The following is a 57,671-nucleotide window of genomic DNA, read 5'->3' on the forward strand; positions in this document are numbered from 1 at the left end:
AATAGCTCAAAGAATTTCTCCTCATGGTTTGTCTAGCAACTACCATTGTAAAGAATTCTTTGGGTTTTTTGTTTTTCAATTATCGTTCGAATTAATTATAGAATCTGCCATACTAATCGACATTCGCTGATTTTTCGAACGAAACCAACGGTGTATCCTATAATTTTGATTACTTGGGTAATCTTAATGATTTTTTATGAATGGTATGTCTTTAAAGACTCCTACCATCCAATTTGGGAAAGTAAAATACGCTGGGATATCTTACTTGTTCTAGTGAATCAAATCTTTGTCGGACTGTTTTTCTTTTACGGAATTGGGAACCTTGTCTTCGCCTTCCGTTACCGCCATATTCGAGACCGTGAGGCGCAAGCCGAGCAACGGATTTTGAAGATGCCGCTCCCAGATGATTGGCGGCCAAAAGTTCAGTTACTTTACACCACCTACAATGATTTTATCCCATACGCGTTGCAGCAGTGTATGGAGCAGAATTATGAAAATACCGAAACGGTGATTCTCGATAATTCCAATGACCCAGAATACATTATGATGGTGGATCAATTTGTTAAAAATCACCCAGGGGTTAAATTAGTCCGCGACTCCAATAATAAACATGCCAAGGCTGGGAACCTGAATAACTATTTGAATGGGGTCGGTAAGGGGACTTACGATTACTTCGTCATTCTTGATAGTGATGAACTATTGGAAGAACACTTCGTCGAGAAGTGTTTGAAAATGTTTTATTATAGTGATATCGGAATTTTGCAGTGTAACCACGTCAGTGGTCAGAACCATAATGCCTTTATGAAGACCTTCTCCCGGTCTGGAAATATTTTTTGGCCGGTGCAAAACGTTATCCGTAGTGCTGAAAGTGGCTGGTACCAACAACCCGACACGATGAAGCGCAATGCCAGTGAAGTCCAGGTTGTTCGTAAGGGTGGAACCCTTTGTTTCGAGTTGGGGCATGGCGTGATGATTTCTAAAGCCTGCTTTGAAAGCATCGGCTCCATTCCACATATGGTGGCCGAGGACCTTTGTACCTCGGTGGAAGCACTGTCACGTGGATGGAACATCAAGTTTGCCTCACAAATTTATGGGAACGAAGCCTTCCCAGTGACTCTGACTGCTTTGGTTGTCCGGGCGCAGAAGTTCTGTGGTGCCAACCTTGAATTTTTGCGGGTTTACCACAAGCGCTTATTCCACAGTAAGGCCTTGAGCTTTTATCAAAAATTAGACATTTTAGCGTTTACATTATCAGCACCAATTGGTTCATTTCAATATCTGAGCCTGATTTTGACTGGGGTGGTTTTCCCAGTGCTTCATTTGCCAATGATTAGCCAGTTCGATTTCTTGATTCCAGCGATGATTTGCTACGCTAGCCAGGCGATTGTCGATACGGTCTTCCAGCTTGCTAATGGTGTCAAAGTTTGGAGTGTCTTCTTATATGAAATGCAGTCAGCTATTGTTTATGGTTCGTACTACTTTGTCTTAGTAGCGACAACATTCTTCTCGATGCTAAAGCGTCCAGCCAAGTTTGTGGTAACGCCAAAGACCCATGGCAAGATTACCTGGGCTTATGCCTTGCACGCACACTACCGGTCAATCATCTTTTCAGTAATCACGATTGTTGTTTGCTGGCACTTTTCCGATAGTCCATGGATTTTGCTGACGTTCTTGCCCGGCTGCATTGGTTTCCTCTTTGAGTTACAAGCAAATTTCCAAACCAAGGAGACCAAGGCAACGAATGCGCTTTTGCAACGTGAAAGTAAATTGGCCCTAGTTGGTGATCGAAACTATCGTTTGGATTGGCGAGCATAAAGGCTCCTTTTGAAAATAAATCAGATAAAAATAAGAGCAAACGGTTTTTCCGTTTGCTCTTATTTGTTTACTGGTAAATTGCGTTATACTGGGTTTAAAGTACTTGAAGGAAAGGAACAACCGCCAATGAAGAAAATAGACGGACATGTGCATTTGATCCAAGAAATTGCCGGGTTAAATGGGAAGGGACGCTTAAACGCTTTGGGAGACGGTGAGGCTATCTGGGACGATGGCACCAAGATTAAGCTGATTCCTGATGGCTGGGGTGACACTAATTTGACTGCGGAATCTTTTTTGGCGGTTATGAACGCTCATAGCATTGAAAAAGCGGTTTTGCTGCAGGGAAGTTTGAACGGCTACCAAAATTATTATACGTACCAGGCGGTGCAGCGTTACTCGGACCGCTTTATTGGCGCCTTTGCGGTGGACCCCTTTGCCGAAAATGCCCTGGCCATTGTTCGCCGTCATGTTGAGGACCTTGGTTTTCGGGCCATCAAATTAGAAATCAGCCAGGGTGGTGGCCTTCACGGCTACCACCAAATAACGCCGTTTCGCTTGGATACAGATACGAGAATGGGTCAAATTTTCCATTACTTAGCCGATTATCCTGGCTTTACGGTGACGGTCGATTACGGCAGTGCCGAACAAATTAGTCACCAACCAGAGGCGATTGCAATCTTGGCAGCTCGCTACTCCCAGCTGGACTTTGTGGTTTGCCACCTATCGTTTCCAGATGATCAGCATTTGAATTTTTTGGAAAATACGTTGCGACTCTTTGCACTGCATCCCAATATTGTGACTGATTTGTCAGCGATTCAGGATATTTTGGGTGAAACGGCGCTGCCATTTGAAAAAAGTCGGCGGGCGGTGGCACTGGCCAAAGAAGTATTGGGCAGCAAGCGCCTGATCTGGGGAACTGACTCACCATGGTCTGCCACCTTTAATTCATATGAACATTTAGCGGGCTGGTTGGAAGAGAGTGGTCTGTTCACTGAGGATGAGTTGGCTGATGTTTATTATGGGACGGCTAACCGCATTTACTTTAAGGAAAGTGCGGTAGCAGCGGCCCAACAAGCCGATGACCCACAAAACTGATTTGGAGGAGGTTAGGCGATGACGATTTTTGATGAGATTAAGGCAGATCCCGCTAATGCGGCCTATACTAAGGAGGGCTGGGACCCAATTTACAGTGCGCCGGCTAACGCCAAGATTTTGATTATTGGCCAGGCACCGGGGTTGAAGGTCCAGGAAACCGGCATCATGTGGAACGATGCCTCTGGTGACCGGTTGCGGGATTGGCTCGGTGTGTCTAAGCAAACCTTTTATGAGTCAGGGCAAATTGCTGTGATTCCGATGGATTTCTATTATCCAGGCAAGGCGAAATCGGGCGATAAGCCACCGCGAAAGGGGATTGCCGATAAGTGGCACCCACGCCTGCTGGCGGCGATGCCTGATATTCAGCTAACGATTTTGGTTGGTTCGTATGCTCAAAAGTATTACTTAGATTTGCCAAAATCAGCAACCTTAACGGCAACGGTCAAGGACTTTGATCGTTTCTGGCCCAAGTATTTACCAATCGTTCATCCGTCACCCCGAAATAACATCTGGCTGAAAAAGAATCCCTGGTTTGAGGAAGAAATTGTGCCGGACTTGCAGAAACGAGTGGCGCAGCTGCTTGCGACTAAGGGATGAGCGTATCGGAGTTGCGGAGCCAGATGATTCAGTTGCTTGTGGTTTTGACCCGAGTGTACCAGATTTGCAGGTTCAGGTATTTTTTTGCTTGACCAAGGACTGATTTATTAATAGTGTCATAACAAAAGGCTAGGAATGTGTTCCTAGCCTTTTTAAAATTGCCTAAAAGGCCAAACGAGGGCGATGCTGCCAAGCAAGAAGAGTAGGTTCCAGCCGGTGAAGACGATGAAGAAGCGGCGGGCATCCTGGCGTGTGAGAAGATGGCGAACTTGGCGGTAGGCCAATAAATTTGCTAATGAGGCTACTAACGTCCCAAACCCACCGACTGAAACGCCCAAAAAGAGTGCCACTTTATAGGAAGTAAACGGCGCAAGTAGGGCTACTGTTGGGACGTTGGAGAGGCCTTGGCTGACGAGGGCACCCGTGATGAATGTTTGCCAAAATGATTGGCCAGCCCATTTTAAGAATGTGGCGAGCTGTGGTAATCGGATGAGGGCACCGACAATCAGAAAGAAGTTGGCAATCAGCCACACGACACCGTAATCAACTGTTGTCAGTGATTGGCGGTCAATGGTAATGGCTAAAATCAGGGCTATGATTAAACCGAAAAAAGCGGGAATCAGACCTAACAGGCTGGATAAGACGGCTAGGGTACCAAGGACCAACCAGGTCAGGGTCCCTTTTTTGATTGGCAGGGTCGGTTGATCTTGCTGGGGTAAGGGTTCCTGATTTAAGCCAATCAATCCCAGTGGCAAAGTAATCAGGCCAGTTAGCAGGAGGGCAGCCGTCGGTAGGAAGTGGTTGAGTGACCAGTGGTAATAGGAAAGAAGGTAAAGGTTTTGTGGATTACCAAAGGGGGATGCAGCTGAGCCAAGGTTGGCGTAAATCGTGATGAAGGTGACGGTGCGAGCAATTGGGAGGTCAATCTGGCGCACAATCACAAAGAAGAGGGGGATGAGCGTCAAAATCGTGACATCGTTGGTGACAAACATGGAGCCAAAGAAGGCAATTAATAGAAGAAAGAGGACGGCTTGCCGGTTGGTTTTGGCACGCGCTAAGATTGCCTGGGCAAAATAGTCTAAGAGTCCTAACTGTGACCAGGTACTGACCAGGACGAGTAAAGCAGCCAGACTGAAGAGGGTCGGAAAATTGAGGCTCTGCCAAGAAAGTTGGTGACTGATTGCCAGGAGGCAGACGATAACTGTCGTGAGAATAAGGAAGTAGTCGTTGGTTAGTTTTTTGAAAATAGTTGTCATGGCGGTTCTGATTTTCCTTTTTAAATAAGTAGAAATTAGTTTTTCTGTGTTAAATAACGGTGAAATGTTACATAAAGATGTTTGGAATCGTTCATGCTTATTTTGGACTATTTTATGCTTGAAAAGGCTTTAAATAGGCTTTAAAGTAGTAAATCTATCTATCCATTAAAAAGAACAATTCTCAATTGTTTACATTTCATTCTAAAAGAGTTAACATTAGGTGATGAAAGTTACATTTATTTCTTAAATATGTTGTTTTGAAATAAAAGGGGAAGGTAGATGGTAACTATGTTAACAAATCATAAGATAAACGTTAATACAAAGGAGCACTACAAGATGTATAAAGCCGGCAAATACTGGCTTTTTGCATCAATTGCAGTTGCTAGTTTTGGTCTGTTGACATCAGTTGAAGGGCAGAGTGCGCACGCTGACTCGACGACAACAACGAGTCAGTCGACGATTAATAATACCACGAGTCAGACAGCGGGTCAGTCGACTTTGGCTAGTCAAAGTACCAGTCAGTCAGTCAGTGCTAGCCAATCAACTTCAGCTAGCCAAGGTACCAGTCAGTCGATTAGTGCCAGTCAGTCAACTTCAGTTAGCCAAAGTACTAGTCAATCAATTAGTGTTAGCCAGTCGGCTGCGGGTAACCAAAGTACTAGTCAATCAAGTAGCGCCAGTCTGTCAACTTCAGCTAGTCAGGGTACGTCAATGGTCGCATCACAATCTACTTCGGCCAGTCAGGAAGGATTATCATTCCGTGTGGGTGATGACGCACAAACGAATTCTAACCAAAATAATTCGGCCACGCTACCATCTGATTCAAATACGGATCGTTCGGGTGTAGTGAACACAACGGTTCCAACTACATTATCAACTACTTCAGTAACTGTTAATGTTCCTGACCAGGTACAAAATCCAAATAATTATAAGAAGAACCCTGTTGATGTATCGACGTATTCACAGTTTATGCAGGCTTGGAATGATTCAAAGGTTGATTATATTAACTTGACTAGTGATATTACTAAGGATGGCAGTAGTCAGCAGAATCGTCCTAGTTCGACCGGTAGTGTCATTATCAATGGTAACGGTCATACATTAGATTTGGGTGGCGACCAGCTTTATATGGGAACCCTTGGTAATGGTAGTCAGAATGCAACTTTAACGCTGACGAATATTAATCTTGAAAATGGCTATAGTGATAGTAAAACAAATAACGGTATTAATGAATCATTTTTGTACACTGATGATGGCTCGCATTTAACGATTAACGTGAATAATGTATCCCTTAGTGCTAGTAAATTAACTGGGAATGATCCGGCTAAGTTTATTTATACTGGTGTTAATTCTGCCCTTGTTTTTTCTGGCACTAACGTTCTTAAAAACACGAATGAAATTGCTCGTGGAGCCAGCAATATTCAGTTTGCTAATAATTCCAAGTTGATTCAGCAACGACCTCAAAATGATTTCGGAAATTCTGCATTTTGGCTTCTAAATAATGCGCCAGCCGGCAACACTGGTTATGGTAACTCCTTTACCATTGGTGATGGAGCGACTCTCGACATGGAGCATTACAACAATTATGTTGGGAATAATGTTTGTTTGATTTATGAAGGTAGCTACCTGAGTGGCATTAAGGCCGGGGACAATGTTTCCTGGACCCAAAATGGCTTTCGTGGTTTTTTTTCAAGCACCGCTGGTGCTTCTAATGGACAATTTATCTTTGGTAAAAACTTTAATTTGAATATTCCATCAACGGATGCGACGGGATCCATAACATTGATGCACTTGAACGGAAGCCAGTCGATTGTCTTCAACGCAGGGACTCAAATTAATATTCAAACGAACCATGCTTCAGATGCGATTTTTTGGCTTGAAGGATCGTCAACTGCTACCTTTATTTCGCCAAAATCGATTCACTTTGCTCGATTAAATCCGGATGGAACGCCAGGTTCTCCAACAACGAATTTCTTTTATGGTGGTGGCCCAACTATAATCACGAATGGGACCATGCAAGTTTGGACTGGTAGCGACACGGCTTCCAACAAGCCGAACGGTAATGGTCAAGAATCCTTTGTAAAGTACACCTTAACTGGCTCATATGGTGTTGGATCTAACGGAACCACAACACTGACGCGAGCCGATGGCACGACTGTCACGAACCCATCTGATTTATCAAATGGTAACATCCGTGAAATGCAAACCCAGTCAATTGGTGTTGGTCAGGTTTACGTCCAGTACAAGGACCAGTATGGCAACAATGTTGGTAGTCCAGTATTGGTCACCTTACCTTCAGATGCTTACATTGGTCAGTATATCGCGTTAACCAATAACGATATTATTAACAAGAATATGCCATCGAACTATATCTGGGCATTGGGTAATCAGATTCCTGCTAGTGCGAAGAATGATGCTCAAAGTAAAGGTAGCCCCGATACAACTGTTGATAATGGTGATAGTAGTGGACAGGCAAATATTGCCGTCGTTCCAGTTAAGGGGACGAGTTACACCTACAATGTCTACGTTTATGGTGTTCCCGAAACAGTCACATACCAGTATGTCGATGTGAATAATGCTAATAACGTGTTGACACCTAAGAGTACAACGACGCAGCCGCCAGTGCTCGCCAATTATGGCAACGTGATTAATTGGGCGGATTCATATTATACAAGTACAACGGTACCTGATGGTTATTCATATATGACGGGTTATTCAGGACAACCAAGTACGACCACCGTTGGAACAACAAACAATGTTGTTAAAATCTATGTACAAGGAAATTGGCAAACAGCAACAGAGTCTTACCAGGATTTGAATGGTAACACAGTGACCCCTAACGATCAGGTGACATTAACCGGACGTACTGGTCAAGTTGTGACGATTCCTAATGGTCCTGCAACCGATTATTATGCATTAGACCACATCTTAGTAAACGGTCAGATTGTCACAGCGGGTTCGAACTATACCATGACCAATGGTAACAATGTTTTGACTTACGTTTACCGGTCATTGGATGGTGAAAAGGCCTCTGCCAAGGATGCTATTAATAATGCTGCTCAGGCGGCTATTCAGAAGATTAATGCTGTTACTAATCTAACATCTGATCAAATTACTACTGCTATCCAAGCGGTGCAAGCAAGTCAGAACAAAGCAATTGCGGCTATAACTGCTGCAAAATCAGAAAGTGACATTACGACCAGTCTGAATAGTGGTTTATTAAACATGAGTCGTAGTGCGGCCAGTTTAGTCATTGATGGTAGTGCCAAAGCACAGAACGATAGAATTGCTGGTTTACAGTATTTGTCGCCTGATCAAAAGGCAAAGTATGAGCAGACAGTTACGGATGATGCGACTGCTTTGAAGGCTGACTTGAATAGTAATGCGGCGAGTCCAAATGACGTTCAAGCTAAGCAGGATGCTGCTACTACTAAATTAAACGGTGATGAAAGCAAGGCTGAATTGGATGATTATGGAACAAATATCCTCAATCAGATTAACCAAATGCCAGCATTGAGCAACCAACAGAAAGCAGATGCTGCCACAGCAGTTCAGGGAATTGTTGGTAATGGTCAGAATTTAATTGGTGTCAAAACAATGCTGAGTGATATTTTAGCGGCATTAAAATCAAGTGAAGACAGCTTAAATAATGAAAAAAATAAGGCTCAAGGTGAAAGTGACGCTGCTATGAAGCAGTTTCGGGCTGACTATGTTGCCACGCTTGAACAATATGTTGTTCAGGCCGATGCTCAAATTGATTCATTGAACTTGATTGACAAGGATGCTGCTAAAGAGACTGTTCGAAAAACTGCTGATGCAGCTGAGGCGAATATTAATAACGCAACCGACGAAGTTTCTGTCATTAATGCAGAAGCTGCTGGAGAGGTAGCAATCGCTAAAAATACCGCTGATTCAACCATTGATAATGCGACGGTTGCTGCCGAAAATAAGGTGGCTGCCTTGAACAATTTGCAGTCAGGCGATAAAGCGGCTGCGAAGACGAATATTGAAAGTTTACAGACGAGTGCCAAAAATAATATTGCGAGCGCACTTCATACAACTGACGTAACGACTGCCCTCACTAATGGCACAAATTCAATTGCTCAAAAAGCTTCAGCGACTGTTATTCAAGATGCTGTTGCGGGTGCCGATAGCGCAATTGATGCACTCAAGACGATGTCAGCAACTGAAAAGCAAAGCTTTAAAGATAAGATTGCTAGCGATGCAACAACGTATAGTAACAATTTGACAGCTGCTACTAACGGATCCGATATTCAAACAATTGAAAATAATGGTGTGGCGGTTATTCAGGCGGACTTAGCTAGTGCTGTTTTGAAGGATTACCAAGAAAACGCTGATAACCAGTTAGATGCATACGCTCTTAATGCTACAAATGCTGTTTCAGCTTTGCCAAATTTGGACCAGTCTAGTTACTTAGCAAACATTGCAACAGATGTGAAGAATGGAAAAGCTGCAATTGATGGCGCAAGCTCATCTTCTTCTGTAGACGATGCATTAGGTACGGCAAAACGGAGTATTGATAGTGAACAGGCTGCTGCTACTTTAAAGAGTGCTCAAAACGTAGCAAATGCAGCGGTTAATGCTGCTGCTCAAAGTGTTAATGCTGTTATTGGCAATTTGAAGCCACTGGCCCCTGCAGAAATTACAAAATACCAAGATCAAGTGAATGATATTGTGGTAAATGCAACAACGCAGATTAATGGCGAGACGTTGCCAGCTACTGTATCAAGTGATCAAGCGAGTGCTATCAGTAAAATCAATGGCATTCAAGCTGCCGCTAATTTGCAAAATGCTAAGGAAGCTGCGGTTGCAGTAGCTAAACAGGCTGCAGCAGATACCAAGACTGCCATTGGTAATTTGAAGCCACTGAAACCTGAAGAAATAACAGAATATCAGGGACAGGTTGATGATGCGTTGAAGGCCGTTACGAACCAGATTAACAGCGAAACGACAACGGATGCTGTAACAAGTGATCAGACAACCTTTACGAATACAACTGTGCCTAATATCACAAGCGCAGCATCTTTGCAGAACAATAAAGAAGATGACAACGCGCAGGTGGATTCATATGCGCAAAATGCAAAGAATGCCATTGCAGACAAGACGGGTATGCCTGATTTGAGCCCTGAACAAATCAGTGACTATGATACCCAGATTAATACTGCCGTTACGAACGGTAAGTCTTCAATTACTGGTGGCCAAGATACTGCTACTGTTGCCACAAACTTCCAAACTGCTAAGGAAAACATTGACAAGATTAAGGCTGCTGCACAAGCCGAAAGTGATGCGATTGTTGCCAAGGCTAAGAACGATGCTGATGATGCAATTGACCAGGCTGTTGCTACTGCACAAGCAGACGTGCAAAAGTTGAATCCATTGAGTGATCAGGCAGCTCGGCTTGCGGCAATTAAGAACGATGGGGATGCTGCTAAGACAAAGATTGCAGCTGACAAGAATACTGCAGATATTTCAAACGACCAAGAGGCAGGTTTGCAGACGATTAGTAATGATCGAAGCGCTGCAATTTTGCAGAGTGTCAAGGAAGCTGCCATTGCAGCGGCTACTCAAACTGCTACAGATGCCGAGACTGCTATTGGTGGTTTGCAGCCACTGAAACCTGAAGAAGTAACAAAATACCAGGGTCAAGTTGAAGCTGCTTTGCAGGCCGTTACGAATCAGATTAAAAGCGAAACGACAACGGATGCTGTAACAAGTGATCAGACAACCTTTACGAATATGACTGTTCTTAATATCAAAAACGCAGCTTCTTTGCAGAATGCTAAGGATGCCGCAATTGCAGTGGCTACTCAAAATGCTACAGACGCCAAGACTGCTATTGGTGCTTTGAAGCCATTACAGCCTGATGAAATAACAAAGTACCAGGACCAGGTTGACAGTGCTTTGTCCGATGCTACGACCCAGATTAATCAAGAGAAAACAATTGCTGCGGTGCTAAGCGACCAAACTAGTACTACTACTGAGATTAGCGGTATCAAAGATGCTGCTTCTTTGCAAAACACCAAGGAAGATGACAACAATCAGTTGGACCAATATGCGCAAAATGCAAAGAATGCCATTGCGGACAAGACGGGTATGCCTGATTTGAACGATGACCAAATTAGTGGCTATGATAACCAGATTGTTGCTGCCGTTTCGGCTGGTAAGTCTTCGATTAATGGTGGTCAAGATACCACTACTGTTGCCACAAATTTCCAAACTGCTAAGAACAATATTGATAAGATTCAGGCGGCAGCACAAGCTCAAAGTACTGCTACCGTTAGCGCAGCTAGAGATGCTGCGAATAATGCAATCGATCAGGCTGTTGTCACTGCACAAGCAGCCGTGCAAAAGTTGGATCCATTGAAGGACCAAGCAGCTCGGCTTGCAACAATTAAGAGCGATGGGAATATTGCTAAGGCGAAGATTGCAGCTGACGCTAATACCGCTAGCATTAATGCTAATCGGGATGCAGGCCTGAATACAATTCAAGCTGACCAAGATGCAGCTACCTTAGAAAGTGCCAAGGAAGCTGCCATCGCTGCGGTTACGCAGGCAGCGACTTCTACCAAGACCGCCATCGGTGGTTTGCAACCATTACAGCCTAGTGAAATTAAGAGCTTCCAAGATCAGGTTGATGCTGCAGTGACGGCTGCTACCAACCAGATTAATAGCGAAACGACAACAGATGCGGTGGCAAGTGATCAAGCAAATGCCATCAATAACACGATTGCTGGCATTCAAACTGCTGCTAGTTTGCAAAACGTGAAGGAAAAGGACAACGCTCAGTTGCTCCAAGACGGTCAGACTGCCAAAAATAAGATTGCGGCCATGCCTGATTTGACCAAGGACCAAATTGCCCAAGCTAATAGTGATATCGATTCGGCCGTTTCAAACGGTCAAACGGCCATTACTGCTAGTCAAAATGAAACGGATGTGAACACCAACTTCCAAACGGCTGAGAGTAACATTAACAAGGTGACGGCAACGGCCCAGTCGCAAAGCGATAATGCGGTGGCGAATGCCAAAACTGTTGCTGGCGATGTCCTTGATAAGGCGGCAGCAGCTGCTAAGGCTGCTATTGACCAATTGCCAGTTTTGAAGCCTGACGAGAAGACAACCTTTAAGGGCAAGATTGATGCGGCGGTAACTGCCGCTAAGAATAGTATTCAAAATGACACGACAGTTGCTACGGTAACGGCCGATCAGAATACTGGTCTGACTGCGATTAGCAATCAGCAGGTTGCTGCTACTTTGCAAAATGCTAAAGAAGACAGTGTTAACCAGTTGAACGCCTATGCTCAGGGTGGTCGGGCTTCTTTGACGAAGTTGCCTAATCTAACGGATACGCAGGCTGATCAAGCCAACACTTCCATTACGAATGCCGTGACAAATGGGAACCCTAACATTAATGCGGCCACAGATTTAGCAGGGGTAACACGAGCTTTGGTTGCGGCCGAATTTGCGGTTAACCGTGCAGGTGTGATTGCCATTAACCAGAGTAATGCTGCCCTGGTTTCTGCTCGAATAGCTGCTGAAGCGGCAGTTAATGCTGTCGCTGCAGCGGTCAAGACGACCATTAATAATTTGAGCCCGTTGAGTGACCAGCAAGCACGATTGAGTCAGGTTGATACGGACATTGCTAATGCTAAAACTGCTTTGGAAAGCACGAGTGCCACTGCTGATGTGACGGCTGCGCAAGGAAAAGCAATTGCGACGTTGAATGCTGATGCAGCCAATGCCCAGCAGAAGAGTAGCCAAGAAGATGCCATCAGCCGTTTGCAAAACTATGCGACAAATGCTGAAACGGCACTTACTGGTATGTCTGGTTTGTCCGCTGATAATTTGGCAACCGCTAAGACTTCTATCGAGAGTGCCGTCACTAATGGTGATACCAATATTCAAGGTGCTTCGGAACACGCAGCAATGGCAAGTGCTTTGATTGCTGCCGAACAGGCAATTGATGCGGCAACAACAACCGCCCAGAACCAAAGTCAACAAACATTGGCGCAGGCACAATCAGATGCCTCTGCGGCTATCGATGCTGCCTTAACTGCTGCTCAGCAAAAGTTGAATCATTTGTCACTTTCGACAGACGATCAAGCTACCCAAGAAAAGCAGCTAGAAACAGATGCTGGTAATGCAAAGACGAGTATCAATGTGGCCACGAGTCTGGCTGCCGTTACTCAAGCACAGCAAACCGGTGCGCAGGCCATTAACCAGGATATTCTTTCCGCTGAAATTGATAGTTTACAGACGGAAGCCAAGAAGCGTCTTCAGGCCTATGCGGATCAAACGAAGAAAACAATTGGCACATTGCCTGATTTGTCTGGTGATAGCTATACTAATGCCTATAACGGTATTGACGCACTGGTGACGATTTGGTCAGGAAATATTACTAATACAAGGAACCTGGCTGACATGCAGAGCGCACTTTACAGTGGTGCCACAGCCATTAACTTAGTGAGTCTGTCTGCTCAGGCCAATAGTCAAAAGATTGTGGGCCAAGAACGTGCCACTGCAGAAGATGCTATTAATCAAGCTGCGACAACTGCTCGGCAGACCATTAGCTCTTTGAGCCCATTAAGTGATAAGTCAACACGCCTGGATCAGATTGCTCAAGATGTCAAGGATGCCGATGACGCCCTTGATGCTGCAACGAATAACCAAGGCTTTACCGCTGCTCAGAATGCTGGAACAACGGCTATTACGAATCATGTGACAGCTGCTCAGTTGAAATCAGCACAGGAACAAGCGGATGCCGATTTGGCCACTTACGGTCAGAGCATTTTTGCCAAAATTACGGCGTTGCCTGATTTGACAGACGACCAACGCAAGCAGGCAAGTACTGATATTACGAATGCCGTTAGTCAAGGGAAGACCTCGATTGATGCGACAACCAGTCAGGCTAATGTTGCGCCTGCTTTGGCAGCTGCTGAGAAAATGATTGATGGTATTCAAGAGACCGCGGAAAATAACAACCAAGCGGCAGTTACGCAAGCACAAAGCGATGCTGATAATGCTATCGACGCTGCGGCTAAGGCAGCCAAGGCAACGATTGGTGCTTTGACGCCATTATCTGATATGCAAAAACGTGAAGATCAGATTGATACGGATGCCAAAAATGCGAAGGATGCGATTGCCAAGGCAACGACTAAGGCTGATGTGACGGCAGCGAAAAATGCTGGTGCGGCAACCATCACGAACGATACAACGGCTGCCCAGTTACAGTCTGCTAAGGAAAAGGCAGATGCTGATTTGGACACCTATGGTCAAAGTGCGAAGGATGCGATTAAGGCCATGCCTGATTTGACGGATGACCAACGCAATCAGGCCAATGAAGACATTGATACTGCTGTTTTGGCAGGCAAAACGAATATTAATGCTGCAACGGATACGAACGGTGTGGCGACGGCTCTTGCTGATGGTAAGGCTGCTGTTGATAAGGTTCAAGCGACGGCTCAGAGTCAGAGTAACGCAGCGGTTCAGCAGGAACAAAGCGATGCCGATGCTGCCATCGATGCCGCTGTTAAGCAGGCGAAGGACACCATCAACAGTTTGGATCCATTGTCGGATAAGGCAAAGCGGCTTGCTCAGGTCGATACGGATGCCGATAGTGCTAAGAAAGCGATTGCTCAGGCAAACAATAAGACGGATATTACTACGGCTCAAAATGCTGGTACCGCTACGATTGCCCAAGATGCCACTGATGCCCAATTGAAGTCGACCAAGGAAGCTAAAGACGCCACTTTGGCGGCTTATGGTCAAACAGCTAAAGACGCCATTGCGAAGATGCCGGATTTGACGCAGGCTCAGATTGATCAAGCCAATAAAGATATTGATGCTGCCGTTTCGGCAGGTCAGGGACAGATTGATGTGGCCCCTGATGCTGATAGTGCTGCGACTGCTTTAACAAATGGTGAAAAGTCTGTTGATGCCGTGCAAGCAGGGGTGCAGAATACTAGTAACACAACGGTTCAGCAGGAGCGGGATGCCGCCGATGCTGCAATCGATGCCGCTGTTAAGAACGCCAACACTGCCATTGAGGGTATGAATCCTTTGGCAGATAAGAAGACCCCTGAAGGAAATGTTGCGGTCGCCGCTCAAGCTGCTAAGGACGCGATTGCCAAGGCGGGCAACAAGACTGCCATTACGGCCGCACAAAATAGTGGTACGACTGCTATTACCAATGAGACGACCGCTGCACAATTGCAGTCAAACAAGGAAGCGGCGATTGCAACCTTGACTCAGGCTGCTCAGGCTGCCAAGGATGCAATTAAGGTCATGCCTGATTTGAGTACTGACCAAATCGCCGCTGCTAACGCTGCTGTTGATGCAGCGTTCAACGATGGTCAAAATAAAATCAACGCCACAACAGATGACGATGGCGTTTCGACAGCTTTGACAAATGGTGAAACCGGCATTAAGAATGCTCAAGCTGCAACTCAGGCTGAAAGTGACGCAATAGTTGCCCAGGAACGGTCAGCTGCCAAGACAGCCATCGATACCGCTGCTCAACAGGCAACGGATAAGATTGATGCGATGACGCCATTATCTGACAAGCAAAGTCGCGAAGATCAGGTCGCAAAAGATGCTCAAAATGCTAAGAATGCCATTGACCAGGCGAAGAACAAGGTGGCTATTACGGCTGCTCAAACGAGTGGTACGGATGCGATTAACAATGACATCACTGCGGCTCAGTTGCAATCAACGAAGGAAACCGATAAGAACACTTTGACGGCCGATGGTCAAACCGCCAAAGATGCCATTGGTAAGATGCCTGATTTGACCCCAGACCAAATCACTGCTTTTGATAGTCAGATTGATGCTGCTGTGAAGGCTGCTCAAGGACAAATCGATGCTGCTGGGGATGCTAACGGCGTTGCAACTGCTTTTGCGACAGGCGAGACAAACATTCAAAACATTCAGCAAGATGCTCAGAATACTAGTGACGCAAAGGTCGCTAGTGAACGACTGACGGCTGATAACGCCATTGATGCTGCTGTGACGGCAGCCAAGGCAGCTATTGAGGGCATGAACCCATTAGAGGACAAGACGACCCCTGAATCACAGGTTGATGCTGCTGCTCAAGTTGCCAAGGCGGCGATTGCCAGTGCTAAGAACCAGACTGACATTACCGCTGCCCAAGATAGCGGTACGGATGCGATTAATAAGGTAACGGCTGCGGCTCAGTTGCAGTCGACGAAGGAAGCTGCCAAGGCAACATTGGCTAAGTATGGTCAAGATGCCGAAAGTGCAATCGCGGTCATGCCTGATTTGACTAAGGATCAGATTGCACAAGCAAATTCTGAGATTGACGCCGACGTGAAGGCTGGTCAAACGAATATTGACAGTGCTACGGATTCGGATGGTGTTACGACTGCTTTGAAGAATGGTGAAGCTGCGGTGGATGCTGTGAAGACAACTGCTCAGACAACCAGTGCGACAACTGTGGCCAACGAACAGAAGACGGCTAGTGATGCGATTGATGCCGCTGCCGCCAAGGCCAAGGCTGCCATTGATGCCTTGAACCCACTGTCTGATAAGGCCGACCGTGAAGCCCAAGTTGATAAGGACGCTGCGGCTGCTAAGGCGGCGATTAATAATGCAACAAATCAAGCTGATATCACGAAGGCCCAGAATGCTGGAACCGATACGCTGAATACTGACACGGCCAACGCCCAGTTGAAGTCAACGAAGGAAGCTGCCGATGCAACATTAGCTCAGCATGGCGCAGATGCTAAAGCTGCTATTGCGAAGATGCCAGATTTGACCAAGGACCAAATCGATCAAGCAAACACTCAGATTGATGCGGCTGTGAAGGCTGGTCAGGCTAATATTGATGGTGCTGCGGATGCAGCTGGTGTTGCGACTGCTTTGCAAAATGGCGAAAATGCAGTGGATGCCGTGACCGCGACAGCCAAAACCAATAGTGCGACAACGGTTACGAATGAAAAGGCGGCGGCTAATAAGGTCATTGACGATGCCGCTGCTAAGGCGAAGGCTACTGTCGATGCCTTGAATCCTTTGTCGGATAAGGCAGCTCGTGAGGCTCAAATTGACGCTGATGCTAGTGCTGCGAAGGCAGCGATTGCCAGTGCAACGAATCAAACTGATATCACGAAGGCTCAGAACGCTGGAACCGATACGTTGAATACCGATACGGCGAACGCACAGTTGAAGTCGACGAAGGAAGCGGCCGATGCGACATTGGCTCAGCACGGTCAAGATGCCAAAGATGCCATCGCTAAGATGCCTGATTTGACACCTGACCAGATTAAGCAAGCTGATAGCGATATTGATGCCGCTGTTAAGGCTGGTCAAGCTAATATTGATGGGGCCACAGATGCCAATGGTGTTGCGACTGCTTTGCAAAACGGTGAAGCAGCGGTGGATGCTGTACAGACTAAGTCGCAAAGTAACAGTGACGCAATTGTTAAGACTGCTAAAGATGCCGCTAACTCAGCCATTGATGACGCTGCCGCCAAGGCTAAGGCAACAATTGATGCCTTGAGCCCATTGTCAGACAAGGCAGATCGTGAAAATCAGGTTGATGCGGATGCGAATGCTGCAAAGCAAAAAATTGCGCAGGATACGACAACTGAACAGGTGGTTGCTGACCAAACAAGTGGTTTGAATGCTATCAATAGCGACGTAACTGCTGCTCAAGTTAAGAGTGCACAAGAGGATGCAACAGCCCGCTTACGGGCGTATGCCGATAATGCTGAGGCTGCCATCGCCAAGTTACCTGATTTGCCAGCAGCTGATTTGGCGGATGCTAAAGCCAAGATTGAAGCGGCTGTTACAGCCGGTAATCAAGCAATTACTGCTGCGCAGACGGTCGATAATGTAAAATCAGCTTTGACTGCTGCTGAACAAGCCATCGATGGCGTTTCGACTACAGCTCAAAGTCAGAGTAACCAAGTGATTTCTGATGCTAAGCAGGATGCTAAAAACGCGATTGCGGATGCTACAGCCAAGGCGAAGGCAACGATTGAAAATTTGTCGCCTTTGTCAGAAACAGAAAAGCAGGCGCAGGAAGCTCAGGTCGATCAGGATGCCAAGACTGCTGCACAAAATATCGATAACGCAACGGATACCGATGCAATTACACAGGCAAAGCAAACTGGTGTCAACAACATCAACCAAGACGTTTTGAATTCACAGATTGAGAATGCTCAGCGGGATGCTGCTGCCCGACTTTTGGCCTATGCAAATCAAGCAAAGCAGACGATTGCTGCCCTTCCTGATTTGACCAAAGACCAAATTGACCAGGCAAATGCTGATATTGATGCGAAAGTTAAGACTTGGACGGACAACATTAACCAGACACAAAGCATAGCTGATGTTCAGACGGCATTAGCCGATGGTGAAAAGGCTATTGATGATACTAGTTTAACTTCTCAGAGTCAAAGTCAACAGACGGTTACTAAGGAAAAGAACGCTGCTAACAGCGTGATTGACGATGCCGCCGCTAAGGCGAAGGCTGCTATTGATGGCATGAACCCATTGTCAGATAAGGCAGCTCGTGAAGCTCAAATTGATACGGATGCAGCTGCTGCAAAGACAGCTATTAATAATGCAACCAACCAAGCCGATATCACGAAGGCCCAAAATGCTGGAACCGATACGTTGAATACTGACACGGCTGCTGCCCAGTTGAAGTCACAGAAGGAAGCTGCTGACGCTGAATTGACTAACTATGGCCAAGCAGCCAAGGACAAGATTGCGGCCATGCCTGACTTGACTCCTGACCAGATTAAGCAGGCTGATAGCGATATTGATACGGCCGTGAAGGCTGGTCAGGTTAACATTGACGGTGCAACGGATGCCGATGGTGTTGCGAAGGCCTTGAAGAACGGTGAAGATGCGGTGGATGCCATTAAGGCAACCGCTCAGACGAACAGCGATACAACTGTTACCAAGGAAAAGAACGCTGCTAACAACGTAATCGACGATGCCGCTGCTAAGGCGAAGGCTACCATTGATACCTTGAATCCATTGTCAGATAAGGCAGACCGTGAAGCCCAAGTTGATAAGGATGCTGCGGCTGCTAAGACGGCAATTAATAGCGCAACGAACGAAGCGGACATCACGAAGGCCCAAAATGCTGGAACGGATGCGTTAAAGACCGACACGGCTAACGCTCAATTGAAGTCAACCAAGGAAGCTGCCGATGCTGAATTGGCCAAGTACGGTCAGGATGCAAAGAATAAGATTGCGGTGATGCCTGATTTGACCAAGGACCAAATTGATCAAGCAAATGCTGAGATTGATGCGGCCGTGAAGGCTGGTCAGGCTAATATTGACGGTGCTGCAAATGCCGATGCTGTTACGACAGCCTTAAAGAATGGTAAAGCAGCAGTCGATGCTGTCCAAGCTCAGTCACAAAACAGTAGTGATACAATCGTTAAGACTGCTAAGGACGCAGCTAACTCGGCGATTGACGATGCTGCTGCTAAAGCCAAGGCTACTATCGATGCTTTGAATCCACTGTCAGATAAGGCCGATCGTGAAGCACAAGTTGATAAGGATACTGTGGCTGCTAAGCAAAAGATTGCGCAAGATACGACGACTGAACAGGTTACTACTGATCAAAATAGTGGTTTAAACGCTATTAATAATGACGTGGCTGCTGCTCAAGTTAAGAGTGCGCAAGAGGATGCGGTGGCTCGCTTGCGGGCATACGCCGATAATGCCGAAGCTGCCATCGCCAAGTTGCCTGATTTGCCAGCAACTGATTTGGCGGATGCTAAAGCGAAGATTGAAGCAGCTGTAACAGCTGGTAATCAAGCAATTACTGCTACACAGACAGTCGGCGGTGCAAAATCAGCTTTGACTGCTGCCGAACAGGCAATTGATGGTGTTTCCATCACAGCTCAAGGTCAGAGTAACCAGGTAGTTTCTGGTGCTAAGCAGGATGCCAAGAACGCTATTGAGGATGCTGCTGCCAAGGCTAAGGCAACGATTGAAAACTTGTCACCTTTGTCTGAACAAGAAAAGCAGGCAAAGGAAACCCAGGTTGATCAGGATGCTAAGGAAGCTACACAAAATATCGATAATGCAACAGATACCGATGCCATTACGCAGGCAAAGCAAACTGGTATTAACAATATCAACCAAGATGTTTTGAATTCACAGCTTGAAAATGCTCAGCGTGATGCTGTTGCTCGACTTTTGGCCTATGCAAATCAGGCAAAGCAGACGATTGCTGCCCTTCCTGATTTGACCAAAGACCAAATCAATCAGGCAAATGCTGATATTGATGCGAAAGTTCAGACTTGGACAAATAATATTAACCAGGCACCAAGCGTAGCTGATGTTCAAACGGCATTGGCCAATGGTGAAAAAGATATTAACAACACGAGCTTAATCGCTCAAGGTCAGAGTCAGCAGACAGTGACGAAAGAAAAGAATGCTGCCAACAGCGTGATTGACGATGCCACCGCTAAGGCCAAGGCTGCTATTGACGCCTTGGATCCTCTATCGGACAAGGCAGACCGTGAAGCTCAAGTTGACAAGGATGCCCAGAATGCTAAGGCAGCCATTGCTAATGCAACAAATCAGGCTGATATCACGAAGGCTCAAAAGGCCGGAACGGATACGTTGGACACCGACACGGCTGCCGCACAGTTGAAGTCACAAAAGGAAGCTGCAGATGCTGACTTGGCTAAGTATGGTCAAGCAGCGAAGGATAAGATTGCTGCTATGCCTGATTTGAGTCCTGACCAGATTAAGCAGGCTGATAGTGATATTGATGCCGCTGTGAAGGCTGGTCAAGGTCAGATTGATAGTGCAGCGGATGTCAATGGTGTTACGAAGGCTTTGGCAGATGGTAAGGCGAACGTCGATAAGGTTCAAGAGACTGCTCAGACGAATAGTGATACAACCGTTGCTAAGGAAAAGAACGCTGCTAACAGCGTGATTGATGATGCCGCTGCTAAGGCGAAGGCCGCCATTGATGGTTTAACACCATTGTCAGATAAGGCAGCCCGTGAAGCTCAAATCGATACGGATGCAGCTACTGCTAAAGCAGCCATTGCCAAGGCAACGAACAAAGCGGATATTGATACTGCCCAAAAGGCCGGAACGGATACGTTGAATACCGATACAGCTGCCGCTCAGTTGAAGTCACAAAAGGAAGCTGCCGATGCTGCACTTGTCAATTACGGTCAGGATACGAAGAATAAGATTGCTGCCCTTCCTGATTTGACCAAGGACCAAATCAATCAAGCAAACGCTGATATTGATGCCGCTGTAAAGGCTGGTCAGGCTAATATTGACGGTGCTGCTGATGCTAACGGTGTCGCAAGTGCTTTGAAGAACGGGGAATCCGCAGTGGATGCCGTTAAGGCAACCGCTCAGACGAACAGTGAGACAACAGTTGCCAAAGAAAAGGCTACAGCTAACAGCGCTATCGATGATGCCGCCGCTAAGGCGAAGGCTGCCATTGACGGTTTGACGCCATTGTCAGACAAGGCGGCTCGTGAAGCCCAGATTGATACGGATGCTCAGAATGCTAAGGCAGCGATTGCTAAGGGCACGAACGCAGCAGATATCAATCGCGCTCAAAAGGCCGGAACGGATGCGTTGAATACTGATACGGCTGAAGCTCAGTTGAAGTCAACGAAGGAAGCTGCCGATGCTGCACTTGCCAATTACGGTCAAGCAGCAAAGGCTGCCATTGCTAAATTACCTGATTTGACTCCTGATCAACTCAACCAGGCAAATGCCCAGATTGATGCGGCCGTGAAGGCTGGTCAAGGTCAAATTGATGCCGCTACTGATGCTAATAGTGTTGCGACCGCTTTACAGAATGGAAAGACCGCTATCGATAAGATTGGGGCCGATGCAGCAAGTTCGAGCGGTGAAGCGGTTGCTAAAGCAAAGACCCAGGCCAAGACTGAGATTGATAATGCCGGTGGCCAGGCCAAGGCAACAATTGATGGTTTGACGGCTCTTGTGGACGCTCAAAAGGGTGCCGATAAGGCCAAGGTTGACCAGGATGCTGCTGCTGCGAAGGCTAAAATTGATCAGTCCACGACAACGGAAGCGATTAAGCAGGCATTGGACGATGGCTTGGCAACAATCCAAAAGGATGTTGAAAACTCAATTTTGGATAATACCAAAGGTGAAGCCGATAGCCAGTTAGCTGGTTATGCTCAAGCGGCCAAGGATAAGATTGCTAAGTTACCAAACCTAACACCGGCTGAAGTTGCCCAGGCTGATCGCGAAATTGATGAAATTGTCGCACAGGGTAAGAAGGCGATTGATCAAGCCGCAGCTGAAAATGAAGTGAAAGCTTCTGTTCAGACAAATAAGGAAAAGATTGATGGCGTGGTTGCTAATGCTCAAACTGAAAGTGATCGGCAGAAGCCAGTTGCCAAGGTTGCTGAGCCTGCGCCAACTCCACAACCACAACCCGCTCCAAAGCAAACGCCTGTCTTGCCAATGACTAGTCGTTTGCAGAAGCACCACACTGATACAACATTGTTGCCACTGGCAACGCTTGGTTTGTTGGCTTTCGTGGTCGGCAAGCGCCGTCGTCAACGTGACGATAAAAAATAAGGTGAATCGACTTGTTTCAAGTATTGACAGTTATTAAAAAACTGCTAAACTTAGAAATAGATTAGCCGATGAGCAGGAGAAGATGAAACTTGGACCAAAAGCGATCTGACGGTTGGTGCAAGTCAGACAATGGTTTCATTAGAAGACACCTGGAAGGTTGCTGTTAACCCAGCCGTTTATCCGCGTTATGGATGAAAGCGTGTTAATACACGAAACTAAGGTGGTACCGTGCTCGAAAGCGCCCTTAACAACTTTGCCAATTTGGCAAGGCTGTTAGGGGCGTTTTTTATTACTAATCGTTTTTAACTATTTTAATGATGATAATGGAGGCGACGCATTGGCGTCGAATAGATGAGATGGGAAAAGCTAATTTTCAACGGCCCAAGGGGACCGCGGACTTATTTGAAGAAAACGTGCGCGAATGGCAGCGAATTGAACAACAAGCACGGAAGATTTTTGCCCGTTATGGTTACGGGGAAATCAGAACACCGATGTTTGAAGCCTTTGACGTCTATGCTCGTTCGGCCGGAGACACTTCCGATGTTGTAACCAAGGAAATGTATGACTTTAACGACAAGGGTGACCGTCACATGGCCTTGCGTCCCGAAGGAACGGCCGGTGTCGTTCGCGCTTATGTGGAAAACAAGCTCTTTGGGCCAGAACACGAAAGTCCATACAAGATTTTTTATATGGGCCCAATGTTCCGTTATGAACGGCCTCAAGCCGGTCGCTTCCGTCAATTCCACCAAATCGGGGTTGAAGCGTTTGGCTCAAAGGAACCAAGCTTGGATGCCGAAGTGATTACGATGGTCGTTAAGTACTTGGCTTCACTAGGGTTGAAGGATTTGAAGGTTGCCTTGAATACTTTGGGAGACCAAGGTTCACGTCAAGCCTACCGGGATGCGCTGGTTGCTTACTTGCAACCTCACGCTGCTGAATTGTCAAAGGATTCACAGACTCGGTTGGAAAAGAATCCTTTGCGAATTTTAGATTCTAAGGATGAAAACGATCAAAAGATTGTTGCGGATGCGCCAACCATTTTTGATTACCTTTCAGAAGAATCAAAAGCTCATTTTGCAGCGGTTAAGGGTTACTTGGACGACCTGGGGATTGATTATGAAATTGATCAAACCATGGTTCGTGGCCTGGATTATTATAACGACACGATTTTTGAGGTCATGACGACAGATCCAAACTTGAAGGGGGCTGCAACTATTGCTGGTGGTGGCCGTTACTCTGGTTTGGTTGAAGAATTTGGCGGACCAGAAACACCAGGAATCGGTTTTGGTTTGGGTGTGGAACGATTGATTTCACTGTTGCAGGCTCAGGGACAAGCAGAAATGAAGCCAGCAGGCCTTGATTTCTATCTTGTGCACATTGGCGAGGATACGCAAGCAAAGACGCTTGAATTGGCTACTGCGTTGCGTGATTTGGGTTATTCTGCTGACTTGGACTTTACGGGTCGGTCAGTGAAGGCACAGTTCAAAACGGCCAACCGCCGTGATGCTCGCTTTGTGATTACCTTGGGTGAAGAGGAAGTCAAGACAAATCAGGTTCAGATCAAGGATATGGCGACCGGCCACCAAGCTGATTTGGACTTGGCCAAGGTTCAAGACGACTTGGCGGGGATTGTGAAGGCACTGGAAGCAGAGGAGGAATAAGAAATGAAACGAACGACTTATGCTGGTTTAGTTGATGAACAATATATCGGCCAAACGGTGACGTTGGCTGGTTGGGTACAAAAGCGCCGTAACTTTGGCGACCTGGTCTTTATTGACTTGCGTGACCGTGAGGGAATTGTTCAGTTAACTTTTTCCGCTGCTAACCAGGAAGCCCTTGATGTGGCTCAGAGTGCCCGTAACGAATACGTTTTGGCGATTGAGGGTGAAGTGGTTGCCCGTGCAGAAGGCCAGGAAAACAAGAAGATTAAGTCTGGTGGCATTGAAGTTAAAGTAACCAAGGCCGAGGTTCTCGCAGAGGCCAAGACGCCGGTCTTTGATATCGAAGATGGCGTGAATGCTGGGGAAGAATTGAAGCTCCAGTACCGTTACTTGGACTTGCGCCGTCCAGAAATGCAAAAGAACTTGCGCGTTCGATCAAAAATCATGGCTTCTGCCACGCATTTTATGGACCAAAATGACTTTATCAATATTGAAACGCCATACTTGGCCAAGTCAACGCCCGAAGGAGCCCGCGATTACCTGGTTCCTTCCCGAGTTTATCCTGGTTCATTCTATGCCTTGCCACAGTCACCTCAGCTCTTCAAGCAACTCTTGATGGGTGCTGGCTTCGACCGCTACTTCCAAATTGCCCGTTGTTTCCGAGATGAGGACTTGCGTGGTGACCGTCAACCTGAATTTACGCAGTTGGATATGGAAACTTCTTTCATGTCTGCTGCCGAAATTCAAGAATTGGTGGGTCGTTGGGTTCAGCAAATCATGAAGGACGTTGTGGACTTCGACTTAAAGGTTGAAGACATTACACGTTTGACTTGGCAGGAATCAATGAATCGTTTTGGTACTGATAAGCCTGACTTGCGTATTGCCTATGAAATTAAGGACTTGTCAGAAACGGTCAAGGATTCTGATTTTGGCGTCTTTGCCAACGCCGTGAAGGATGGTGGGGTTGTCAAGGCCATTGCCGTTCCTGGTGGGGCAGACCACTATTCTCGTAAGGACATCGACAAGTTGGGCCAGTACATCGAACGCTTCGGTGCTAAGGGCTTGGCCTGGATGAAGGTGACGGACGACGGCTTGAACGGCCCAATTGCTAAGTTCTTTGCGGACGAAGCTGGTCAAGCCATTTTGGCAGCCAGTGGTGCCAAATCAGGAGACCTTTTGCTCTTCGGTGCAGGTCGTGCGGATGTTGTTGCTGCTTCATTGGACTACTTGCGTCGCCAAACGGCAACTGATTTGGACTTGGTTGACCAAGAAAACCCTTGGCGCTTTGCCTGGATTGTGGACTGGCCATTGTTTGAATACTCAGAAGACTTTGACCGTTGGATTGCGGCCCACCATCCATTCACGATGCCAAACGAAGAAGACTTGCATTACTTAGATGAAGGCGAAGACCCACACAAGGCCCACGCCCAGTCTTATGACTTGGTCTTGAACGGTTATGAATTGGGCTCTGGTTCTATCCGTATTCACCGAACGGATATTCAAGAAAAGATGCTCAAGGCGCTTGGGTTTACGAAGGAATCAGCCAACGAGGCCTTTGGTTTCTTGCTTGAAGGAATGGAATATGGTTTCCCACCAATGGGCGGCATTGCCCTGGGCTTGGACCGTTTGGCAATGCTCTTGGCAGGCCAAGATAATATTCGTGAAGTGATTGCCTTCCCGAAGAACTCAAAGGCTACAGAGCCAATGACGGAAGCACCAACACCGGTTGCTGGTGCGCAATTACTTGAACTTGGTTTGGAAGTGCCAACTTCTGCTGAAAATAAGTAAAAACTTAACAAAGCGGTATCAGACTTGATTTGATACCGTTTTTACTGATTTTTTGATTAAAATTGTCTGTTTTTTATAAAATTACTCTTCAAATATTTTCTAATCTTGTTAAAATATATGTATCGAACGGCGGATTTGCGTCGTTAGGCTAAGGACCAGGCTTTTAAGTTGGTCAAAAGGGTTAGGGATTAAGGATTGGTCGGACCGTCCTTAGTTAACCTAGCAAAACACAATGATACGGAAAATAGGAAAAAATCTCGATCACTACTACTTCCATCAGGTCGTGGGAGCATTCTTTTATGCCATTATGCTATCGCTGGCGTTGAATTACTTCTGGCTGCCTGGGCACGTCTATTCGTCTGGTTTTACCGGCTTAGCTCAATTGGTTGACACGTTAACTGGCGGAAAAATTAATGTTGCCTGGGCGATTGCTCTGGTGAACATGCCACTTTTGCTTTTGGCTTGGTTTACCTTGTCGAAACGCTTTGCCATCTTTACGGCGATGGCGGTTTTGCTTTCGGCGGCCTTTGTGCCTCTGTTTGCGACAAAAACAGTGCTGACGCCGGACCCTTTGATTAACGCTATCTTTGGTGGTGGGATTAACGGAATGGCTGTTGGAACTGCCTTGCGCTGTGGTGTTGGTACCGGTGGACTGGATATCATTGGAATGGAATTAAAGCATCAATTCCGGATGAAGGTTGGCTCAGTCAACTTGGCCTTTAATGCCTTGATTATGGTTGGGGCTGGTTTGACCTATGGTTGGCAATACGCCCTTTATTCCATCATCGGTGTGGTTGTTTCGGCACACTTTATTGATTTGTTCTATACTCACCAACAACAAATTCAAGAAATGATTGTGACGAATAAGCCAGAAGAAATGACGGACACGATTCAAAACAAGATGCGTCGTGGTGTCACGATTATCGATTCCGCTCACGGTGGCTACACTGGTCGTGACCGGTCAATCTTGCTAACAGTGGTAACCCAGCACGAGTTGCCGGAATTACGTCATGCTATCAAGGAAGTTGATCCAAATGCCTTTTACTCTGAGTCAAAGGTTGAGCATACGGGTGGTCGCTTCTACGAACCGGAACCATAAAAAATTTAACAAAGCAAAAGCGCCTCGATTTGGTAAAAAATCGAGACGCTTTTTTTGAACCTTTGAAGCGGTTAAAGGAATCTGATAAATTAAAAATCAACACCAGGGGAATTTTTTTACTTTGCTTCACGGTGCATCGTGACATGGGGCGTTCCTTCAAAGATAAAGGGCTGGCCGATAGCCGTAAAGCCAAATTTTTCATAAAAACCAACAACCTGTTCCTGTGATTCAATTTCGATGGTTTGAGTTGGCCAATTTTCCTGACAAACAGCTAAAATTTGAGTCATTAACTGGTTGCCAAGACCGGTACCGCGGGCCTCTGAAGCCGTTACGACACGGCCAAAGGTGACGTGGTCGCCATTTTCAAAAATGCGAGCATAGGCGAGGGCGGGCTGTTTTACGTTTTCTTGGTAAAAAACATGAATGGCTTTTGGATCGTTTTCGTCTAGTTCATGGTAAATGCGGTTTTGCTCGACAACAAAGGTATCGATACGAAGTTTGAGCGTCTGATAGAATTCATCGGCGGTTAGGTTGTCCATAGTCTTTTTTTGCCACATTGGTCTCATCTTCTTTCTTTTTTCCTGTATAATGATGTTGCATATGCAACTGTTGCGCGTAAAAGGGAGCTTGTCTGTGATTGAATTAGAAGTGTTTCGTCAAATGGGTTCGATTTCACGACGGGCCACCAAGGAGATGAACCTGGCTGCCAGTCAGTACCAATTAGAAAACAATCTGTTTTTGTATTTGATTCGCATTGTGGAGCACGAGGGCCTGACCCAGTCTGATTTGGCGGAATTAATCCAGGTTGATAAGACGACGCTCAGTCGGGCCTTGAAAAAACTGGATGACCGAGGTTATATTGATAAAGTAACGGATGCTCAAAATAAAAATTATAAGCAACTCTACCCGACGCAAAAGGCGCGTGGCCGCTACGAGGTTCTAGCCAAACTGGAGCGGCAGTATATTAAGGAACGGCTAGCGACCTTATCCGGGGCTGAGTTAGCTAGTTTGAACAAAATACTCAACAAAATTTTGCACAGTTAAGCTGTGCTTTATTTTAACAGGTACAGTTGCAAATGCAACTGTACGAATAAAAACGGGAGATGCTTTTGGAAAATAATCATATTCGAACGCGACTAATGTTCTTTTTACTGGGTTTGGTGCTGGTTGCCTTTGGTAACACACTCTCAATTATTTCAACTGCCGGCAATGGCCTGTGGACCGCAGCGGCATTTTGCTTGGGCGCAACTGGTGGCCTTTGTACCGCCTGTGATTCTGATTGCAGCGACAACAGTTCATTTACACACGGTTGTTGGTGTCCAGGCCGGTACACTTTTTTCCTTGGTCTGCAACGGGCCGCTAATTGCTTCTTTTAACAAACAGGTTTGTCCTTTTTTGCGGTTAAATTCACCATTATAAGCAGAACTTTCACGGTTGTTTTGTATTAAAAAATCAGACTGCGCAGGCATAGCAGTTGCTTCTTTTAAAGATGAGGGGGCCTGTGTCACTTTTCACGAAAGGCGGTACAATGAAATTAAGAAAATAAAATAGAAGGAGGAAATTCAATGCCAAACACGCAAAGTCGTTGGGACCCAAATACCCGTCATCATCGATTTTGGATTCTAGCGGTGTCATTAAGTATTGCGACTAGTAAGGGAATTGCACCAGCTTTACCAGCCTTACAGAAAGCTTTTTCTAATTATCCAGCAACGATGGTCAATTTATTGGCGACCATCCCACAAATCCCGGCGTTAGTAGTGCTGTTGTTTTCTGGTCAGCTAGCCAATCGTTTTGGCATTAAGAAAGTGATTAGCACCGGGATTCTTTTGATGGCCGTGACGGGTATTTTGCCAAGTGTGTTAACAAACTTTTGGCTGATTTTTGCAACTCGACTGCTTTTCGGAGTCGGCATTGGCCTGGTCAATTCATTAGCAATCACCTTAATTGACTTCGTTTATGAGGGCGAGGACCAGGCTCAGATGTTGGGCAACCGGTCCGCCTTTGAACCGATTGGCCTTACTTTAGTCAACTTGAGCGTGGGTGCCTTGCTAGCTGTTTCTTGGCAGGTTTCCTTCTTGGCCTATGCCTTATTATTCATTGTTTGGTGGGGCTTTATTCAAGTTGTCCCCGAATACCAGCCACGACAAAAATCAGCTAACGCTGACGCTGCCCAGGTCACCAAGCATGAACAGCCAAAATACTTATTACCAATCATTGGTTCCGCCATCTATTGTGGTCTGTTAACGGTTGGGATGTCAATCGTTAATGTGTACACACCATACCTAGTTTTGGCGCACCATCTTGGTGGAAGTATGACATCTTCAGTAATTATTACGGTTTATACACTAACTTCGATGGTGATGGGTTTCCTTTTTGGTACTTTTTTTCACTTTTTGCACCGCTATATTTTTTTATTCGGTCTTTTTTTCATGGGTGTGGGCGCAGTTTTCTTTTATTCGGCGCGTGGTCTAACGACGCTGACTTTGTCTGTAATTGTGGTTGGACTATCATATCCTATGGCGGGGACTTACTTATTTGATACCATTGCCAACCGGATTCCGCAAAGAATGGCGGGTTTGGCGAATTCGATTTTGTTGGTTGGCTGTAACGCCGGAACTGCTTTGGCGCCAGCCATCGTGTCTGCCTTGAACGTCATTGGTCCAAAATCAGCTCTGGATGGGGGCATCCGTCTGTACGGTGAATTGATGTTTGCCTTAATGCTGTTAACGGCTTTGCTGATGTGGTGGTCACGAAAGAAGGGCGTACGGAAAAGCAGTTAAGGGCTGTCAAGATTATCTGGTGGTCACGAAAGAAGGGCGTATGGAAAAACGGCTAAAAGCTGTCAAGATAATTTGGTGGTCGCGAAAGATCCGGTGCCCGCAAAAGCCGGCTAAGGCCTGTTAAAGTGATGTGGTGGCCGAGAGTATACTTTTTGCCACAGCGGCCAATCCTGATTTTTATTATCAAAAAGTAGTTGACTTTCTTGCTTAGAATTGAGATAATATATAGGTCTTTAATGCATATCGTTTAACATACGAAGTAAAATGCGAGGAAGGAGGGGGATCGACATGGCAAAGGTTATTGTACGCAAGAACGAATCTTTGGATGACGCATTGCGCCGCTTCAAGCGTGGTGTTTCAAAGGACGGTACTCTCCAAGAATACCGCAAGCGCGAATTCTATGTAAAGCCTTCAGTTGAACGCAAGTTGAAGTCTGAAGCTGCACGTAAGCGCAACAAGAAGAAGAAGAACCGTTAATTCGGCCAAAAAACGTCGCTTTGGTGGCGTTTTTTATTTGGTCTCGTGGTAGACTATTAGATAAGTAGTAATCTCACACTAAGGAGAAGATTGATGAGCTTATTAGAACAGGTTCAAGCGGATATGAAAGAGGCAATGAAGGCCAAGGATAAGCAAACCCTTGCCGTTGTTCGCCAAATCAAATCAGCGGTCATGAACGAACAGATTAACTTGGGTCACGACTTGACGGAAGAAGAAGAATTGGCCGTCTTGGCGCGCGAAGTAAAGCAACGCAAAGACTCAATTGCTGAATTTAAGGCTGGGAACCGTGATGACTTAGCCGAAGCTACCCAAGGTGAATTGGATGTGTTGGCCAAATATTTGCCAGCACAATTGTCAGAAGACGAAATTAAGCAAATCGTTCAAGAAGCCATCCAAAAGACTGGTGCAACTGGACCAGCCGATATGGGGAAGGTCATGGGCATGGTTTCAGGTCAAACCAAGGGTCGGGCAGACGGCAAGTTTGTCGCTGACCAAGTAAAGGCCGCTTTGGCCAAGTAAAGTTGGTTTTCAAAACCAATATGTCAAAAAAGCAATTCTGTTGATTATCAGTAATCAGCCGGGTTGCATACATAAAAGTAACTACTGGTAGCTGATTTGTTTGGTTACCTGCATGAAAAGGATAAAGAATGGATACAACACTAGGACAAGTCATTAAGGCATCAGTGACCGATGAAAACAGTCAATACTTTTTTGCTCAAGTCGATGGGGTGACCTATGAAATTGATAAGAGTGAACTCGAGAAGCCTTTGAAGGTTGGCGGTTTTGTAACCGGTTTTGCCTATCAAAATGAGGGCCACCGACTCCAGATTACTAAGACGATTCCTGCTGTTCAAAAGGATCAGTACGCATGGGGAACGGTTGTGAATGCCCGTCATGATTTAGGGGTGTTCGTGAACATCGGTTTGCCTAACAAAGATTTGGTCGTTTCATTAGATGATTTGCCAACAATTAAAGACCTTTGGCCAAAGACTGGGGATCGCCTTTTATTAGCCATCAAGGAAGATAACAAGGGTCGTTTGTGGGGAAAATTAGCCCAACAAGATATTATCCAAGCGGTTTTTCGCCAAGCAAAGCTGGGTGCTGGCATTAACAAGGGTGACCAGGTGGAAGCTACGGTTTACCGCAACAAGTTGGTTGGAACCCTGGTTTTGACTGCTGATTACCAACTTGGCTTCATTCACCCTTCACAGCGTGAACAAGAACCACGCTTGGGCGAGGTGGTAAAGGCTCGTGTCTTGGGTGTTAACGATCGCGGAATCGTTAATCTATCGCTGAAGCCCCTGGCCTATAAGTTGATGGATGACGATGCTTCATTCTTGCTGATTCAGCTGCAACGTAAGGCCGACCACTTCTTACCATTTAACGATAAGTCCGATCCAGAAGCGATTAAAGCTCAATTCGGCTTTTCAAAGTCACAGTTCAAGCGGGCTTTGGGTCGCTTGTACAAGGAACGGTTGATTACCCAAGTCGACGGCGGCATCCAGTTGACTGAGGCCGGCCAGAAGGATTAGTCAATGCTACCGGACGTGATGGAAGACTATTTGAATTACGTTCAGGTCGACCGTGGCCTTTCAAAAAACACGATTACCGCTTATCGTCAGGATTTAACCAACTTTTGTGCTTTTTTAAAGAAAAATCAGAAGACTTGGCGCCAGGTTGATCACCAAGTCGTCCTGGCGTTTTTAAATCAGTTGCGGTTAGAAAAGCGGGCCAATACCTCGGTGGCACGAATGGTTACTTCGTTGCGTAAGTGCTTCGCTTACTTGAAAAATGAGGGTTTGATTGAACATGACCCCATGTTGAATATTAAGCCCCCTAAGAAGGCGGAACACTTGCCAGCCGTTTTGTCGGTGGAAGAGGTCGATTTGTTGTTAGAGGCACCTGATGTCTCAACCCCTTTGGGTCTAAGAACACGGGCGTTACTTGAAGTGCTATATGCCACGGGTTTGCGTGTTTCGGAATTGATTAATCTCAAGCTTGATGACCTACACTTGGACTTAGGGCTGATTCAAACCCTGGGAAAAGGTGACAAAGAGCGGATTGTGCCGATTGGCGAAGTGGCGGTTGACTGGATTAACCGCTATTTGCAAAGTGCTCGTCCGACCTTAGTTAAGAGCCAGAGGACGGTGACACTCTTTGTTAACGATCACGGCCGGTCGTTATCTCGACAGGGTGTTTGGCAGTTAATTAAAAAATTAGTGGCCCAGGCTGGCATTAAAAAGGATGTTTCGCCGCATACGCTTCGCCACTCTTTTGCCACCCACATTCTGGAAAACGGGGCAGACCTGCGGATTGTCCAGGAGTTGTTGGGCCACGCCGATATTTCAACCACGCAAATCTATACGCATATTTCAAAGAAGCGGTTGAGCCAGGTCTATGACCAATTTCATCCGCGTGCCTGAGTAGCTTGTAAAGGAGTCAGCCATGTTAATTTCGACAAGACCAGATGATGAAAAGACGGTCATGGGCCTCTTTTCCCTTTTACCAGAATATAAGAACTTAGACCATATGAAGTTGGTCTTAAATTTATACCAGCAGCCTAAGATGGAGCTTTTCTTTTGGCAGCCTGACCAGCAAGACTCGATTAACGGCTTGCTTGGTTTTGAGCGTTACAAGGATAATGTCCTAGTTGTTCGTCACCTGATTTTGACGCCGGGTGCCCCGAAGAAGGCCACTCACGCGCAAATGTTGACGGACTTGCAGGAACTCAATCCTGACCAGACGGTGATGGGCACCTTAAGCACCCAAACGTATATCGATAAGTGGAGAAAGCATTATTCAAAACCCAAGTCTCACAATTAAGATTACCGACTTCGAGGGTCCGCTCGATTTGCTTTTGCATTTGATTCGAAAGCATGAGATGGACATTTTTCAATTGCCGATTGCTGAAGTGACGAAACAGTATTTGGGTTTCATCCATGATCAGCAGGCGATGCAGTTGGATGTGGCGGCAGATTACCTAGTGATGGCTGCCAAGTTAATTCATCTTAAGTCGACGGATTTGTTACCAAAACCGCCGATTGAAGATGATTTTGAAGATAACTTTGAAGAACTTGATCCAAAAGAGGAGCTGATTGCCCGATTGTTGGTTTACCAACGTTTTCAACAGGCAACCGGCTTCTTTGATGAGCGGCAAGAGGCGGGGATGCATTCCTTTGTTCGTCCGGCAATTGAGGATGATAAAGTAGAAGTTGACCAGCCGGTCACGCTAGCTCCTGGTTTGACAATGGTCGATTTGCAACTCGCTTTTGATAGCGTGATTGCTCGGCAACGAGACTTGGCCCCAAAGGTGCGCCAAGTGGAATCGGATTCCTATACAATTGGGGATGGTATTGTTTCCATTCGCCAAAAATTACAAGCCCTGCCAAAAGAAGAATCTTTGCCTTTTACAGCCCTTTTTGATGATGTTTTTGCGCCTGACCGGTTAGTGATGACCTTTTTAGGCTTGCTTGAAATCACTAAGGCTGGCGAAGTGACGCTCTGGCAGGCAGCCTTAACAGATGAAATTTTAATTAAAGCGGTGGACCATGAATCAGAAGATTAGTCAAATTGAAGCGTTATTGTTTGTTGCCGGTGAGGATGGCTTGTCGGTCCCTGAATTGGCTAAGGTGACAGGTTTTGATAAGGGGGCGTTGCCCGCTTTGCTTGATGAACTGGCCACCCATTTGATTCAAATTGATTCGCCATTGATGTTGCGAACCTCTGACGGACGCTATGTCTTGGTTACCCGACCTGAATTTGGTAAATTAGTTTCGGCCTATTTCGACTTACCAGTTAACACCAAGTTGACGCAAGCACAGCTCGAAACCTTGGTGATTGTTGCCTATCAGCAGCCGATTACCCGTGTTGAAATTGATCAAATTCGTGGTGTCCGCTCGGCCGGAACAATTCAAAAACTGCTGTTGCATCAGTTAATCGAATCAGTTGGTCGGAAAGAAGAAATTGGTCGGCCGATTTTATACGGCACGACCGTTGATTTTCTGGACTACTTTGGTTTGGAATCGTTGGCTGATTTGCCAGAATTACCAGATATTAATGATGTGACCTTAGATGAAGAAGGCCAGGCCGAGGTAGCACTCTTTGACCAAATTGATGATCAGGGGGATACTATTCTTGAAAGCCCAGCTGATGAGGGTCAATTGGCCCTGACAGGAGACGACGAAATGGTCACGCAAGAAGAACACGATACGACAACGGATACATTGGCTGATGACCAGTCAGTTGCCGCAAAAAAGGAGGGCGAAAATGCCTGAAGAAAGTCAACGACTACAAAAGGTGATTGCTCAGGCGGGCATTTCGTCAAGACGAGCCGCCGAAACCATGATTTTAGAAGGACGAGTTGAGGTTAACGGCCAGATTGTAAGCCAATTGGGTACCAAAGTGACCCGCCAAGACGAGGTTAAGGTCGATGGTGTGCCAATTGATGGCCAAGAAAAGCATGTGTATTACTTGCTGAATAAGCCCCGTGGCGTTGTGACCACTAGCCATGACGATAAGGGTCGGCAAACAGTTGTCGATATCTTAGATGATGTGACTGCCCGGGTTTATCCGGTTGGCCGGTTGGATTACGATACGACCGGTGCGCTCTTGCTCACCAATGATGGTGATTTGGCCAACCAGTTGATGCACCCCAAGGGTCGGGTTGATAAGGTTTATACGGCCAAGGTCAAAGGATTGGCGACGCTGGAACAATTGGCGCCGTTAAAGCGCGGGATTGTTTTAAAGGGTAAGAAGACGGCTCCTGCCAAGGTTGCCATCGAAAAGGCCGATAAGGATAAGAAGGTTTCCTTTGTCACAATTACGATTCATGAAGGGCGTAATCACCAGGTCAAGGATATGCTGGCTGCCGTTGGTTTGCCAGTTGAAAAGCTGCGCCGTGACCGCTATGCTTTCTTGGACTTAATTGGCTTGCAACCGGGTGAATTCCGCGACTTAAAGCATGATGAAGTCAAGCGCTTGAAGGCCGGCGATTACCGGTTCTTGCGCCGTAAGTAAGAAAAAATTGCTGAAAAATTAGTGGTGTCCGCAATCGCTGAAAATAAAATTCGTTTTTCTAGTTTTCGGCAGGCGCCGATTTGTATTGATGGTATCAAGCCCTTAACCCATGTTAAGGGCTTTTTATGACGGCAAAAATCTTTTTTTCTTGGCAAGTTTTTTGAGCTGTGCTATACTATTTCTTGTTTCAAATATAATATAAAACTTCGGGGTCGGGTGAAAGTCCCAACCGGCGGTGAAGCAGCGACAGCTGATGAGCCCGCGACCTGCCACTTGGCAGCTGATCTGGTTTGAATCCAGAGCCGACCGTACAGTCGGGTATAAAGAAGTTTAAAGTACAGTCTTTTTTTTGCTGGCCTTTATTTTACCCCGGGTGAAGTAGGGCCTTTTTTAGGCCCAGAGGAGTAGAAAATGACAAGAAACACTACTAAAAAACTCACCCTGGTCGCCATTTTTAGTGCAATTTCCTTTGCACTCACGATTTTTCCGCAAATTGCGATCATTCCTAGCGCATCGTTTTTGAAAATTGACTTTTCAATTGTGCCCGCTTTCCTGGCTTTTTCCTGGTTAGGGTTTGGATCGGCCGTTTGGGTACTGGTGATTCGGACCTTGTTGAAGCTGATTTTGTTTAATGAAGGGGCCAATACCTATATTGGGACGCCGGTTAACCTTGTGATTGCTTTGACATTCTTGCTGGTTTTGGCAGCGATGGCAAAGGTTGAAGTTCGCTGGCCAAAGTGGTTATGGCAGTCAATTAGCGCTGTTGTTGCCTCTGTGTCGATGACCGTGGTGGCGTATCTCGCCAACATCGTTTGGGCCATTCCGCTTTACGCCAGCTTTGCAAATTTTGATATTGCTAAGTTCATTGGCGTTAAAGTTTATTTGTGGGGAATGGTCGTGCCATTCAATCTTTTGGAAGGCTTGATTTGGTTTATTGTTTCTGTGATGGTTGTTGCAATCTTGGCACCCTTTAAGAAAAGTTTTCGTTCTTAAGAAAAGGTTATCATTTTCAAGCAACCTTCCGTGTTAGACTTGATTTAAGAACGAACTCATAGGAGGTCTTGAAAATGAACGACCAAACAGCACCAACATTATCACGCCGGCAACGTTTTGATCGCCAGCATGAAAATCAGGAGCAGCCTAAAAAAGAACCACGGCCAAAAAGTCACGGCGGTCTAGTTGTGATTTTGGTCTTGCTGTCGCTAGTCTTATTAGCGTCAGCGCCAATTTATGGATTGATGAAAAATTCACCAAAGACAGTGAAGACAACATCTAGTTCCAATAGCTCCAAAAAGACAAGTCAAGCGACAACGTCTTCTGCTAGTTCGCAGTCTTCTGCTGCAACGAGTGCTGATCAGTCCTCAACTAGTCAATCGGCTACTTCGTCTAGCCAAGCTGATTCTGCTGCCCAATCAAGCCAAAATCAGGCAACCCAGTCGAGTGACGATCAAGCAGCAGCTTCAGCTGCCGCTGCTAACACGGCTACTTTGGGTGCCAACCAAACGTTATATAACTTTGCGGTAACTCATGGTACAACCACTGACCAGATTTATGCTTTGAATCCTGGTGTTACTGCTCAAAACTATTCAAAGTTTGCGGGGCAAGCTTTGAAAATTAAGTAAGAGGAAATTTTAATCCCTATGACTCAACCTGCTCATTTTCAAGTTGCAATTGACGGTCCGGCATCGGCTGGAAAGTCAACGATTGCTAAAATTTTAGCGACCGATTTAAAGTATGTTTACGTTGACACTGGTGCGATGTATCGCGCCATTACCTTGGCGGCCAAGCAGGCGGGACTTGCATACGAAGATGAGGCGGGGATTGTTGCCTTGCTTCCAAAAATTGAAATTGCCTTTTTACCGGGTGAACCAGTGCAACACGTTTTGTTGAATGGGCAAGAAGTAACCGAAGAAATCCGTTCAACTGAAATTACGAACAACGTTTCTTTGGTTTCTTCTTATCAGGCAGTTCGAGCTGATTTAGTTGACCGGCAACGTGCCTTGACGGCTAAACAGCCGGTTATTATGGATGGCCGTGATATTGGCACAACCGTTTTGCCAGATGCTCAAGTGAAAATTTTCTTGATTGCTTCAGTCGATGAACGCGCTGAACGTCGTTTCAAGGAAAATCAGTCCAAAGGTATGAATCCTGATTTGGCAACCCTGAAAAAGGAAATTGAGGAACGGGACTATAAAGATTCTCATCGCGCCATTTCGCCATTAACAAAGGCAACAGATGCGCTAACAGTCGACACCACAGGCCAAAGTATTGACCAGGTTGTGGCTACTATCAAGCAAATTATCAAGGATCACCAGTAAGGTGGTCTTTTTATTTTAGAAAAATCTGTTAAAATAGAAAGCAATAGGGAAAACGGTTCGTGTTTTTACGAAACATTTTGACGAAGTGGTTGGTCTAGTCCTAATTTTTTTAAAATTAGACTAGGAAAATCAGCTACTCTCTGATAAAATACCCTTATAAGTGTAAATTGTAGGAGGACGTTTGACGTCATGAGTGATACTAACAGCGAATTATTAGCAGCTCTGGAAAGTGCTGACCAAATTAAGGTAGGGGACGTCGTAACTGGCGAAGTGCTAGCAATCGACAACGATAACCAAGCAGTTATCGGTCTTCACACCGGAGAAGAAGGAGTTGTGCCAGCGCGTGAGTACTCTGACGATCGTAGCGTCAACTTGGCCGACGATTTGAAGGTCGGTGACACCATCGAAACTGTTGTTGTTTCGAACGTAACGAGTGACAAGGAAGGCGTTGCCTACTTGTTGTCAAAGAAGCGCTTGGAAGCCCGCAAGGCTTGGGAATCATTGTCATTTAACGAAGGTGATGTTGTTGATGCGAAGGTTATCAACGCCGTTCGTGGTGGTTTGATTGTTGACGTTGCTGGTATCCGTGGCTTCGTACCTGCATCAATGGTTGCAGAACGCTTTGTTTCAGACTTGAACCAATTCAAGGGACAAGACATTAAGGCAGAAGTAATCGAAATCGACCCAGCCAAGGCTCGTTTGATTTTGTCACGTAAGGCTGTTGCAGCCCAAGAACGTGCCGAAAAGTTGGCTGAAGCATTCAGCCGTTTGACTGTTGGCGAAGTTGTTGAAGGAACTGTTGCTCGTTTGACTGACTTCGGTGCTTTCGTTGACTTGGGCGGCGTGGACGGATTGGTTCACGTTTCTGAAATCTCACATGACCGTGTTAAGAACCCATCAGACGTTTTGTCAAAGGGTGAAAAGGTTAACGTTAAGATTTTGGCCTTGGATACTGATCGTGGACGTATCTCACTTTCAATCAAGGCAACCCAGCCAGGTCCTTGGGATGAAGTTGCAGAAAAGGCCCCAGCCGGTACTGTTCTTGAAGGAACGGTTAAGCGCGTGAAGGACTTTGGTGCATTCGTTGAAATCTTCCCTGGTATCGAAGGATTGGTTCACGTTTCACAAATTTCACACAAGCGTGTTGAAAACCCAGCCGACGTTTTGAAGTCTGGTGACAAGGTGAAGGTTCAAGTGTTGGATGTTAAGCCAGCCGAAGAACGTATCTCATTGTCAATGAAGGCTTTGGAAGAAAAGCCAGCCAACCAACGTGAAGACCGCGATGACAACCGTGGCGCTTCACGTGCTGACATGGCAGCCTTCCAACAAGACGATGAAGGTGCCGCTACTTTGGGCGACATCTTCGGCGACAAGTTGTAAGATTTAAAAATGGAAAGGCTGGTTATCCAGTCTTTTTTTATTGGAAAGGAGCGGGAATATGGCAGCACCGATTGTAGCCGTAGTGGGTCGTCCAAATGTTGGTAAGTCCACACTATTTAACCGCATTGTTGGCGATCGAATCGCCATTGTCGAGGATATGCCCGGGGTTACTCGTGATCGTTTGTACGCACGGGCAGAATGGCTAAATTATGACTTCCGGATGATTGATACCGGAGGGTTGGAAATGGGAAATGCGCCATTTTTGACGGAAATTCGCGCCCAGGTTGAATTAGCTATTGATGAAGCCGACGTCATTTTGATGGTTGTTTCTGGTCGAGAAGGCCTGACAGCCGATGACCAAGCTGTGGCCAATTTGCTTTATGGTACTGATAAGCCGGTTGTTTTGGCGGTCAATAAGGTCGATAATCCTGAAATGCGGTCAGATATTTATGACTTCTATTCATTAGGAATGGGCGACCCTTATCCCGTTTCTGGATCACACGGAATTGGTTTGGGTGATGTTTTGGACGAAATCGTCAAGCATTTCCCAGATGAAGCCGCAGAACAAGACGATGATGCCGTCCGGTTCTCGATTATTGGTCGACCAAACGTTGGAAAGTCATCAATCGTTAACGCCATCTTGGGCGAAGACCGGATGATTGTCTCAAACATCGAAGGAACGACCCGTGATGCCATTGACACCCGTTTTATTACCCCTGAGGGTGATGAGTTTGTGATGGTTGATACGGCCGGAATTCGTAAGCGTGGTAAGGTTTACGAAAACACGGAACGTTACTCGGTCATGCGGGCAATGAAGGCCATTGATGAGTCACAGGTGGTCTTGATGGTCTTGGATGCTGAAACTGGTATTCGTGAGCAAGATAAGCACGTTGCGGGTTATGCGCATGAGGCCGGAAAAGCTTTGGTGATTGTCGTCAATAAGTGGGATGCCATCGAAAAAGATACGCATACCATGACTGATTTTGAGAACTTGATTCGCGACGAATTTAAGTTTTTGGATTATGCACCAATCGTCTTTGTTTCAGCGAAGACTGGACAGCGCTTAGACCGCTTGCCTGATTTGATTTTGGCCGTGAATGAGAATCATCAGAAGCGAGTTTCATCATCAACATTGAACGACGTCTTGATGGATGCTTTGGCAACGAATCCGGCACCATCTGATAATGGTCGTCGTTTGCGTGTTTATTACGCCACTCAAGTGGCAATCGAGCCACCAACGATTGTTGTTTTTGTAAACGATGTTGAACTGATGCATTTTTCATATCAACGTTTCCTAGAGAACCAAATTCGAGCAGCTTTTGATTTCTCAGGAACGCCTATCAAGCTGATTATTCGTCAGCGTAAGTAACGTTTTATCGTTGAAAGTTCCAGTACGGTGAGGATTCACTTGCAAATGTGCGGAAAACCGCAATTACCGCATGAAATTGGGCTTTATACCTACACATTTTAATTTACATGTGCTATCCTATCTTTATGGAAGTTGCCACGGTAGCGTTCCCAAGCTGCTAACGATTGTCACGTTAGCGGATATTCTAAATTAATTATTCGCGAGGAGAAAAGGAATGGCAAACAAGCAAGAATTGATCGATTCAGTCGCAATGAAAACTGGTTTAACAAAGAAGGATGCAGACAAGGCAGTTGCCGCTGTCTTGTCATCAATTGAAGACGCTTTGAAGAAGGGCGAAAAGGTTCAATTGATTGGTTTTGGTAACTTCGAAGTTCGTGAACGTGCAGCTCGTAAGGGCCGTAACCCACAAACTAAGGAAGAAATCCAAATTCCTGCATCAAAGGTTCCTGCATTCAAGCCTGGTAAGGCATTGAAGGACGCCGTTAAGTAAGCGAACCTTTTCAGATTAAGCACACTCAGTCGAGTGTGCTTTTTTGTTTGCGTTTGACGGCCGAGTGGTGCAATAACGCAACGTCTAATTGGAAAAATCAGTACGCTACTGTTTTGCAACAGGAAAATGGACAATTTAATTGTTTATTGTTAGAAAATCGAAAAATATCCTTGACTTGGAGTGGACTCCAGGGGATAAGATGGAGTTATCAGTGACGGATGAATTCATCAAGGGACGGTGACCACATTTATGGCATTGTTTTGTCAAAACGAATTTATCTATACTGCGTCTGATTTTACTTTTAAAGCAGACAAGTTCATAATCAGCGAAAAGGAGTATCAACAAACATGAAAGCAGCAATTTTTGTAAAGCCAGGACAAGTTGAAATGCAGGAGGTTGAAAAGCCAACGATTCAAGGACCCAAGGATGCCGTGATTAAAACGGTACGAGCATCGGTTTGTGGCTCTGATCTTTGGTTCTACCGGGGCATTGCAAAGCGTGATGGTGGTAGCCAGGTTGGGCATGAAGCCATCGGGATCGTTGAGGAGGTTGGTAGCGCGGTTTCAAACGTTCAGCCGGGTGATTTTGTTATCGCACCGTTTACCCACGGCTGTGGGCACTGTCAGGCGTGCTTAGCAGGTTTTGATGGTGACTGCCTTGACCCTGATAAGGGTGGTTCAACTGGTTACCAAGCTGAATATATCGGATTCAAGAATGCGGATTGGGCATTGGTTAAAATCCCTGGTCAACCAACAGACTATAGCGATGACCAACTGAAATCCTTGATGACGTTGTCTGATGTGATGGCGACCGGTTATCACGCTGCAGCCACTGCCGAAGTGAAAGAGGGCGACACGGTGGTCGTCATGGGTGATGGTGCCGTAGGCCTTTCAGGTGTGATTGCAGCCAAGCTCAGGGGTGCCAAGCGCATTATTTTGATGTCGTGTCATGAAGATCGCCAAGAACTGGGCAAATCATTTGGTGCGACCGATATTGTGGCCGAACGTGACCAGGCTGGCATTGACCAGGTGATGGCACTAACGGTTGCCGGTGCGGATGCTATTCTTGAATGTGTTGGTTCGGAGCAAGCTGTGGCAACGGCTGTTCAACTTGGCCGTCCAGGTGCCGTCGTTGGTCGTGTGGGGATTCCTCAAGACCCAATGATGAACACTAACAATTTATTCTGGAAGAATATTGGTTTGCGTGGCGGTATCGCTGCGGTTACTACGTATGACCGTGAGTTGCTATTGAAGGCGGTCCTTGATGGCAAAATCAATCCGGGCCAGGTCTTTACCAAGCAGTTTGCGCTGAAGGATATTCAACAGGCCTATGAGGCGATGGATCAGCGCGAAGCGATTAAGTCTCTGCTTGTCTTTTAGGTTTTTAATGGCCTGCATAAAACCCCTGGCCAATTAATTGGCTATAAAGGAGTATGATGAAAAAGAATAAAAAAAGGATAGCGATTGTAGGGGCATCGACAACAATACTGGCGATGCTGGCAGTCGGGCTGACTGTTTGGCTGACTCGGCCAACTATCCCTACTTCTAATACAAAGCCAACTGAAGCGACGGTCTTCTTTCATGGCTATGGTTCTTCCCGAAATGCCGAACAAACAATGAGTCGGTATTTAATTCAGCAAAAGTATTCAAACCGTAAGATTAATGTGACGGTTAGCAAAAACGGCCTGGTTAGTTTTAGCGGTACCGTGAAGAAGGGTGACCAAAATCCATTGATTTTGGTGCAGTTTAACGATAATCGGAATACTAATTTTGATAAAACCAATCAGTGGGTTACAAAAATCATGAAGGATTTGCATGACCAAGGGATTCAATCCGTCAACCTGGTTGGCCATTCGATGGGCAATCTGGCCATCGCTTTCTATTTGAAAAATCATGTGCAGCAAAGTAATCAATTACCGGTTGTGAAACGGCAAATCGCGATTGCTGGTCCCTTTAACTTTTTGAAGGATAGCCCAAGGCCAAAGTCGAATTTGAACTTAGCGGACCCTGCCAGCCAGTCTGAAGCTGATTTTAACAAAGTCGCGTTAGCTGGTTTGGAGCAATATTACGAGAATAATCAGACTAAAGTGTTGAATATCTATGGCAATAGCATGGGTAAGGAGGAATCGGACTCGACCGTTACTAATAACGCGTCGAAGTCATTGAAGTACTTTGTCCGCCAGCCAAGCACCTATCAAGAAAAGTTATTTACTGGTAAAAATGCGCAACATTCAAAGCTGCATGAAAATCAGGACGTTAATAAGGTCCTCAAGCAGTTCTTAATGGAATAAAAATACTTCAATGATGTTAAAGCGAACTTGTAACCTAGTAGTTCTAGTAAAATATTAAGGATGAAATAGCCAGTTGCCGATGATATATCGGGGATTGGCCTTTCTGATTTTACTTTAACCCAGTTTATTTTTTTACGACTTTAGGAGTACTGATAGTACATGTTGATAAGCGGTTAATGAGCGGGCGAGGGTTGTTTTTTGTCGTACGAAAGGTGCAAAAATGAATATTAAAGAAGCTGCAAAGGCGACTGGATTGTCAAATGATACCATTCGCTATTACGAACGAATCGGGATTATCATGACGGTGCCCCGTAAGGAAAATCAGTTGCGTGACTTTACCGAGCGCAACATCAATCAATTGAAGTTTGCCAAAACGATGCGCCACGCAGGTGTATCAATTGAACGATTGCGTGAATATATGGGCATGGTTTTGGAAGATGACAATCGGACAATCCCTGCACGAAAGGCTCTGCTACTAGAACAGGCAGAAGAGATGCAGGGGCGCATTAACGAAATCCAGGCCGCTTATGACCATTTGCTGTATAAAACTGATCATTACGAAAGCCACATGCGCCAAGCGGAGAGTCGCTTAGAATAGGTGCTAGATTCGTTTTATTAAATGAGTTACATGCCTGATTTGGTCGCCAAAGCGAATTATTTTCCAAATTAGAACGACTCTATAAGTCTCTCTGTTTTATTTGATACTTTCTTGAAAACTGATAGAGAAACGATTGACAAAACGTTGTTTTATTGGTAAAATTTAATTACAATTTTCACATAGCTATATATTAGGAGGCACTTTTAATGAAAGTTGCAGTAATTGGTTCAACGCACGCCGGCGTGTTTGCCGCTAAGCAGATTAAGGCAGACCACCCAGACGCTGAGGTACACGTGTTTGAAAAGAATCAAACAGTTTCTTTCTTGTCATGTGGAATCGCCCTTTGGATTGGTGACAACGTTTCATCAACTGACAAGATGTTTTATGAAACGCCAGATTCAATGGCTAAGCAAGGCATTTCAATGCACATGCAAACGCTTGTTGAAGCTGCAGACTTGGAAGCAAAGACTTTGAACATCAAGGACTTGGTTTCTGGTGCCCAGTCAGAAGAAACTTTCGATAAGATTGTTATTACTACTGGTTCACGTGCTATTAAGCCCCGCATTCCTGGTATCGATTCTGACAAGGTCTTTGATTCAAAGACTTGGGATAATGCCAACGCCTTGAAGGAAGTGACTGAAAAGGTCAAGCGCGTTATCGTGATTGGTGCTGGTTATATTGGTGCCGAATTGGCAGAACAATTGTCAGTTAACAATAAGGAAGTGACTTTGATTGATGGTTTGGACCGTGTGTTGGCAAACAATACTGCGCCTGAATTCTCATCTGTTTTCCAAAAGGCCTACGAAGACCACGGTGTTAAATTAGCCCTTGGTCAAATGGTTTCAGGATTCGAAGACACTGCCGATGGTATCAAGGTAACGACTGATAAGGGTACTTACGAAGCAGATATTGCTATCTTGGGTATTGGCTTCTTGCCAAATACTGCTATGTTCCGTGACCAAGTTGATATGTTGCCAAACGGTGCTATCAAGGTTAACAAGTTCATGGAAACTTCTGTGAAGGATGTCTTTGCTGCCGGTGATTCAGCAACCGTCTTCTACAACCCAACACAAAAGGATGACTATATTCCATTGGCAACCAATGCTGTTCGTCAAGGAATCTTGGTTGGTAAGAACATTGTTGAACCAACGATGGCTTACCAAGGAACACAAGCAACATCAGCCGTTGAATTGTACGAAATGGCCTACGCTGCTACTGGTTTGACTGTTCAATCAGCAGCACGTAAGGGTGTTGAAGCGGATTCTGTGACAATTTCAGAAGATTACCGTCCTGATTTCATGTTGTCAACAACGCCTGTTAAGGCATCATTGACTTGGGAAAAGGGTACTCGCCGCATTGTTGGCGCTGCTTTCTTGTCAAAGCATGACATTTCACAAGCTGCTAACGTGGTTTCATTGGCGATTGAAAACGGCATGACAATTGATCAATTGTCAATGACGGACTTCTTCTTCCAGCCAAACTTCGGTCAACCAGTTAACTATGTTTCATCAGTTGCCATGGCTGCCGTTGCCAAGGCAAACAAGTAAAAATCAGCCTGTTCAAGCACTCGGGTATTGAACCCAAGTGCTTTTTTATTTGAAAGCCCTTGCATAAAAAGCAAGGACAGTGTAAGCTGATAGGGTAGTAAATTTGAATATAGCGATCTGGGGTACCATTTTGGTTGAGAATTAAACCCATTGAACCTGTTAGGCTAAGACCGACGAAGGAAGATCCACACAAGTTTTTTATGACCACCCGTGTTGGACTCTGCCCAGGCGAGTGGTTTTTTCATGCCTTTTGTTCCCCTGGACGCAAAGGAGAGAATAATGAAACAAAAGTGGACGCTACAAAATGTGATTTTGCTGGCTTTGATTGGGATTATCTTCTCGGTCATTTACTGGATCATGGATCCGGTTTACCAAATCGTTAATAGCGGTTTGGCCGTGATTGGGTTGCAAGCCTTTACGAATGAAATCACGCTTGGTGTATGGATGATGGCCGGACCATTGGCTTCTTACATTTTAAAGAAGGTCGGTGCCGGCTTTATCGGTGAAATGTTGGGGGCGGCCGGTGAAATGTTCTTGGGTGGTTCTTATGGTGTTGGAACACTCTTGTCCGGTTTTATCCAAGGAATTGGTTCTGAACTTGGATTTGCTTTGACTGGTTATAAGAACTGGTTCGCTGGTCTTTGGTTGTCAACCTTGACTGGAACAGTCGTCACCTTTGGCTGGGACCTCTTTAAATCAGGTTACATTCACTACAAGTTCGGCTTGTTAATTGCTTTGTTCATCGTTCGTTACCTATCAATCTTCTTCTTCTCAGGTGTTTTGGTACACTTGATTGCCAAGTTGTTGGATCGATCAAAGTTGTTGTCCCACGAATAAGGAGGACAAAAAATGGCAATAACTGCCAGAAACCTCACGGTGGCTTATCGTGATCAAGCCATCATTGATAATCTAAATTTAACGCTTGAAAAAAAGACCCTGACCCTCTTAATGGGGCCTTCCGGGTCAGGAAAATCAACCCTACTAAAGGCCTTAGCGGGTCTTTACCCTCAATACGGTGGCCAGGTCAGTGGTGAAATCGAAATTGACCAAACGGCAATTGCCACACTGAAGGCGAATGAAAGGGCCAAGCGCGTGGCTTTGCTCTTTCAAAACCCCGATGACCAGTTTGCTATGCCAACGGTGCGGGAAGAATTCATTTTTGCACTGGAAAACCTCGAATTGGGCAAGGAAGAAATTGATCAAAAGACGGCCTGGGCACTGGAAAAGGTTGGTTTGACGGATTTTGTCGACCGGTCCTTTGTGACTTTATCCGGTGGGGAAATGCAAAAGGTTGCCTTGGCGGAAGTGTTGGCCCTGGGGGCCGACTACCTGCTGCTAGATGAACCCTTTGCTGCCGTCGATAGTCAATCGCGGGAAGACCTCCAGGCTTTGCTTAAACAGCTTAGCCAAGAGGGCTACGGTATCCTTGTTTCCGACCATGACTCAGCTGGGTACTTCGATAAAATCAGTCAGTTTTATCAGCTCAAAGAGAAGTCCCTGGTGCTGGTTCCTGAAAACGACTGGAGCCAATATGATTATCAAAAGCAGACAGTGGTGTTGAAACCGGTCGCCGAAAGTGACCAGGTAGAGGAGACCGCCTATCGCTTGGATAACCTGCGAATCCAAAACGGGGAACGGTTGGTCTTAGACCAGGATATCTTGCAAATCTTTGCCAAGGGTATCACCTTGCTGACAGGACCAAATGGTGTCGGCAAGTCTTCCGTTTTAAAGACGTTGGCACGACTGCACCGCTATGAGGGTTCTTTAACCTACCAGGAACAAGAAGTCCACGCCTGGAAGCCGCGTCTCTACTTTGGCCAGGTCGGTCTGCTGTTCCAATCAGCCTCCGACCAGTTCTTAAACATTACGGTCGACGAGGAGCTTGACCAAGTGATGGCCAAGAGTCATCACGCTGATTTCTGGACGAAAGAGGTTTTGGACCAGTGGTTGTCTGACCTGCACTTAACGGGTTTGGGTGACCGGTCGGTCTACACGCTTTCGGGTGGGCAGCAGAAGAAACTTCAACTGTTATTGATGCTGATTATGGCGCCACAAGTACTCTTCTTAGATGAACCGCTGGCAGGCTTGGATGAACAGTCGGTGGCGGTCGTATTGAATCTGATTCAGACCTGCCAACAGGCACTCGGACTGACCATTTTGGTTGTTTCTCACCAAACAAGGGACCTGGTCAACATTGTTGATCGCCACTTGCGCTATGAGCAAACGGCGATGGCCTATCAAGAGGAGGTGCTCGTATGATGAACGCCACACAACGCATGGTCTTGGCTTTGGCAATTTCGTTGGAAATTTCTTTGACCAAATCAGTAACGCTAAACGTTGTCCTCTTTTCGGTTGCCTTCTTGCTATTGCTAATTCGGCGTCAGCCCCTCAAGAAAATCGGTCTCTACGTGGCCATCGCCATCATTCCGGTTTTGGGTTCGTTCTGGTCCTTTTACCTTTATGGCCAGGGAACAACAGCGGAAAATCTGCATTTTGGTTTGGTGATGGGGAGTCGAGTCCTCGTCTTTATCTTTATTGGCGCCTGGCTGACGATGGGGATGACGCCCTACGTCCTATTAGCCTCTCTACGCCAAAATCTGAAGATGTCGGCAACCTTTACCTATGGGATTTTGGGCGCGCTAAACTTTATGCCACGGTTTAAGCAGGCTTTCTCGTCGATTCAAGCGGCGGGGATGATGCGTGGTGAAGTGTTACGGTGGTGGCAGCCAACGCTGTATTTCAAGGCTCTGGTTCATGCCATTAAGTGGTCCAAAAACCTAGCTATGGCCATGACTTCACATGGTTTCCAGGAAGGAGCCTCACGTTCAGCCTACCGGGATTATCCAATGGCAAAATCAGGCTGGGTATTAATTGTTTTGATTTTGATTGCATTGCAAGTAATCTTGTTCTTTTCTCGCTATTAACGGGGAAGGCGATAAGCTGACGATTAAAAAACGACCAATTCGTTTTATTGACGAATTGGTCGTTTTTTTAGCTCTTTTTCAAGTAGGAAAGGATTTCTTTTTGCATGGCTTTTACAAAGGGGTCCTTAGCCGAGGATGGGTTAATCACTAAACCGAGGTGGCGGTAATAGGCGTGCTGAAAGGGGTAGGCTTCGACTTCGCCGGAAAGTTTTGTGAGCGCTAAGTCCGGCAAAATCCCCCAACCCAAACCGGCCTCGACCATGGCCAAGATAGACTGATCATCAATCGAATAGTTGATGGCCTGAGGCTTGACCTGGAGTTCATCCAGGGCTGCTTTGGTGTCGGAATCATAATCGGACCGTTGCAAGATAAAGTGGCGGTCTTCTAAGTCGTCTTGGCTAATCGAAACACCATTTTTGGGAGTAAAATCAGCTGGGGTGATGCACTTGATTTCATCATCGATCAGGGGCAGCGCATCCAAACGGCTAATGGTTGGCAGAGCCGAGAACCCAAGATCGATTTTTCCTAACGATAAGGCCTGTTCAATTTCGGCGAAGGAGCCCTGAATCAAGGTGATTTCAACCTGGGGGTATTTTTTAGAAAAGCGCCGGATGATGGTTGGGAGCCAGGCAATGCAGACTGATGAAATAGCGCCAATTCTGATTTGTCCGCCTTGTAATCCTTGGATTTTAGCGGCGGCTGAAAGGAGTTGCCGTTCCTCGTTGAGCAGACGTTCGACCATAGGTAAGAGGATCTGGCCGTTGCGGGTAACCTGCATCTCGGAGCGGTTGCGGATTAAGAGGGGAATGCCCAACTGTGCTTCGAGGTGTGAAATGGCGTGGGAAACGGCCGAAGGCGTGATATTTAAATCGTCGGCAGCCTTCCGAAAAGATCCGCGGTCGGCGACTGTTGCAAAGATCTGGTAAGTAAAAGTTTTCATGATAATTCCCTTGATGAATTTTTCTAATCTTAAATTGAAAAAGTTTAGTTTTACTTGTTATAGGTCCAAGTATAGACTATTAGGGTAGGATTGCAAAGGAGATTGTTCATGAATAATGACCAAACGGGCTTCGCCCGCACGCTGTCTCACCGTCACGTGGCCATGATTGCCCTGGGTGGGACGATTGGAACCGGGCTTTTCTTGGGAGCCGGTTCTTCGATTCATAAGGCCGGACCAGCCATTTTGCTGGTTTACATTATCACAGGACTATTTGTCTTTGCGATGATGCGCGCCTTGGGTGAATTGTTAGTATCAGATGATTCAAAACCAGTGTTTATTGATTTTATGACCCAGTACTTGGGTGAACGAGCCGGCTTCGTGTTAGGCTGGACTTATTGGATTGGTTGGGTCGTGATTGCCATGACCGAGCTAACGGCGATTGGAACATACATGCACTATTGGTTCCCTGATTGGCCGGTGTGGCCATGGGAATTAGCCTTTCTCATCGTGTTGTACTTTGTTAATACGATTGCGGTTAAGATCTTCGGCGAAACTGAGTTCTGGTTTGCCATGATTAAGATTGTCGCCATTGTCGCGATGATTATTACCGGCCTGATTTTGGCTTTGGGACACGTGAAGACGTCAATGGGTGTGACTCAGTTTTCGACGCTGTGGTCGCACGGCTTAGTGGCAGACCATGGTAAGGGCTTGTTATCGACCTTCCAGATGGCCTTCTTCGCCTTCTTGGGTGTTGAATTCGTCGGGATTACCGCAGCTGAAACGAAGGACCCGTTGGAAACGATTCCGCGGGCCGTTAATTCGATTGTGATTCGAATTCTGATTTTTTATATAGGTGCCTTGTCGGCCATCATGATTATCCAACCATGGACCAACTACCAGGCTGGTGAATCACCATTCGTCCAGGTGTTCTCTGGTATCGGGATTCAATCGGCAGCGGCCGTGATTAACTTCGTCGTTTTGACGGCAGCGGCTTCCGCTATTAACTCGGCCTTCTTCACGACCGGACGGATGTTGTATTCATTGGTTGGCGAAAAGTCTCGCTTTAAGAAGCTAAACAAGAACGCCATCCCCAAATCCGCCATTAACCTGTCAACGTTGATTGTCGGCCTCGCCGTGGTGGTCAACTACTTGTTCCCAACAGATGCCTTTACCCTGATTTCATCAATGGCCTCAGCAGCATTCTTGCTGATTTATATGGCTTTGATGGTCACGCACTTGCGCTTCCGCAAGGCGACGAAGGGGCAGAAGAGCCATGGATTCCAATTACCATTGTCGCCCTTTAGCAATTATTTGACGATTGCCTTTTTGGCTTTGATTTTCGTCATCCTGTTGGTTACACCGGCCACGACGGTAACGACTTTATTGGCTGTGCTGTGGATGGTGCTGTTGACCACGATTGCCTTCTTCAAATTTAAGAAAAATTAAGCTGAAGCATGAAAATCAGCTTGTGCCTCGTCCTTGTTTGAACAGGGGCGGGGCATTTTTGATTGGCTAAGAGAGTCGACTGATTTATTAAAAGGCGAGCTTAGAACTGTGATAAAATGAGGACAAGCGTGATTAAAGGAGTAGGATTTATGAAAATTGCAGTTGTCGGTCTTGGACACATGGGAACAGCCCTTGTTCAAGGACTAAAATTAGGTGGACACACGGTTTTGGGGTACTCATCAAATGCCAAAAAGGCGGATGCCTTGCAGATTTCAGTGGTGAGCACGTATGAGGACCTGGTGCAGTCAGACTTTGATGTGTTGATGTTGACGGTGCCAGCCAAATTGGTAACGGCAGTTTTGGCAAAAATTGTTGCCGCCGGTCTTTCTGACAAGGTCATTGTCCTTTCTGCGGCTGCCAGCGTGCAAAACGCTGATTTACGGGCGGCAGCGCCAAACAACCCGGTCACGACCTTTATTCCAAATATCCCAGTTGCGGTTCAGGCCGGCACGATTGCTTTGGCTGCTGATGAATCCGTTACCGGTCAAAATGACCAGGTGGTCCATGCTGTTTTGGAGTCGCTGGGGGATGTCTTGGTGGTGAAAGAAGACCAATTAGCCATTGCCGGAACTATCGGCGGTTGCTCACCAGCCTTTATCGATGTCTTGATGGATGCTATGGAAGACGCTGCCGTAGCCAAGGGGATGGATCGCAAGCAAGCGGGGCAGATGGTGGCCTCAGTGGTAGCGGGGACGGCACAATTGGCGCAACAGTCTGATTTGTCCGCTGGTGACTTGAAGGGGCAGATTACATCGCCTGGGGGTACAACGATTAAGGGCGTCTTAGCTCTAGATCAGCATGGCTTCCGCGGGGCAGTGCATGCCGCTATCTTGGCAGCAGCTGGTGATTAAAAGCCTTGAGCTTTTAAGTGATTGAAATCAACTTGGGACCAAGGAGCGAAACCGCTTCTTAGCCCCATTTTTTTATGAGAGAGGGAGAGAATGATGCAAGCACTGCCGGAAGCAATCAAAAAAGTCTGGTACATCATGGAAGTCATTGGCGCCATCGTAATTTTAGCCATTTACTTTGCTGGAAATTGGGCTTTACAACATTTTTTGAAGTTTTATCTACCAATTTGGGCAATCTGGGGTCTCTTTTTGGCCATTGTGCTCTGGTTTGTCGGCGGGATCTTATTAGTCCGTTACCGCTATGCTTTTTACCATTTTATGGTTAACGGAACGAATGTCGAAATTAAAAAGGGCTTCTTCTTCCGGACTCATACTGCGATTCCAATTGCCCGGGTGCAGAACGTCGATTTGGACCAGGGACCGATTTTACGGGTGTTTAAATTACAACAGGTGCATATTTTGACGGGTGGCTCCGGTCATCAAATTGAGGCTTTAACGGAGGAGGAGGCCGAAAAGTTTAAGGATAGGGTCATGACGTTGGCCAGGGAGGCCCGACATGAAGGCTAAGCACTTACATCCCCTTGCTTTTGTTTTGGATTTTTACCGGCAGTTGAAAAACATGGTGGCCTTTGCCTTAGCTATTCTGTTCTTTTTCCACTTTGCTTGGTGGGAGTGGGCCTTGCTTTTCTTGGCTATGGTGGTTTGGTCGATTTTAAGTTTCTGGATGAAGACCTATGAACTCACGGAGACTGAACTGATTTACCGGTCGGGCGTGTTGGAACGTCAGGTCCGCCACTTGCCCTACCACAAAATTCAAAATATTCATCGAAAGCAATGGTTTTTCCTGCAACCGTTTCATTTGGAGGACATTGCTGTTGACTCCGGGGGGGAAGGGGGCCAAGAAAAATCAGATTTCCCTCTCCGTTGTGCCAACGTGGGTAGCGCTGGTCCTTGAGCAAAAGCGACAGGATGAAACGACCAATCTGGTTGCCTTGATTGAGCGGGCACAAGTTCAGGCACAAAAAGAAGGGCCAGTGACACAGGAGCCAGATTTGTCAGCCGCCGAGGAAACCCCGCAGAGGCAGCCGCTTGAGTTTGAAAATGACCAAGCAACCGCCACTCGAACAAGCTCATTGCGGTCAAATGGTTCTAGTAGACAATCTGATGACTCCTACCGGGCCTCAATTTTTTCTCTGATTACCTATGCCGTGACGACGCCGGAAGTCATCTTTCAATTTTTTATTTTTGTTGGCGGGGTTGCCCACTTAGATCAACAAGGGGTAGTCAGCCGTTGGCTTGAGCAGGAGTTTACTAACCATGTTCTGGGCCTGGGCGCCCTAGTAATGGTCTTGCTGGTGGTTTTGTTTGTCCTGATTGTGGTTGCTTTTAACGTGCTGCGAACGGTGATCCTGTATTTTGGTTTTGAAGTTCATCATGATGCTGGTCATTTGACAATCTCTCGGGGACTTTTTGAACGACAAACTATGCATTTGTCGATTAACAGGATGCAAACCGTTGAGATTCGTCAAAATATTTTCCGACAGTTATTGGGCTTAGCGACCGTTAAAACGCGGTTGATTACCGATGAAAATGGCGAAGATAAGGTTTCTAAAAACGTACCAACCTTGATTCCAATGGTAAAATCAGGAGTTGTTGACCAGTACTTGTCACAGTGGCTGCCTAATTTTCCTAATCGACCAGTACAAAAGACTAGTGGGTCGACTTATCAAATTTTGACAATGATTCGTAATGGTCTCTTTTGGACGTTACCATTTGGGCTTGCCATCATCTATGTCTTTCAACGGTGGTTGTTAGTCGTTGTGCTGGTTTTGCTTGTCTTGGCCTTTGTTGCCGGTGCCGGTGTGTATAAAGGAAAGGCGACAACCGCTCAAGTGGTTAACGGACAGATCCTTGTTTTAAAAACGGCGAAGAATTACGAAACCATCACCACCTATATGGCCTGGGATAAGATTCAGTCGCTTTCAATTAAGCAAAGTTGGTGGCTGGCCCGTCGCAATCAGCGAGCCCACCTTGCCGTGGTGGTCCGAACTGATACCAGTACGAAGGTGTTGACCGTCCGTTACTTGCCAATGGAGGAGGTGCAGACCATCTTTGATTGGTACCAATCGCTTGGCTAAAACGCACATTCGTTGCAGAAATCAGTGAATAAAAAGTGGCTTGGACTGTCGTGTTTGATTGTAGGTGGCTCCGGTCCAATTAAATGATATAATGGCACTGATTTTTTTGGTAAAAGAAAAAAGAGTCGAGAATACAATCATGTATTTTCGGCTCTTTTCAATTGGTGTTGATTTACTTGGACGATTTTAGTAGTGGTGGGTTTTGACGACTGCCTGAGCCTGATCAATGCTTTCTGGCAAAGAGGCGTCAAATTGGCTCCACAGATCTTGGTCAAATTGATTGACGATGTCTAAGGCCTGTTGCAATTTTTCCTCACCAGCCTGGGTTAATGAGAGGGCTTTTGAACGCGGATTCTTCTTACCGGGGTAGCGGTCTAAAAGATCTTCGCGACTAAGTTTGGTAATAATAGCTGAAGCAGTCATGGCATCAACGTCTGCTGCCTTGGCCACCATGATTTGAGTAATCTCGGTATTTTGTAAACTGAGGCCATGGACAGTAGCCAGAATTTGAAATTGGGGGTGGGTCAAGTCAAGTTCACGGAGACGGTATTTCATTTGGCGGAACCAATCAGTATATAAGTTGAAGAATTTCTGATTGGTCGAATCCATGTAGCGAGAAAGTGAAGCAGTTTTGACAGGGCTCATGGGAACCTCCTTGGTGTTAGTGCTGATTGATAAGTATACTTATAATATAACTGATTTCACGGCAGGTGGCAAGTCCGTACGACGAAGTTTTTCACACGGGTTCTAATTTCCGTGCTATACTGCTTGTGTGATAAATAAAGTTGGGGTGCCCTGAGCTGAGATTATACCCATTGAACCTGATGCCGCTAGCACGGTCGCAGGAAACTTCGAAAAACGGATTTAAATCCTGATGCCTTTGCCCATTTTCGGCAATTGTTAGCAGGCCAGAAGTCCTCAGCTCAGGCTGAGGGCTTTTTATTATGTTCAAAAAGGTGACTGCCAACGCCACAGTCCGCCAAAATAAAGTTGATGATTGAGGAGAAAAAAATGACAAAAACGCTGCCGTTTTCCGACCGCTTTATGCAAGTGATGGAAGAACACAAGGCTGATTTTTATGCTAATCCCTTTATTCAAGCAATGATTGCTGGGGAGGTTCATCCAAAGGCACTGCTCTACTATGTTCAGCAAGATTATCGTTACCTGGGTCATTATTTGCCATTGTATGAGCAGGTCTGCCAGACATTGACCGGGCAAACAATTGATGCCGAAGTGGTCGACGATCATCGCGAATACACTGCTCATAAGATTTTGTTGGATTTGGCTCAAACTGACGATAAGAGTATCCAAGAGGGCAAGTATCCAAATTCAATGGTCACTGACCAGTACGTCAACCATATGGTCAAATCAGTTGAAAAGGATCCGTTTATCGGTTTGGTTGCCTTGGCTGCTTGTCCCTATGACTATGCCTACTTGGCTGATTTGTTGATTCGTGATGGCCTCATCAAGCCGGATAATCCCTTTATGCCATGGGTTGGCTATTACCGGGGGATTGATAAGGGCTTGACGCGACCAATGTTGGCTTTGGTTAATCAGACGGCCGAACAAGTTAGTCCCGAAGTGCAAGAAGAGGCCTTGGCTGCTTTTATCCAATCAACGAAGTATGAAAATCAATTCTTCCTGCAGGGAATGGAGGCAACAAAATGATTGATCCAAACCAATATCCGACAGCATTGACCATTGCGGGGTCTGATTCTGGTGGTGGCGCCGGCATGCAGGCCGATATTAAGACCATGCAGGCATGCAAGACTTATTCGACGGTCGTGGTAGCCGGGTTAACCGCACAAAATACACTGGGTGTGCAGGGTGCTTATCCAACTGATTTAGCCGTGATTGACCAACAGTTTGCCTCGGTGATGGCTGACTTTGATGTCCGTGCAGCCAAGACGGGGGCACTCTTTGACGAAGCTCGCGTCCTCCAGGTGGCGAAAAATATTCGACACTACCAACAAAAGAATTTTGTGGTCGACCCCGTGATGGTCGCCAAGGGCGGGGCCACCTTGCTTGACCCAGCCGGCATTTCGGCCTTGAAAAATCATCTGTTGCCATTAGCAACGCTGGTGACACCAAACCTTCCCGAAGCCGAACTTTTAGCCGATATGAAAATCAGTAACCGCGACGACATGGTTACTGCCGGTCAAAAGATTCAAGCGTTGGGTGTTCCAAATGTCATCGTCAAGGGTGGCCATGGGGAAGGCCCAGTCATTTATGATTATGTCTTATTAGAAAACGAAGAAGGCTTTTGGTTGGAAGGAAAAAAGGTTGAAACGTCAAGCAAGCACGGGACGGGGGACACCCTCTCGGCTGCGATTACGTCCTTTTTGGCCCAAGGTGATTCCCTGCGAGAAGCAATTGAAAAGGGCCACCGCTATATGAATGCCATTATTGGTCAGCCACTAGTTATCGGTCACGGTCATGGTCCTTTGAACCATGGCCAGTGGCCGAATCCAGAAGATTAAGAGGGAAAGATAATGAATTTTGATCCTGCATCATTAACGGTTTATCTCGTTGTGGGTAGCCAAAACGTCAACGACGATCCAAACGAAGTGATTCGCGTCGTTCAAGAGGCCTGTGACGCCGGCGTAACGGCTGTCCAGTACCGCGAAAAGGACCACTCAAAGTTGAACCAGGCGGAAAAGGTGGCGCTGGGCCAGAAAATCAGAAGCATTACCAAAGAAGCCAATGTGCCTTTGTATGTCGATGATGACCTGCCTTTGGCACTGGCCATTCAGGCGGATGGCCTGCATGTTGGTCAGGGTGACACACCGGTGCGAGCCATCCATGAGGTGGCACCTGATTTACTACTTGGTTTATCCGTCCATGATCTAAAAGAGCTAGCTGCCAGTGAAGCTGATTTGGCAGTCGTTGACTACTTGGGCGTTGGGCCGGCTTTTGCAACGACCAGTAAGGAAAAGGTCAAAGAGGCTATTGGGCCAGAAGGCGTTTTGGCGGTTGCATCCAAGAGCCCGCTATCGGTTGTGGCCATTGGTGGTATCCATGAAGAGAACTGCCAGGAATTGGCGGAGCTGCCGATTGCGGGTGTTGCCGTGATTTCGGCTATTACCGCTAGCGATGATATTCAACGAAGTGTTCAGAAATTACGAGGAGTGACAAAATGAGTCAAACAATCTTAACTGCCGTTCGCAAGAACCAACCCATCGTCTTGAACGTGGCCAATAGCGTTACCCCCCAATTGGTGGCCAATGCCATCGCCTATATTGGTGCTTCACCAATCATGCTCGAAGATCCGCTGGATGCCGCTGATTTGACGAAAATTGCCAACGCCGTGACCTTGAATTTGGGTTCAACTTCTGAAAATTCACAAAAGGTGATGATTAATAGTGGGAAGACAGCCAACGAATTGGGCCTTCCCGTTGTCTTCGATCCCGTTGCTGTTGGGGCAACGCCATTGCGGTCAAAGCGGGCCAAGGAACTCTTGGAATCCGTTAAGGTGAGCATCGTGCGTGGAAACCTCGGTGAGGTAGCGACTCTGGCTGAAGTCGAATGGGAAAGCCATGGCATCGATGCCGGTAGCGGTACGGCTGATCCAGTTGAAATTGTCCAGAAGGCTGCTCAAAAGCTTGGTGCCGTTGTAGTCGCAACTGGTGTTCATGACCTAGTGTCAGACGGTCAGACGGTCTACCAGATTGATAATTCGGCTAGCCAATTGGCAACCAATGTTGGCATGGGGGATGCGTTGGACGGCTTGTTGGGCGCCTTTGCTAGTCAAAGCATGGATTTGGCTGATTTGGCCTATGCGGCCGCTGCACTGCCCGTTGCCGGTGAGTTGGCGGTGGCAGAGGGGGTTGCCGGCCCTGCTGATTTCTTGAACAAGATGCTCGACCAGTTGGGCAACTTAACGGATGAAAAGCTCCAAGAACAAATCAGCCTGCACCAAGTCAAGTGATGATTGTGGCTTTGGCTGCTGGTCGCTCCTCCAGTAGAAATGAGCTAATGTGTAATCCATCTTAGCGCGTTAGCATGCTGTGTCAGTTGGTTGCCGGACTAGGTGGTCCAGTCACAAAACTGCCCGTCAGCGTCGTAGCACGCTGTGTCAGTGTTTATTACACTCGTGATTGTGCCTATCAGGCTTTTATGCTAGGATTAGTCTATT

At 46.3% G+C, this 57,671-nt stretch carries 44 protein-coding genes and 3 riboswitches; of the genes, 39 read left to right on the forward strand and 5 right to left on the reverse strand.

Features of this window, described 5'->3' with window-relative positions:
• Positions 1 to 186: 186 nt before the first annotated feature.
• From AABI08_RS02545 to AABI08_RS02555, 3 genes are all read left to right on the forward strand, one after another.
• On the forward strand, positions 187 to 1,815 hold the full coding sequence (locus tag AABI08_RS02545) for a glycosyltransferase family 2 protein (protein ID WP_338343893.1): 1,629 nt from the start codon (positions 187 to 189) through the stop codon (positions 1,813 to 1,815).
• 126 nt (positions 1,816 to 1,941) lie between these two features.
• Positions 1,942 to 2,910, forward strand: a complete 969-nt coding sequence (locus AABI08_RS02550; protein ID WP_338343892.1) for an amidohydrolase family protein — start codon at positions 1,942 to 1,944, stop codon at positions 2,908 to 2,910.
• 18 nt (positions 2,911 to 2,928) lie between these two features.
• Positions 2,929 to 3,507, forward strand: a complete 579-nt coding sequence (locus AABI08_RS02555) for a uracil-DNA glycosylase family protein (RefSeq protein WP_338343891.1) — start codon at positions 2,929 to 2,931, stop codon at positions 3,505 to 3,507.
• Positions 3,508 to 3,659: 152 nt separating this feature from the next.
• Here the strand turns inward: AABI08_RS02555 and AABI08_RS02560 are convergent, their stop codons facing one another.
• On the reverse strand, positions 3,660 to 4,763 hold the full coding sequence (locus AABI08_RS02560; protein ID WP_338343890.1) for an SLC13 family permease: 1,104 nt from the start codon (positions 4,761 to 4,763) through the stop codon (positions 3,660 to 3,662).
• 279 nt (positions 4,764 to 5,042) lie between these two features.
• On the opposite strand from AABI08_RS02560, the gene AABI08_RS02565 reads away from it, so the two are divergent.
• From AABI08_RS02565 to AABI08_RS02580, 4 genes are all read left to right on the forward strand, one after another.
• Positions 5,043 to 22,346: a DUF1542 domain-containing protein gene (locus AABI08_RS02565; RefSeq protein ID WP_338344180.1), complete on the forward strand. Its 17,304-nt coding sequence runs from the start codon at positions 5,043 to 5,045 to the stop codon at positions 22,344 to 22,346.
• Positions 22,347 to 22,702: 356 nt separating this feature from the next.
• Positions 22,703 to 24,007, forward strand: a complete 1,305-nt coding sequence (gene hisS, locus AABI08_RS02570) for a histidine--tRNA ligase (protein ID WP_338343888.1) — start codon at positions 22,703 to 22,705, stop codon at positions 24,005 to 24,007.
• 3 nt (positions 24,008 to 24,010) lie between these two features.
• Entirely contained in the window at positions 24,011 to 25,795 is a 1,785-nt protein-coding gene (gene aspS, locus AABI08_RS02575; RefSeq protein WP_338343887.1) for an aspartate--tRNA ligase, read from the forward strand.
• Between the two features lie 232 nt (positions 25,796 to 26,027).
• The gene (locus AABI08_RS02580; RefSeq protein ID WP_338343886.1) at positions 26,028 to 26,894 is read left to right on the forward strand and encodes a YitT family protein; all 867 of its coding nucleotides are present in this window, start codon (positions 26,028 to 26,030) and stop codon (positions 26,892 to 26,894) included.
• Positions 26,895 to 27,010: 116 nt separating this feature from the next.
• Here AABI08_RS02580 and AABI08_RS02585 read toward each other — a convergent pair whose 3' ends face one another.
• Positions 27,011 to 27,451, reverse strand: coding sequence for a GNAT family N-acetyltransferase (locus tag AABI08_RS02585; RefSeq protein ID WP_338343885.1), 441 nt, complete (start codon positions 27,449 to 27,451; stop codon positions 27,011 to 27,013).
• A gap of 103 nt (positions 27,452 to 27,554) precedes the next feature.
• On the opposite strand from AABI08_RS02585, the gene AABI08_RS02590 reads away from it, so the two are divergent.
• On the forward strand, positions 27,555 to 27,938 hold the full coding sequence (locus AABI08_RS02590) for a MarR family winged helix-turn-helix transcriptional regulator (protein WP_338344238.1): 384 nt from the start codon (positions 27,555 to 27,557) through the stop codon (positions 27,936 to 27,938).
• 251 nt (positions 27,939 to 28,189) lie between these two features.
• Here AABI08_RS02590 and AABI08_RS02595 read toward each other — a convergent pair whose 3' ends face one another.
• Entirely contained in the window at positions 28,190 to 28,363 is a 174-nt protein-coding gene (locus AABI08_RS02595) for a hypothetical protein (RefSeq protein WP_338343883.1), read from the reverse strand.
• A 96-nt stretch (positions 28,364 to 28,459) separates the two neighbouring features.
• Between AABI08_RS02595 and AABI08_RS02600 the strand changes: the two genes are divergently transcribed.
• The 22 genes from AABI08_RS02600 to AABI08_RS02705 all read left to right on the forward strand — a co-directional run bounded on the left by AABI08_RS02600 (position 28,460) and on the right by AABI08_RS02705 (position 48,104).
• Entirely contained in the window at positions 28,460 to 29,674 is a 1,215-nt protein-coding gene (locus tag AABI08_RS02600; RefSeq protein ID WP_338343882.1) for an MFS transporter, read from the forward strand.
• A 288-nt stretch (positions 29,675 to 29,962) separates the two neighbouring features.
• Positions 29,963 to 30,151: a 30S ribosomal protein S21 gene (gene rpsU, locus AABI08_RS02605; RefSeq protein WP_047974532.1), complete on the forward strand. Its 189-nt coding sequence runs from the start codon at positions 29,963 to 29,965 to the stop codon at positions 30,149 to 30,151.
• A 93-nt stretch (positions 30,152 to 30,244) separates the two neighbouring features.
• Complete coding sequence (locus AABI08_RS02610) at positions 30,245 to 30,691, forward strand: GatB/YqeY domain-containing protein (protein ID WP_168778401.1); 447 nt, start codon at positions 30,245 to 30,247, stop codon at positions 30,689 to 30,691.
• Positions 30,692 to 30,819: 128 nt separating this feature from the next.
• Positions 30,820 to 31,704, forward strand: coding sequence for a CvfB family protein (locus AABI08_RS02615; protein WP_338344183.1), 885 nt, complete (start codon positions 30,820 to 30,822; stop codon positions 31,702 to 31,704).
• Positions 31,705 to 31,707: 3 nt separating this feature from the next.
• Positions 31,708 to 32,595 carry a site-specific tyrosine recombinase XerD gene (gene xerD / locus AABI08_RS02620; protein WP_338343880.1) on the forward strand — a complete coding sequence of 296 codons (888 nt, stop codon included), beginning with the start codon at positions 31,708 to 31,710 and terminating at the stop codon, positions 32,593 to 32,595.
• A gap of 22 nt (positions 32,596 to 32,617) precedes the next feature.
• Complete coding sequence (locus AABI08_RS02625; protein ID WP_338343879.1) at positions 32,618 to 32,995, forward strand: riboflavin biosynthesis protein RibT; 378 nt, start codon at positions 32,618 to 32,620, stop codon at positions 32,993 to 32,995.
• Position 32,996: 1 nt separating this feature from the next.
• Entirely contained in the window at positions 32,997 to 33,737 is a 741-nt protein-coding gene (locus AABI08_RS02630) for a segregation and condensation protein A (RefSeq protein WP_338344239.1), read from the forward strand.
• Positions 33,721 to 34,446, forward strand: coding sequence for an SMC-Scp complex subunit ScpB (gene scpB, locus AABI08_RS02635; protein ID WP_338343877.1), 726 nt, complete (start codon positions 33,721 to 33,723; stop codon positions 34,444 to 34,446). Before AABI08_RS02630 ends, scpB begins: the two co-directional genes overlap by 17 nt.
• On the forward strand, positions 34,439 to 35,188 hold the full coding sequence (locus tag AABI08_RS02640; protein ID WP_338343876.1) for a pseudouridine synthase: 750 nt from the start codon (positions 34,439 to 34,441) through the stop codon (positions 35,186 to 35,188). The genes scpB and AABI08_RS02640 overlap by 8 nt, the downstream gene beginning before the upstream one ends.
• Before the next feature lie 198 nt (positions 35,189 to 35,386).
• Positions 35,387 to 35,523, forward strand: a riboswitch (FMN riboswitch).
• Positions 35,524 to 35,599: 76 nt separating this feature from the next.
• Positions 35,600 to 36,181, forward strand: coding sequence for an ECF transporter S component (locus AABI08_RS02645; protein WP_338343875.1), 582 nt, complete (start codon positions 35,600 to 35,602; stop codon positions 36,179 to 36,181).
• Between the two features lie 74 nt (positions 36,182 to 36,255).
• Positions 36,256 to 36,810 (forward strand): LysM peptidoglycan-binding domain-containing protein, encoded by a 555-nt coding sequence (locus AABI08_RS02650; protein WP_338343874.1) that lies wholly within the window; start codon positions 36,256 to 36,258, stop codon positions 36,808 to 36,810.
• 18 nt (positions 36,811 to 36,828) lie between these two features.
• Positions 36,829 to 37,506, forward strand: coding sequence for a (d)CMP kinase (gene cmk / locus AABI08_RS02655; protein ID WP_338343873.1), 678 nt, complete (start codon positions 36,829 to 36,831; stop codon positions 37,504 to 37,506).
• Between the two features lie 189 nt (positions 37,507 to 37,695).
• Positions 37,696 to 38,886 (forward strand): 30S ribosomal protein S1, encoded by a 1,191-nt coding sequence (rpsA, locus tag AABI08_RS02660; RefSeq protein ID WP_047974523.1) that lies wholly within the window; start codon positions 37,696 to 37,698, stop codon positions 38,884 to 38,886.
• A 58-nt stretch (positions 38,887 to 38,944) separates the two neighbouring features.
• A complete protein-coding gene (gene der, locus AABI08_RS02665; protein WP_338343871.1) occupies positions 38,945 to 40,255 on the forward strand; it encodes a ribosome biogenesis GTPase Der in 1,311 nt (436 codons plus the stop codon).
• 214 nt (positions 40,256 to 40,469) lie between these two features.
• Positions 40,470 to 40,745, forward strand: a complete 276-nt coding sequence (locus AABI08_RS02670; RefSeq protein WP_047974521.1) for an HU family DNA-binding protein — start codon at positions 40,470 to 40,472, stop codon at positions 40,743 to 40,745.
• Positions 40,746 to 41,092: 347 nt separating this feature from the next.
• Positions 41,093 to 42,124: an alcohol dehydrogenase catalytic domain-containing protein gene (locus AABI08_RS02675; RefSeq protein WP_338343870.1), complete on the forward strand. Its 1,032-nt coding sequence runs from the start codon at positions 41,093 to 41,095 to the stop codon at positions 42,122 to 42,124.
• Between the two features lie 53 nt (positions 42,125 to 42,177).
• Positions 42,178 to 43,035, forward strand: a complete 858-nt coding sequence (locus AABI08_RS02680) for an alpha/beta hydrolase (protein ID WP_338343869.1) — start codon at positions 42,178 to 42,180, stop codon at positions 43,033 to 43,035.
• Between the two features lie 220 nt (positions 43,036 to 43,255).
• Positions 43,256 to 43,633 carry a MerR family transcriptional regulator gene (locus AABI08_RS02685; protein WP_338343868.1) on the forward strand — a complete coding sequence of 126 codons (378 nt, stop codon included), beginning with the start codon at positions 43,256 to 43,258 and terminating at the stop codon, positions 43,631 to 43,633.
• Between the two features lie 206 nt (positions 43,634 to 43,839).
• The gene (locus AABI08_RS02690; RefSeq protein WP_338343867.1) at positions 43,840 to 45,180 is read left to right on the forward strand and encodes an FAD-dependent oxidoreductase; all 1,341 of its coding nucleotides are present in this window, start codon (positions 43,840 to 43,842) and stop codon (positions 45,178 to 45,180) included.
• Positions 45,181 to 45,288: 108 nt separating this feature from the next.
• Positions 45,289 to 45,379: riboswitch (TPP riboswitch) on the forward strand.
• Between the two features lie 80 nt (positions 45,380 to 45,459).
• Positions 45,460 to 46,017 carry an ECF transporter S component gene (locus AABI08_RS02695; RefSeq protein WP_338343866.1) on the forward strand — a complete coding sequence of 186 codons (558 nt, stop codon included), beginning with the start codon at positions 45,460 to 45,462 and terminating at the stop codon, positions 46,015 to 46,017.
• A gap of 12 nt (positions 46,018 to 46,029) precedes the next feature.
• Positions 46,030 to 47,439 carry an ATP-binding cassette domain-containing protein gene (locus AABI08_RS02700; protein WP_338343865.1) on the forward strand — a complete coding sequence of 470 codons (1,410 nt, stop codon included), beginning with the start codon at positions 46,030 to 46,032 and terminating at the stop codon, positions 47,437 to 47,439.
• Positions 47,436 to 48,104, forward strand: a complete 669-nt coding sequence (locus AABI08_RS02705) for an energy-coupling factor transporter transmembrane component T family protein (RefSeq protein ID WP_338343864.1) — start codon at positions 47,436 to 47,438, stop codon at positions 48,102 to 48,104. Before AABI08_RS02700 ends, AABI08_RS02705 begins: the two co-directional genes overlap by 4 nt.
• A gap of 67 nt (positions 48,105 to 48,171) precedes the next feature.
• On the opposite strand, the gene AABI08_RS02710 is transcribed toward AABI08_RS02705, so the two are convergent.
• A complete protein-coding gene (locus AABI08_RS02710; RefSeq protein ID WP_338343863.1) occupies positions 48,172 to 49,044 on the reverse strand; it encodes a LysR family transcriptional regulator in 873 nt (290 codons plus the stop codon).
• A gap of 108 nt (positions 49,045 to 49,152) precedes the next feature.
• Between AABI08_RS02710 and AABI08_RS02715 the strand changes: the two genes are divergently transcribed.
• The 5 genes from AABI08_RS02715 (at position 49,153) to AABI08_RS02735 (ending at position 53,536) form a co-directional block, all read left to right on the forward strand.
• The gene (locus AABI08_RS02715; RefSeq protein ID WP_338343862.1) at positions 49,153 to 50,490 is read left to right on the forward strand and encodes an amino acid permease; all 1,338 of its coding nucleotides are present in this window, start codon (positions 49,153 to 49,155) and stop codon (positions 50,488 to 50,490) included.
• A 149-nt stretch (positions 50,491 to 50,639) separates the two neighbouring features.
• The gene (locus AABI08_RS02720; RefSeq protein WP_338343861.1) at positions 50,640 to 51,401 is read left to right on the forward strand and encodes a pyrroline-5-carboxylate reductase family protein; all 762 of its coding nucleotides are present in this window, start codon (positions 50,640 to 50,642) and stop codon (positions 51,399 to 51,401) included.
• A gap of 90 nt (positions 51,402 to 51,491) precedes the next feature.
• Positions 51,492 to 51,965: a PH domain-containing protein gene (locus AABI08_RS02725; RefSeq protein WP_338343860.1), complete on the forward strand. Its 474-nt coding sequence runs from the start codon at positions 51,492 to 51,494 to the stop codon at positions 51,963 to 51,965.
• Positions 51,955 to 52,353, forward strand: coding sequence for a PH domain-containing protein (locus tag AABI08_RS02730; protein WP_338343859.1), 399 nt, complete (start codon positions 51,955 to 51,957; stop codon positions 52,351 to 52,353). The genes AABI08_RS02725 and AABI08_RS02730 overlap by 11 nt, the downstream gene beginning before the upstream one ends.
• Positions 52,274 to 53,536, forward strand: a complete 1,263-nt coding sequence (locus tag AABI08_RS02735) for a PH domain-containing protein (RefSeq protein ID WP_338343858.1) — start codon at positions 52,274 to 52,276, stop codon at positions 53,534 to 53,536. Before AABI08_RS02730 ends, AABI08_RS02735 begins: the two co-directional genes overlap by 80 nt.
• Before the next feature lie 186 nt (positions 53,537 to 53,722).
• Here AABI08_RS02735 and AABI08_RS02740 read toward each other — a convergent pair whose 3' ends face one another.
• Positions 53,723 to 54,181 (reverse strand): MarR family winged helix-turn-helix transcriptional regulator, encoded by a 459-nt coding sequence (locus AABI08_RS02740; protein ID WP_338343857.1) that lies wholly within the window; start codon positions 54,179 to 54,181, stop codon positions 53,723 to 53,725.
• Between the two features lie 131 nt (positions 54,182 to 54,312).
• Positions 54,313 to 54,401, forward strand: a riboswitch (TPP riboswitch).
• A 146-nt stretch (positions 54,402 to 54,547) separates the two neighbouring features.
• Between AABI08_RS02740 and AABI08_RS02745 the strand changes: the two genes are divergently transcribed.
• The 4 genes from AABI08_RS02745 to thiM are packed head-to-tail and all read left to right on the forward strand — an operon-like array spanning position 54,548 to position 57,464.
• On the forward strand, positions 54,548 to 55,204 hold the full coding sequence (locus AABI08_RS02745; protein WP_338343856.1) for a TenA family protein: 657 nt from the start codon (positions 54,548 to 54,550) through the stop codon (positions 55,202 to 55,204).
• A complete protein-coding gene (thiD, locus tag AABI08_RS02750) occupies positions 55,201 to 56,016 on the forward strand; it encodes a bifunctional hydroxymethylpyrimidine kinase/phosphomethylpyrimidine kinase (RefSeq protein ID WP_338343855.1) in 816 nt (271 codons plus the stop codon). Before AABI08_RS02745 ends, thiD begins: the two co-directional genes overlap by 4 nt.
• A 12-nt stretch (positions 56,017 to 56,028) precedes the next feature.
• Complete coding sequence (gene thiE / locus AABI08_RS02755; RefSeq protein ID WP_338343854.1) at positions 56,029 to 56,676, forward strand: thiamine phosphate synthase; 648 nt, start codon at positions 56,029 to 56,031, stop codon at positions 56,674 to 56,676.
• Positions 56,673 to 57,464 (forward strand): hydroxyethylthiazole kinase, encoded by a 792-nt coding sequence (gene thiM, locus AABI08_RS02760; RefSeq protein ID WP_338343853.1) that lies wholly within the window; start codon positions 56,673 to 56,675, stop codon positions 57,462 to 57,464. The genes thiE and thiM overlap by 4 nt, the downstream gene beginning before the upstream one ends.
• The last annotated feature ends 207 nt before the right edge of the window (positions 57,465 to 57,671 follow it).

It is taken from the genome of Fructobacillus evanidus (assembly GCF_963580165.1).
GTDB lineage: Bacteria > Bacillota > Bacilli > Lactobacillales > Lactobacillaceae > Fructobacillus > Fructobacillus evanidus.

Excerpts from the sequence above, each read along its gene's own strand:
- AABI08_RS02675 (WP_338343870.1), top strand. The coding sequence starts at position 41,093 with ATGAAAGCAGCAATTTTTGTAAAGCCAGGACAAGTTGAAATGCAGGAG.
- AABI08_RS02555 (WP_338343891.1), top strand. The coding sequence starts at position 2,929 with ATGACGATTTTTGATGAGATTAAGGCAGATCCCGCTAATGCGGCCTAT.
- AABI08_RS02725 (WP_338343860.1), top strand. The coding sequence starts at position 51,492 with ATGATGCAAGCACTGCCGGAAGCAATCAAAAAAGTCTGGTACATCATG.
- AABI08_RS02670 (WP_047974521.1), top strand. The coding sequence starts at position 40,470 with ATGGCAAACAAGCAAGAATTGATCGATTCAGTCGCAATGAAAACTGGT.
- rpsU (WP_047974532.1), top strand. The coding sequence starts at position 29,963 with ATGGCAAAGGTTATTGTACGCAAGAACGAATCTTTGGATGACGCATTG.
- AABI08_RS02695 (WP_338343866.1), top strand. The coding sequence starts at position 45,460 with ATGAAACAAAAGTGGACGCTACAAAATGTGATTTTGCTGGCTTTGATT.
- AABI08_RS02680 (WP_338343869.1), top strand. The coding sequence starts at position 42,178 with ATGATGAAAAAGAATAAAAAAAGGATAGCGATTGTAGGGGCATCGACA.
- cmk (WP_338343873.1), top strand. The coding sequence starts at position 36,829 with ATGACTCAACCTGCTCATTTTCAAGTTGCAATTGACGGTCCGGCATCG.
- AABI08_RS02640 (WP_338343876.1), top strand. The coding sequence starts at position 34,439 with ATGCCTGAAGAAAGTCAACGACTACAAAAGGTGATTGCTCAGGCGGGC.
- AABI08_RS02730 (WP_338343859.1), top strand. The coding sequence starts at position 51,955 with ATGAAGGCTAAGCACTTACATCCCCTTGCTTTTGTTTTGGATTTTTAC.
- AABI08_RS02700 (WP_338343865.1), top strand. The coding sequence starts at position 46,030 with ATGGCAATAACTGCCAGAAACCTCACGGTGGCTTATCGTGATCAAGCC.
- xerD (WP_338343880.1), top strand. The coding sequence starts at position 31,708 with ATGCTACCGGACGTGATGGAAGACTATTTGAATTACGTTCAGGTCGAC.
- AABI08_RS02580 (WP_338343886.1), top strand. The coding sequence starts at position 26,028 with ATGATACGGAAAATAGGAAAAAATCTCGATCACTACTACTTCCATCAG.
- AABI08_RS02585 (WP_338343885.1), bottom strand. The coding sequence starts at position 27,451 with ATGTGGCAAAAAAAGACTATGGACAACCTAACCGCCGATGAATTCTAT.
- scpB (WP_338343877.1), top strand. The coding sequence starts at position 33,721 with ATGAATCAGAAGATTAGTCAAATTGAAGCGTTATTGTTTGTTGCCGGT.
- AABI08_RS02625 (WP_338343879.1), top strand. The coding sequence starts at position 32,618 with ATGTTAATTTCGACAAGACCAGATGATGAAAAGACGGTCATGGGCCTC.
- hisS (WP_338343888.1), top strand. The coding sequence starts at position 22,703 with ATGGGAAAAGCTAATTTTCAACGGCCCAAGGGGACCGCGGACTTATTT.
- AABI08_RS02705 (WP_338343864.1), top strand. The coding sequence starts at position 47,436 with ATGATGAACGCCACACAACGCATGGTCTTGGCTTTGGCAATTTCGTTG.
- AABI08_RS02610 (WP_168778401.1), top strand. The coding sequence starts at position 30,245 with ATGAGCTTATTAGAACAGGTTCAAGCGGATATGAAAGAGGCAATGAAG.
- AABI08_RS02590 (WP_338344238.1), top strand. The coding sequence starts at position 27,555 with ATGGGTTCGATTTCACGACGGGCCACCAAGGAGATGAACCTGGCTGCC.
- AABI08_RS02615 (WP_338344183.1), top strand. The coding sequence starts at position 30,820 with ATGGATACAACACTAGGACAAGTCATTAAGGCATCAGTGACCGATGAA.
- AABI08_RS02600 (WP_338343882.1), top strand. The coding sequence starts at position 28,460 with ATGCCAAACACGCAAAGTCGTTGGGACCCAAATACCCGTCATCATCGA.
- AABI08_RS02545 (WP_338343893.1), top strand. The coding sequence starts at position 187 with ATGATTTTTTATGAATGGTATGTCTTTAAAGACTCCTACCATCCAATT.
- AABI08_RS02685 (WP_338343868.1), top strand. The coding sequence starts at position 43,256 with ATGAATATTAAAGAAGCTGCAAAGGCGACTGGATTGTCAAATGATACC.
- AABI08_RS02710 (WP_338343863.1), bottom strand. The coding sequence starts at position 49,044 with ATGAAAACTTTTACTTACCAGATCTTTGCAACAGTCGCCGACCGCGGA.
- aspS (WP_338343887.1), top strand. The coding sequence starts at position 24,011 with ATGAAACGAACGACTTATGCTGGTTTAGTTGATGAACAATATATCGGC.
- AABI08_RS02595 (WP_338343883.1), bottom strand. The coding sequence starts at position 28,363 with ATGCCTGCGCAGTCTGATTTTTTAATACAAAACAACCGTGAAAGTTCT.
- AABI08_RS02560 (WP_338343890.1), bottom strand. The coding sequence starts at position 4,763 with ATGACAACTATTTTCAAAAAACTAACCAACGACTACTTCCTTATTCTC.
- AABI08_RS02650 (WP_338343874.1), top strand. The coding sequence starts at position 36,256 with ATGAACGACCAAACAGCACCAACATTATCACGCCGGCAACGTTTTGAT.
- AABI08_RS02645 (WP_338343875.1), top strand. The coding sequence starts at position 35,600 with ATGACAAGAAACACTACTAAAAAACTCACCCTGGTCGCCATTTTTAGT.
- thiD (WP_338343855.1), top strand. The coding sequence starts at position 55,201 with ATGATTGATCCAAACCAATATCCGACAGCATTGACCATTGCGGGGTCT.
- rpsA (WP_047974523.1), top strand. The coding sequence starts at position 37,696 with ATGAGTGATACTAACAGCGAATTATTAGCAGCTCTGGAAAGTGCTGAC.
- der (WP_338343871.1), top strand. The coding sequence starts at position 38,945 with ATGGCAGCACCGATTGTAGCCGTAGTGGGTCGTCCAAATGTTGGTAAG.
- AABI08_RS02565 (WP_338344180.1), top strand. The coding sequence starts at position 5,043 with ATGGTAACTATGTTAACAAATCATAAGATAAACGTTAATACAAAGGAG.
- AABI08_RS02720 (WP_338343861.1), top strand. The coding sequence starts at position 50,640 with ATGAAAATTGCAGTTGTCGGTCTTGGACACATGGGAACAGCCCTTGTT.
- AABI08_RS02715 (WP_338343862.1), top strand. The coding sequence starts at position 49,153 with ATGAATAATGACCAAACGGGCTTCGCCCGCACGCTGTCTCACCGTCAC.
- thiE (WP_338343854.1), top strand. The coding sequence starts at position 56,029 with ATGAATTTTGATCCTGCATCATTAACGGTTTATCTCGTTGTGGGTAGC.
- AABI08_RS02745 (WP_338343856.1), top strand. The coding sequence starts at position 54,548 with ATGACAAAAACGCTGCCGTTTTCCGACCGCTTTATGCAAGTGATGGAA.
- AABI08_RS02740 (WP_338343857.1), bottom strand. The coding sequence starts at position 54,181 with ATGAGCCCTGTCAAAACTGCTTCACTTTCTCGCTACATGGATTCGACC.
- AABI08_RS02690 (WP_338343867.1), top strand. The coding sequence starts at position 43,840 with ATGAAAGTTGCAGTAATTGGTTCAACGCACGCCGGCGTGTTTGCCGCT.
- AABI08_RS02550 (WP_338343892.1), top strand. The coding sequence starts at position 1,942 with ATGAAGAAAATAGACGGACATGTGCATTTGATCCAAGAAATTGCCGGG.
- thiM (WP_338343853.1), top strand. The coding sequence starts at position 56,673 with ATGAGTCAAACAATCTTAACTGCCGTTCGCAAGAACCAACCCATCGTC.